At 74.9% G+C, this 55448-nt stretch carries 57 protein-coding genes and 1 tRNA gene (1 of these 58 running past the window's edge); 30 read left to right on the forward strand and 28 right to left on the reverse strand.

All coding sequences use genetic code 11. The features are described 5' to 3' along the window. Window positions 1–280 precede the first annotated feature (280 nt). The 9 genes from QOZ88_RS18230 (at window position 281) to QOZ88_RS18270 (ending at window position 8183) form a co-directional block, all read left to right on the forward strand. The gene (locus QOZ88_RS18230) at window positions 281–1000 is read left to right on the forward strand and encodes an AAA family ATPase (RefSeq protein ID WP_306001136.1); all 720 of its coding nucleotides are present in this window, start codon (window positions 281–283) and stop codon (window positions 998–1000) included. A gap of 37 nt (window positions 1001–1037) precedes the next feature. Next, window positions 1038–1487 carry a DUF5313 family protein gene (locus QOZ88_RS18235; protein WP_306001137.1) on the forward strand — a complete coding sequence of 150 codons (450 nt, stop codon included), beginning with the start codon at window positions 1038–1040 and terminating at the stop codon, window positions 1485–1487. Between the two features lie 32 nt (window positions 1488–1519). Next, the gene (locus tag QOZ88_RS18240; protein WP_306001138.1) at window positions 1520–1969 is read left to right on the forward strand and encodes a helix-turn-helix transcriptional regulator; all 450 of its coding nucleotides are present in this window, start codon (window positions 1520–1522) and stop codon (window positions 1967–1969) included. Between the two features lie 5 nt (window positions 1970–1974). Beyond that, window positions 1975–2385: a VOC family protein gene (locus tag QOZ88_RS18245; protein WP_091929497.1), complete on the forward strand. Its 411-nt coding sequence runs from the start codon at window positions 1975–1977 to the stop codon at window positions 2383–2385. Window positions 2386–2480: 95 nt separating this feature from the next. Next, entirely contained in the window at window positions 2481–4856 is a 2376-nt protein-coding gene (locus tag QOZ88_RS18250; RefSeq protein ID WP_306001139.1) for an excinuclease ABC subunit UvrA, read from the forward strand. Window positions 4857–4892: 36 nt separating this feature from the next. Next, window positions 4893–5276, forward strand: a complete 384-nt coding sequence (locus QOZ88_RS18255; protein WP_306001140.1) for an ArsR/SmtB family transcription factor — start codon at window positions 4893–4895, stop codon at window positions 5274–5276. Next, on the forward strand, window positions 5273–5965 hold the full coding sequence (locus QOZ88_RS18260; RefSeq protein WP_306001141.1) for a cation diffusion facilitator family transporter: 693 nt from the start codon (window positions 5273–5275) through the stop codon (window positions 5963–5965). The genes QOZ88_RS18255 and QOZ88_RS18260 overlap by 4 nt, the downstream gene beginning before the upstream one ends. Next, complete coding sequence (locus tag QOZ88_RS18265; protein ID WP_306001142.1) at window positions 5962–6885, forward strand: cation diffusion facilitator family transporter; 924 nt, start codon at window positions 5962–5964, stop codon at window positions 6883–6885. Before QOZ88_RS18260 ends, QOZ88_RS18265 begins: the two co-directional genes overlap by 4 nt. Before the next feature lie 41 nt (window positions 6886–6926). After that, complete coding sequence (locus tag QOZ88_RS18270; protein WP_306001143.1) at window positions 6927–8183, forward strand: APC family permease; 1257 nt, start codon at window positions 6927–6929, stop codon at window positions 8181–8183. A gap of 18 nt (window positions 8184–8201) precedes the next feature. Here the strand turns inward: QOZ88_RS18270 and QOZ88_RS18275 are convergent, their stop codons facing one another. Next, window positions 8202–8798, reverse strand: a complete 597-nt coding sequence (locus QOZ88_RS18275; protein WP_306001144.1) for a hypothetical protein — start codon at window positions 8796–8798, stop codon at window positions 8202–8204. Window positions 8799–9007: 209 nt separating this feature from the next. Between QOZ88_RS18275 and QOZ88_RS18280 the strand changes: the two genes are divergently transcribed. The 3 genes from QOZ88_RS18280 (at window position 9008) to mscL (ending at window position 10550) form a co-directional block, all read left to right on the forward strand. Next, window positions 9008–9346, forward strand: coding sequence for an FmdB family zinc ribbon protein (locus QOZ88_RS18280; RefSeq protein WP_306001145.1), 339 nt, complete (start codon window positions 9008–9010; stop codon window positions 9344–9346). A 102-nt stretch (window positions 9347–9448) separates the two neighbouring features. Next, window positions 9449–10063 (forward strand): Flp pilus assembly protein CpaB, encoded by a 615-nt coding sequence (gene cpaB, locus QOZ88_RS18285; protein ID WP_306001146.1) that lies wholly within the window; start codon window positions 9449–9451, stop codon window positions 10061–10063. A 49-nt stretch (window positions 10064–10112) separates the two neighbouring features. Beyond that, a complete protein-coding gene (gene mscL / locus QOZ88_RS18290; RefSeq protein ID WP_306001147.1) occupies window positions 10113–10550 on the forward strand; it encodes a large conductance mechanosensitive channel protein MscL in 438 nt (145 codons plus the stop codon). A 7-nt stretch (window positions 10551–10557) separates the two neighbouring features. Here the strand turns inward: mscL and QOZ88_RS18295 are convergent, their stop codons facing one another. Next, a complete protein-coding gene (locus QOZ88_RS18295; protein WP_306001148.1) occupies window positions 10558–11262 on the reverse strand; it encodes a YbaK/EbsC family protein in 705 nt (234 codons plus the stop codon). A gap of 106 nt (window positions 11263–11368) precedes the next feature. On the opposite strand from QOZ88_RS18295, the gene QOZ88_RS18300 reads away from it, so the two are divergent. Together QOZ88_RS18300 and QOZ88_RS18305 are read left to right on the forward strand one after the other, a co-directional pair. Next, entirely contained in the window at window positions 11369–11728 is a 360-nt protein-coding gene (locus QOZ88_RS18300) for a VOC family protein (protein ID WP_306001149.1), read from the forward strand. Next, window positions 11725–12126, forward strand: a complete 402-nt coding sequence (locus QOZ88_RS18305; RefSeq protein WP_306001150.1) for a PaaI family thioesterase — start codon at window positions 11725–11727, stop codon at window positions 12124–12126. The genes QOZ88_RS18300 and QOZ88_RS18305 overlap by 4 nt, the downstream gene beginning before the upstream one ends. On the opposite strand, the gene QOZ88_RS18310 is transcribed toward QOZ88_RS18305, so the two are convergent. The 6 genes from QOZ88_RS18310 to QOZ88_RS18335 all read right to left on the reverse strand — a co-directional run bounded on the left by QOZ88_RS18310 (window position 12123) and on the right by QOZ88_RS18335 (window position 15803). Then, entirely contained in the window at window positions 12123–13037 is a 915-nt protein-coding gene (locus tag QOZ88_RS18310; RefSeq protein ID WP_306001151.1) for an MSMEG_6728 family protein, read from the reverse strand. The two genes, QOZ88_RS18305 and QOZ88_RS18310, sit on opposite strands and share 4 nt — an antisense overlap. A 94-nt stretch (window positions 13038–13131) precedes the next feature. Continuing rightward, window positions 13132–13977, reverse strand: coding sequence for an NAD-dependent protein deacetylase (locus QOZ88_RS18315; RefSeq protein ID WP_306001152.1), 846 nt, complete (start codon window positions 13975–13977; stop codon window positions 13132–13134). A 45-nt stretch (window positions 13978–14022) separates the two neighbouring features. Beyond that, on the reverse strand, window positions 14023–14469 hold the full coding sequence (locus QOZ88_RS18320) for an SRPBCC family protein (protein WP_306001153.1): 447 nt from the start codon (window positions 14467–14469) through the stop codon (window positions 14023–14025). A gap of 29 nt (window positions 14470–14498) precedes the next feature. Beyond that, entirely contained in the window at window positions 14499–14855 is a 357-nt protein-coding gene (locus QOZ88_RS18325; protein WP_306001154.1) for an RING finger protein, read from the reverse strand. Window positions 14856–14908: 53 nt separating this feature from the next. Further along, complete coding sequence (locus tag QOZ88_RS18330) at window positions 14909–15604, reverse strand: response regulator transcription factor (protein WP_306001155.1); 696 nt, start codon at window positions 15602–15604, stop codon at window positions 14909–14911. A gap of 123 nt (window positions 15605–15727) precedes the next feature. Next, a tRNA-Arg gene (locus QOZ88_RS18335) sits at window positions 15728–15803 on the reverse strand. Between the two features lie 185 nt (window positions 15804–15988). On the opposite strand from QOZ88_RS18335, the gene QOZ88_RS18340 reads away from it, so the two are divergent. The 3 genes from QOZ88_RS18340 to QOZ88_RS18350 are packed head-to-tail and all read left to right on the forward strand — an operon-like array spanning window position 15989 to window position 18045. After that, window positions 15989–16309, forward strand: a complete 321-nt coding sequence (locus QOZ88_RS18340; protein ID WP_306001156.1) for a GNAT family N-acetyltransferase — start codon at window positions 15989–15991, stop codon at window positions 16307–16309. A 34-nt stretch (window positions 16310–16343) separates the two neighbouring features. After that, window positions 16344–17153 carry an Fpg/Nei family DNA glycosylase gene (locus tag QOZ88_RS18345; protein WP_306001157.1) on the forward strand — a complete coding sequence of 270 codons (810 nt, stop codon included), beginning with the start codon at window positions 16344–16346 and terminating at the stop codon, window positions 17151–17153. A gap of 43 nt (window positions 17154–17196) precedes the next feature. After that, window positions 17197–18045, forward strand: coding sequence for a glycoside hydrolase family 25 domain-containing protein (locus QOZ88_RS18350; protein ID WP_306001158.1), 849 nt, complete (start codon window positions 17197–17199; stop codon window positions 18043–18045). Window positions 18046–18050: 5 nt separating this feature from the next. Here the strand turns inward: QOZ88_RS18350 and QOZ88_RS18355 are convergent, their stop codons facing one another. After that, window positions 18051–18356 carry a putative quinol monooxygenase gene (locus QOZ88_RS18355; RefSeq protein ID WP_306001159.1) on the reverse strand — a complete coding sequence of 102 codons (306 nt, stop codon included), beginning with the start codon at window positions 18354–18356 and terminating at the stop codon, window positions 18051–18053. Window positions 18357–18438: 82 nt separating this feature from the next. On the opposite strand from QOZ88_RS18355, the gene QOZ88_RS18360 reads away from it, so the two are divergent. Next, window positions 18439–19848, forward strand: coding sequence for a ferredoxin--NADP reductase domain-containing protein (locus tag QOZ88_RS18360; protein ID WP_306001160.1), 1410 nt, complete (start codon window positions 18439–18441; stop codon window positions 19846–19848). A gap of 1 nt (window position 19849) precedes the next feature. On the opposite strand, the gene QOZ88_RS18365 is transcribed toward QOZ88_RS18360, so the two are convergent. The 6 genes from QOZ88_RS18365 to QOZ88_RS18390 form a co-directional block, all read right to left on the reverse strand. After that, entirely contained in the window at window positions 19850–20923 is a 1074-nt protein-coding gene (locus QOZ88_RS18365) for an inositol monophosphatase family protein (RefSeq protein ID WP_306001161.1), read from the reverse strand. Continuing rightward, window positions 20916–23711 (reverse strand): phosphoenolpyruvate carboxylase, encoded by a 2796-nt coding sequence (ppc, locus tag QOZ88_RS18370; RefSeq protein ID WP_306001162.1) that lies wholly within the window; start codon window positions 23709–23711, stop codon window positions 20916–20918. The genes QOZ88_RS18365 and ppc overlap by 8 nt, the downstream gene beginning before the upstream one ends. A gap of 160 nt (window positions 23712–23871) precedes the next feature. Beyond that, a complete protein-coding gene (locus QOZ88_RS18375) occupies window positions 23872–24729 on the reverse strand; it encodes a tetratricopeptide repeat protein (protein WP_306001163.1) in 858 nt (285 codons plus the stop codon). A 94-nt stretch (window positions 24730–24823) separates the two neighbouring features. Continuing rightward, a complete protein-coding gene (locus tag QOZ88_RS18380) occupies window positions 24824–25804 on the reverse strand; it encodes a TIGR03557 family F420-dependent LLM class oxidoreductase (protein WP_306001164.1) in 981 nt (326 codons plus the stop codon). 37 nt (window positions 25805–25841) lie between these two features. Continuing rightward, window positions 25842–27026: an ABC transporter permease gene (locus QOZ88_RS18385; protein ID WP_306001165.1), complete on the reverse strand. Its 1185-nt coding sequence runs from the start codon at window positions 27024–27026 to the stop codon at window positions 25842–25844. Further along, complete coding sequence (locus QOZ88_RS18390; RefSeq protein ID WP_306001166.1) at window positions 27023–27931, reverse strand: ABC transporter ATP-binding protein; 909 nt, start codon at window positions 27929–27931, stop codon at window positions 27023–27025. Before QOZ88_RS18390 ends, QOZ88_RS18385 begins: the two co-directional genes overlap by 4 nt. A 131-nt stretch (window positions 27932–28062) precedes the next feature. Between QOZ88_RS18390 and QOZ88_RS18395 the strand changes: the two genes are divergently transcribed. Continuing rightward, a complete protein-coding gene (locus QOZ88_RS18395) occupies window positions 28063–28731 on the forward strand; it encodes a UdgX family uracil-DNA binding protein (protein WP_306001167.1) in 669 nt (222 codons plus the stop codon). Between the two features lie 15 nt (window positions 28732–28746). Here the strand turns inward: QOZ88_RS18395 and QOZ88_RS18400 are convergent, their stop codons facing one another. From QOZ88_RS18400 to pdxH, 3 genes are all read right to left on the reverse strand, one after another. Then, window positions 28747–30792, reverse strand: coding sequence for a putative bifunctional diguanylate cyclase/phosphodiesterase (locus tag QOZ88_RS18400; RefSeq protein ID WP_306001168.1), 2046 nt, complete (start codon window positions 30790–30792; stop codon window positions 28747–28749). 252 nt (window positions 30793–31044) lie between these two features. Continuing rightward, a complete protein-coding gene (locus QOZ88_RS18405; RefSeq protein ID WP_306001169.1) occupies window positions 31045–32370 on the reverse strand; it encodes an MFS transporter in 1326 nt (441 codons plus the stop codon). After that, on the reverse strand, window positions 32367–33014 hold the full coding sequence (gene pdxH, locus QOZ88_RS18410; RefSeq protein WP_306001170.1) for a pyridoxamine 5'-phosphate oxidase: 648 nt from the start codon (window positions 33012–33014) through the stop codon (window positions 32367–32369). The genes QOZ88_RS18405 and pdxH overlap by 4 nt, the downstream gene beginning before the upstream one ends. A gap of 153 nt (window positions 33015–33167) precedes the next feature. Between pdxH and QOZ88_RS18415 the strand changes: the two genes are divergently transcribed. From QOZ88_RS18415 to QOZ88_RS18430, 4 genes are all read left to right on the forward strand, one after another. Continuing rightward, window positions 33168–34289 (forward strand): citrate synthase 2, encoded by a 1122-nt coding sequence (locus QOZ88_RS18415; protein ID WP_306001171.1) that lies wholly within the window; start codon window positions 33168–33170, stop codon window positions 34287–34289. A gap of 85 nt (window positions 34290–34374) precedes the next feature. Then, a complete protein-coding gene (gene serC / locus QOZ88_RS18420; RefSeq protein ID WP_306001172.1) occupies window positions 34375–35487 on the forward strand; it encodes a phosphoserine transaminase in 1113 nt (370 codons plus the stop codon). 73 nt (window positions 35488–35560) lie between these two features. Beyond that, window positions 35561–38257, forward strand: coding sequence for an ATP-binding protein (locus QOZ88_RS18425; RefSeq protein WP_306001173.1), 2697 nt, complete (start codon window positions 35561–35563; stop codon window positions 38255–38257). Between the two features lie 211 nt (window positions 38258–38468). Then, window positions 38469–39914: an IS110 family RNA-guided transposase gene (locus QOZ88_RS18430; protein WP_306001174.1), complete on the forward strand. Its 1446-nt coding sequence runs from the start codon at window positions 38469–38471 to the stop codon at window positions 39912–39914. 79 nt (window positions 39915–39993) lie between these two features. On the opposite strand, the gene QOZ88_RS18435 is transcribed toward QOZ88_RS18430, so the two are convergent. Beyond that, window positions 39994–41448, reverse strand: coding sequence for a circularly permuted type 2 ATP-grasp protein (locus QOZ88_RS18435; RefSeq protein WP_306001175.1), 1455 nt, complete (start codon window positions 41446–41448; stop codon window positions 39994–39996). Continuing rightward, window positions 41445–43343, reverse strand: a complete 1899-nt coding sequence (locus QOZ88_RS18440; protein ID WP_306001176.1) for a prolyl oligopeptidase family serine peptidase — start codon at window positions 43341–43343, stop codon at window positions 41445–41447. The genes QOZ88_RS18435 and QOZ88_RS18440 overlap by 4 nt, the downstream gene beginning before the upstream one ends. 250 nt (window positions 43344–43593) lie before the next feature. Between QOZ88_RS18440 and sepH the strand changes: the two genes are divergently transcribed. Further along, window positions 43594–44493, forward strand: coding sequence for a septation protein SepH (sepH, locus tag QOZ88_RS18445; protein ID WP_306001177.1), 900 nt, complete (start codon window positions 43594–43596; stop codon window positions 44491–44493). A gap of 46 nt (window positions 44494–44539) precedes the next feature. Then, entirely contained in the window at window positions 44540–45013 is a 474-nt protein-coding gene (locus QOZ88_RS18450; protein WP_306001178.1) for a general stress protein, read from the forward strand. 7 nt (window positions 45014–45020) lie between these two features. Here the strand turns inward: QOZ88_RS18450 and QOZ88_RS18455 are convergent, their stop codons facing one another. Further along, window positions 45021–45821, reverse strand: a complete 801-nt coding sequence (locus QOZ88_RS18455) for a TrmH family RNA methyltransferase (protein WP_306001179.1) — start codon at window positions 45819–45821, stop codon at window positions 45021–45023. A gap of 120 nt (window positions 45822–45941) precedes the next feature. On the opposite strand from QOZ88_RS18455, the gene QOZ88_RS18460 reads away from it, so the two are divergent. From QOZ88_RS18460 to QOZ88_RS18470, 3 genes are read left to right on the forward strand one after another with little or no spacing between them, the layout of a single operon-like run. Beyond that, entirely contained in the window at window positions 45942–46661 is a 720-nt protein-coding gene (locus QOZ88_RS18460) for an ABC transporter ATP-binding protein (protein WP_306001180.1), read from the forward strand. Beyond that, window positions 46658–47449 (forward strand): ABC transporter permease, encoded by a 792-nt coding sequence (locus tag QOZ88_RS18465; protein WP_306001181.1) that lies wholly within the window; start codon window positions 46658–46660, stop codon window positions 47447–47449. Before QOZ88_RS18460 ends, QOZ88_RS18465 begins: the two co-directional genes overlap by 4 nt. Before the next feature lie 59 nt (window positions 47450–47508). Continuing rightward, window positions 47509–48063: a TetR/AcrR family transcriptional regulator gene (locus QOZ88_RS18470; RefSeq protein ID WP_306001182.1), complete on the forward strand. Its 555-nt coding sequence runs from the start codon at window positions 47509–47511 to the stop codon at window positions 48061–48063. Between the two features lie 96 nt (window positions 48064–48159). Here the strand turns inward: QOZ88_RS18470 and QOZ88_RS18475 are convergent, their stop codons facing one another. Continuing rightward, a complete protein-coding gene (locus tag QOZ88_RS18475; RefSeq protein ID WP_306001183.1) occupies window positions 48160–48987 on the reverse strand; it encodes a thioesterase family protein in 828 nt (275 codons plus the stop codon). A 27-nt stretch (window positions 48988–49014) separates the two neighbouring features. Between QOZ88_RS18475 and QOZ88_RS18480 the strand changes: the two genes are divergently transcribed. Beyond that, entirely contained in the window at window positions 49015–49983 is a 969-nt protein-coding gene (locus QOZ88_RS18480) for an aldo/keto reductase (protein WP_306001184.1), read from the forward strand. Between the two features lie 31 nt (window positions 49984–50014). Here the strand turns inward: QOZ88_RS18480 and thpR are convergent, their stop codons facing one another. Genes thpR through QOZ88_RS18505 form a run of 5 tightly spaced genes read right to left on the reverse strand, consistent with a single transcriptional unit; the run spans window position 50015 to window position 54444 of the window. Continuing rightward, window positions 50015–50605 carry an RNA 2',3'-cyclic phosphodiesterase gene (gene thpR / locus QOZ88_RS18485; RefSeq protein WP_306001185.1) on the reverse strand — a complete coding sequence of 197 codons (591 nt, stop codon included), beginning with the start codon at window positions 50603–50605 and terminating at the stop codon, window positions 50015–50017. Between the two features lie 11 nt (window positions 50606–50616). Next, entirely contained in the window at window positions 50617–51000 is a 384-nt protein-coding gene (locus QOZ88_RS18490) for a hypothetical protein (protein WP_306001186.1), read from the reverse strand. A 56-nt stretch (window positions 51001–51056) separates the two neighbouring features. Beyond that, complete coding sequence (locus tag QOZ88_RS18495) at window positions 51057–52376, reverse strand: MFS transporter (protein WP_306001187.1); 1320 nt, start codon at window positions 52374–52376, stop codon at window positions 51057–51059. A gap of 47 nt (window positions 52377–52423) precedes the next feature. Further along, window positions 52424–52858: a MarR family winged helix-turn-helix transcriptional regulator gene (locus QOZ88_RS18500; RefSeq protein WP_306001188.1), complete on the reverse strand. Its 435-nt coding sequence runs from the start codon at window positions 52856–52858 to the stop codon at window positions 52424–52426. A gap of 26 nt (window positions 52859–52884) precedes the next feature. Continuing rightward, window positions 52885–54444 (reverse strand): NCS2 family permease, encoded by a 1560-nt coding sequence (locus QOZ88_RS18505; protein WP_306001189.1) that lies wholly within the window; start codon window positions 54442–54444, stop codon window positions 52885–52887. Between the two features lie 105 nt (window positions 54445–54549). Here QOZ88_RS18505 and QOZ88_RS18510 point away from each other — a divergent pair, with 105 nt between their 5' ends. Continuing rightward, window positions 54550–54777 carry a DUF2530 domain-containing protein gene (locus tag QOZ88_RS18510; protein ID WP_306001190.1) on the forward strand — a complete coding sequence of 76 codons (228 nt, stop codon included), beginning with the start codon at window positions 54550–54552 and terminating at the stop codon, window positions 54775–54777. Between the two features lie 6 nt (window positions 54778–54783). Here QOZ88_RS18510 and QOZ88_RS18515 read toward each other — a convergent pair whose 3' ends face one another. Continuing rightward, window positions 54784–55448, reverse strand: the 3' portion of a protein-coding gene (locus tag QOZ88_RS18515) for a DUF3027 domain-containing protein (protein WP_306001191.1). It continues 136 nt past the right edge of the window; the window shows 665 of its 801 coding nt (coding positions 137–801); its start codon lies off the right edge, out of view; its stop codon occupies window positions 54784–54786.

The raw sequence follows: 55448 nt of genomic DNA on the forward strand, positions 1-55448 counted from the left end.
ACGGTCCCAAGGCGGCGAGCAACCTGACGACGGCTCCCACTCATGTGCTGCAACCGGGCCCGGCCTCGGCGGGCCGGCCCACTTCCCTCATCCGGGGCATCCGTGGCCAGGCCAGTGGTGGCAATCAGTCGGACGAGGCTCGACACGATCCCTCAAGATCGTCTCTCCCTCAGAGCCGCTTTCCTCGCCACCCACCGGACCAGCCGGGATGCTCATGCAACCCTGGAACCCCGAAGCTGATCAAGCACCGGAGCTCTTTACATGAGCCAGGATGACCTCCGTGGACCGCCGACCCGTGCGCCGGCTCAAGCCCGACCCCGCCGCACCGCCGCAGCCTGCGGGCACCTGGCCGGCGACCGTGCCGGCGGTCGCGCAGATCCTCCGCGAGGGGCTGGAGCTCGCACCGGGCGCGACGGTGCTCGTGGGCGAGAACGGCTCGGGCAAGTCGACCGTGCTGGAGATCCTGGCCGCGGCCCTGGGGCTCAACTCCGAGGGTGGGTCGGCCGCCGCCCGGCACCGCACCCGGACCAGCGAGCCGGGCAGCCTGGACCTGGTGGTGGAGCGCAGCCCCGGGGCCCCGCGCTGGGCGTACTTCCTGCGCGACGAGACGCTGCACGGCCTCTACAGCTACCTGGAGGAGAACCGCCACCCCCACCGCTCCGAGACCGCCTTCCACGAGCTCTCCCACGGGGAGGCGTTCCTGTCCCTGCTCGGCGACCGCGCCCGCGGTCCGGGGCTGTACGTGCTCGATGAACCCGACGCCGCCCTCTCCTTCACCGGCACGCTCTCCCTCGTCGCCCGGCTCGGCGATCTCGTCTCGCAGGGCGCGCAGGTCGTCGTCGCCACCCACTCCCCCGTGCTGGCCGCCCTGCCGGGTGCCCGGCTGCTCGAGGTCGGTCCGTGGGGCCTGCGGGAGACCTCCTGGGACGACCTGGAGCTGACCGCCAGCTGGCAGCAGTTCCTGACCGATCCCCGCTCCTTCCTGCGCCACCTGGGGTGAGCGCCCCCGCGGGAGGCGGCACTGGGACCATGGCCCGGTGGACCGTGACGCGGAGAGGACGCCCGACCCCGTGGTGCGCCCGGCTCCGCACCGGTGGTTCTGGTACGCCCTCGGCGGCGGGCTGCCCCAGCGGCACCGCGGCTGGGTGCTGCACGACACGACCACCCGCACCTGGTGGGCCCGGCACGTCCTCCGGACGCTGGTCCAGCTGTCGGTCCCCATCGCGCTCGTCGTGGTGTTCCTGCCCGCGCCGCTGGGGCTGCGGCTGGCGGTCGCGGGCGGCGGGATCTTCCTCGGGCTGATCTTCTCGCTGGCCTACATGCCCGAGACGACCGAGAACCGGGTGGTGAAGGCCGGCTACCCCGCCGGCACCGCGACCGCCGCCCGCGAACGCGCCGGGCTGGCGAGCCAGCGGGCCGAGACCGAGCGCAAGCGCACCGCGGCGGCCCGGCGGGCCGCCCGCTACCGGGAGCGCCAGGGCCGCTGACGCGACGGCGGTCGCATGGCACGATCCCGCCCGTGACCAGCGGACCGGCCGCCGACCCGCACCTGCGCGACCTCGCGCGGCTGCGCCGGGTCAAGGACCGGATCGACCGCGAGTACGCCCGGCCGCTGGACGTCGCCTCGCTCGCACGCGGTGCCCACATGTCGGCCGGGCACCTGAGCCGCGAGTTCAAGCGCGCCTACGGCGAACCCCCCTACGCCTACCTGATGACGCGGCGCATCGAGCGCGCGATGGCGCTGCTGCGCCGCGGCGACCTGACGGTCACCGAGGTCTGCTTCGCCGTGGGCTGCTCGTCGCTGGGCACCTTCAGCACCCGCTTCACCGAGCTGGTCGGGGTGCCGCCGAGCACCTACCGCCGGGAGGCCGCCGCGGCCACGGCGGGCATCCCCTCGTGCACGGCCAAGCAGGTCACCAGACCGGTCAGGAATCGAGAAGCGCCGGCACCCGCGCCGTCAATAGCGTGATCGGCATGGACCTCACCATCCACCACGCCTTCCTCCCGCACGACGACCCGGAGGCCTCCCTGGCCTTCTACCGCGACGCCCTCGGCTTCGAGCTGCGCAACGACGTCGGCTACGAGGGCATGCGCTGGCTCACCGTCGGCCCGGCCGACGGCTCCGCGACCTCGATCGTGCTGCACCCGCCGACCGCCGACCCCGGGATCACCGAGGACGAGAAGCGCACCATCGCCGAGATGATGGCGAAGGGCACCTACGCCTCGGTGGTCCTCGGCACCGAGGACGTCGACGCCGCCTTCGACCGGATCCAGGCCACCGGCGCCGAGGTCATGCAGGAGCCGACCGACCAGCCCTACGGGATCCGCGACTGCGCCTTCCGCGATCCCGCGGGCAACACCGTCCGCATCCAGGAGCTGCGCTGAGAAGTCGCCGACCTGACGGTCATCCCTGTCGGACGCCCCTGGTAGACACCGGGCCCTCGCCACACCGGGCGGGGGCCCGGACGGACGGAGAGACGATGAGCACGCTGACCGAGCCGACCGCGGTGCACGCCGCCGATGCCCACGACCTGATCCGGGTGGTCGGGGCACGGCAGAACAACCTGAAGGACGTGAGCGTCGAGATCCCCAAGCGGCGGCTCACCGTGTTCACCGGCGTCTCCGGGTCCGGCAAGAGCTCGCTGGTGTTCGGCACGATCGCCGCCGAGTCGCAGCGGATGATCAACGAGACCTACAGCGCCTTCGTGCAGGGCTTCATGCCCTCGCTGGCCCGGCCCGACGTCGACGTCCTCGAGGGCCTGACGACGGCGATCATCGTCGACCAGGAGCGGATGGGCGCCAACCCGCGCTCCACCGTGGGCACCGCCACCGACGTCAACGCGATGCTGCGGATCCTGTTCAGCCGGCGCGGGGAGCCCGCCCTCGGCTCGCCGAACGCCTACTCGTTCAACATGCCGTCGGTCTCGGCCAGCGGGGCGATCACCGTCGAGCGCGGGGCCGGCACCAAGGCCGAGAAGGTGACGTTCACCCGCCTCGGCGGCATGTGCCCGCGCTGCGAGGGCATGGGGTCGGTCAACGACATCGACCTCACGGCGCTCTACGACGACTCGAAGTCGCTCGCCGACGGCGCCCTGACGGTGCCCGGCTACAGCATGGACGGCTGGTACGGCCGCATCTTCGCCGGCGCCGGGCTGCCCATGGACAAGCCGCTCGCCAAGTACACGAAGAAGGAGCTGCACACGCTGCTCCACGCCGAGCCGACCAAGGTCAAGGTCGAGGGGGTCAACCTCACGTACGAGGGGCTGATCCCCAAGATCCAGAAGTCGATGCTCAGCAAGGACGTCGAGGCGATGCAGCCGCACGTCCGCCGGTTCGTCGAGCGCGCGGTGACCTTCGAGACCTGCCCCGACTGCGACGGCACGCGGCTGAGCGCCGAGGCCCTGTCGTCGACGATCCGCGGCAAGAACATCGCCGACCTGTGCCGCATGCAGATCAGCGACCTCGCCGCCTGGCTGCGCGAGCTGGACGATCCCTCCGTGGCACCGCTGCTGGCCGGGTTGCAGCACACCCTCGACTCCTTCGTCGAGATCGGGCTGGGCTACCTCTCCCTGGACCGGCCGGCGGGCACGCTGTCGGGCGGCGAGGCGCAGCGCACGAAGATGATCCGCCACCTCGGGTCGTCGCTCACCGACGTCACCTACGTCTTCGACGAGCCGACCATCGGGCTGCACCCGCACGACATCCAGCGGATGAACGACCTGCTCCTGCGGCTGCGCGACAAGGGCAACACCGTGCTCGTGGTCGAGCACAAGCCGGAGACGATCGCGATCGCCGACCACGTCGTCGACCTCGGCCCCGGAGCGGGCAGCGACGGCGGCGAGGTGGTGTTCGAGGGCAGCGTCGAGGGACTGCGCAGCAGCGGCACCCTGACCGGCCGCCACCTCGGCGACCGCGTCGCGCTCAAGGCGGAGGCGCGCGCCTCCACCGGCGCGCTGGAGATCCGCGGCGCGCGGCAGAACAACCTGCGCGGCGTCGACGTCGACATCCCCACCGGGGTGCTCACCGTGGTCACCGGCGTCGCCGGCTCGGGCAAGAGCTCGCTGATCCACGGCAACCTCGCCGGCCGTGACGGCGTCGTCGTGGTCGACCAGTCGGCGATCCGGGGGTCGCGCCGGTCCAACCCCGCCACCTACACCGGCCTGCTCGAGCCGGTCCGCAAGGCGTTCGCCAAGGCCAACGGCGTCAAGCCCGCGCTGTTCAGCGCCAACTCCGAGGGCGCCTGCCCGACCTGCAACGGCGCCGGCGTCATCTACACCGACCTCGGCGTGATGGCGACGGTCGAGTCGACCTGCGAGGAGTGCGAGGGCAAGCGTTTCCAGACCGCGGTGCTGGAGTACCGGCTGGGCGGGAAGGACATCGCCGAGGTGCTCGCGATGAGCGTGGCCGAGGCCGAGGAGTTCTTCGGCAGCGGGGATGCGCGCACCCCGGCGGCGCACGCGATCCTCGACCGGCTCGCCGACGTCGGGTTGGGCTACCTGACGCTGGGCCAGCCGCTCACCACCCTCTCCGGCGGAGAGCGGCAGCGGCTGAAGCTGGCCACCCGCATGGCCGAGAAGGGTGGCGTCTACGTGCTGGACGAGCCGACGACCGGCCTGCACCTGGCCGACGTGGAGAACCTGCTCGGGCTGCTCGACCGGCTGGTCGACTCGGGCACCACGGTGATCGTCATCGAGCACCACCAGGCGGTCATGGCGCACGCCGACTGGATCGTCGACCTCGGCCCCGGCGCGGGCTCCGACGGTGGCCGCGTGGTGTTCGACGGCGTCCCGGCCGACCTGGTCGCCGCCCGCTCCACCGTCACCGGCCAGCACCTCGCGGAGTACGTCGGGAGCTGAGGGCAGAGCACAGCCAGGGGGCGCTATCATCGCCGAATGACGATGATGGTGGAGGGTGATGTCTCGTCGACCGAGGCCCCGGTCGACGAGGCGGCGGCGCTGTCCGCCGCCGCCTGCCTGTTCCGCAGCCTCGGGGACCCCAGCCGGCTGGCGATGGTGCGCCACCTCGCCCTCGGCGAGCACAAGGTGGTGGAGCTGACCCGTCACCTCGGACTGGCGCAGTCCACCGTGTCGGCGCACCTGGCGTGCCTCCGCGACTGCGGTCTGGTCACCTCCCGCCCGCAGGGCCGGGCGTCGCTGTGGTCGCTGGCCGCGACGCCGGAGGTGCTCGAACTGCTCGCCGCCGCGGAAGGGCTGCTGGCCGCCACCGGCGACGCGGTGATCCTGTGCCCCGCCTACGGCGAGGTGCCGGACCGATGAGCGCCGCGACCACCGCCGCGGCACCCACCCCCGCCGAGCGCACCCGCCTCGGCCGACGGGCCCAGCTGCTCGCGGGCACCGCCGTCGCCTACAACGTCGTCGAGGCGGTCATCGCCATCACCGCCGGGGTGGTCGCCGGGTCGGTCGCGCTGGTCGGGTTCGGGCTGGACTCCGTGGTCGAGGTCTCGAGCGGGCTGATCATCCTGTGGCAGTTCCGGCACCACCTGCCAGAGACCCGGGAACGGCAGGCGCTGCGGCTGATGGCCGTCTCCTTCTTCGCCCTGGCCGGCTACGTGACGTTCGAGTCGGTGCGCGCGCTGGTGGCCGGCGGCGATCCGGACGCCTCTCCGGTGGGCATCGCGCTGGCCGCGATCTCCCTGGTCGTCATGCCGTTCCTGTCCTGGGCGCAGCGCCGCACGGGCCGGGCCCTGGGCTCAGGCGCCGTCGTCGCCGACTCCACCCAGACGCTGCTCTGCACCTACCTGAGCGCCGCCGTCCTCACCGGTCTGGTGCTCAACGCCTGGCTGGGCTGGAGCTGGGCCGACCCGGTCGCCGGCCTGGTCATCGCCGTCGTGGCCCTCCGCGAGGGGGTCGAGGCGTGGCGCGGCGAGGGCTGCTGCGCGCCCGTCCGCCCCGGTCCGGAGGCCGCGGTGGACACCTGCTGCGGCGGCCAGGAGCCGCCGCGGTGAGCGGCGGGCACGACCACGGCCACGGCGCGGCGACCGGCGACCGGCGCCGCCTGGCCGTGGTGCTGGCCCTGACGGCGAGCGTGCTCGTCGTCCAGCTCGTCGGGGCGCTGGTCTCGGGCTCGCTGGCACTGCTCGCCGACGCCGCGCACGCCGCCACCGACGCCGCCGGACTGGTCATCGCGCTGATCGCGGCCACCCTCGCGGCGCGGCCGGCCACGTCGCGGCGCACTTGGGGCTACCGGCGCGCCGAGGTGCTCGGCGCCACCCTGCAGGCCGCCGTGCTGCTGGCCGTCGGCGGCTACATCGCGGTGGAGGCGTTCGCCCGGCTGGCCGACCCGCCGGAGATCGCCTCCACCGCCGTGCTGGTGTTCGGTGGGCTCGGGCTGGCCGCCAACCTCGCCGGCATCGCGGTGCTCACCCGGGGCGGGCGCGGCGGCAGCGTGAACATGCGGGCCGCGCTGCTCGAGGTGGTCAACGACGCGCTGGGCTCGGTGGCGGTCCTGGTGGCGGCGGCCGTCGTCGCGCTGACCGGCTGGCTGCAGGCCGACGCCGTCGCCTCGCTGGTCATCGTGGCGCTGATCGTGCCCCGCACGATCAAGCTGCTCCGGGAGACGGTGTCGGTGCTGCTGGAGAGCACGCCGCCGGGCCTGGACCTCGACGCCGTCCGCGCGCACCTGCTCGCGCTGCCGCACGTGATCGGGGTGCACGACCTGCACGCCTCCCAGATCACCAGCGGGCTGCCCGTGCTCTCGGCGCACGTCGTCGTCGAGGACGGCTGCTTCCACGACGGGCACGCGCCGCAGGTCCTCGACCAGCTCCAGGCCTGCCTCGCCGAGCACTTCCCGGTCGGCATCGAGCACTCCACGTTCCAGCTGGAGACCGCCGCGCACAGCCACCACGAGCCCGCCGCGCACCACTGACCGCCCCGCTATCGTCGGCCGACGCCGCAGCGAGGAGCACCGTGAGCACAGGTCCGGCCCTGGTCCGCCGGCTGGGCACCACCGACGCCGTGGTCATCGGGCTCGGCTCGATGGTGGGCGCCGGGGTGTTCGCCGCCTTCTCCCCCGCCGCGCAGGCAGCCGGCGCCGGCCTGCTGATCGGGCTGGCACTGGCGGCGGTGGTCGCCTACTGCAACGCGACGGCGTCGGCGCAGCTGGCCGCGCAGTACCCCACCTCCGGCGGCACCTACGTCTACGGCCGCGAGCGGCTCGGCCCGTGGTGGGGGTTCCTGGCGGGGTGGGGCTTCGTCGTCGGCAAGACGGCCAGCTGCGCGGCGATGGCGCTCACCTTCGCGGCGTACGCGGCACCGGCCGGCTGGCAGCGGCCGGTGGCCGTGGCCGCGGTGCTGGCGCTGACCGCGGTCAACTACCGCGGCGTCACCCGTACCGCCGGGCTCACCCGCGTGGTCGTCGCCGTGGTACTCGTCGCATTGGCGGTCGCGGTCACCGCGAGCCTGCTCGGGAGCGGGGCGACCACGGACGGGCTGAGCGGGTGGACGCTCAGCGAGGGCGGGGTGCGCGGCATCCTGCAGTCGGCCGGCCTGCTGTTCTTCGCCTTCGCCGGCTTCGCGCGGATCGCGACGATGGGCGAGGAGGTGCGCGACCCGGCACGGACCATCCCCCGGGCGATCCCCCTGGCGCTGGGCATCGCCGTCGCCGTCTACGCGGTGGTCGCCGTGGCGGTGCTGGTCGGCCTCGGCCCGGACGGCGTCGCCGCCACCGCCGCGCCGCTGGCGGCGGCGGTGGACGCCGGCGGGTGGGCGTGGGCGGAGCCGGTCGTCCGGATCGGCGCCGCCGCGGCCTCGCTGGGTGCGCTGCTGGCGCTGGTCGCCGGGATCGGCCGCACCGGGCTGGCGATGGCCCGGCAGGGCGACCTGCCCCGGTTCCTGGCCGCGGTGCACCCGCGCTTCTCCGTGCCGCACCGCGCCGAGCTCGCCCTGGCCGCGGTGGTGTGCGTCCTGGTGCTCACCGTCGACCTGCGCGGCGCGATCGGCTTCTCCTCCTTCGGCGTGCTGCTCTACTACTCCGTCGCCAACGCCGCCGCCTTCACCCAGGACCGCGCGCACCGCCGCTTCCCCCGGCCGCTGCAGGTGCTCGGCGTGGTCGGCTGCCTGGTGCTGGTCGCATCGCTGCCCGTGGAGGCGGTGGCCGGCGGCGTCGTCGTGTTCGCCGTCGGCATCGCCTACCGGATCACCCGCCTCCGGCTCACCGCGGGATAGGCGGCGAGCCGCCGAGGTTCAGGCGGTCGCGGGCAACGGCGCTGCGGGTGATCGCGACCGGCCGAGCAGGCCGACCGCCGCCCAGGCGGGACCGACGAGCAGCTGGTCGACGACGGCCAGGCCGTCCAGGCCCACGGCGAGCAGCGGCACCCACGCGAGGATCGTGACGGCGGCGAGGCCCGCGGCCGCCGCGGTAGCGCGGTCCCGCCCGGCCAGGACCGCGGCCAGCACCAGTGCACCGACGGCGGTGACCGCCGTGCCGACCAGGTAGGTGGTCCAGCCGGCGACGGCCAGGTCGCGCGACCCACCGCGCAGCCCGCCGCCGACGACGAACTCGGTGACGACGCCGAACCAGGAGAGGCCGAAGCCAGTCGCCACCACCGACCAGCCGACCGTGGCGGCGCGCGCAGGCGCATCGCGCGCCGCCATCACCGCACCTGCGGCGAGAAGCGCCAGGGGGACGAGCACGGCCCGGTTCCAGCCGGCGTAGTCCAGTCCCAGCCAGGTCCCGTCCCAGGTGGTCATCACGCCGTAGCGGGACGGCACCCAGGTCGCGGCACCGAGGACGAGCAGGATCGCGGCGCGGGACGGAAGCGGCCGGTCGGGTGTGCGCACCCGGCGATCCTGGCGGGCGCCGGCCCGCACGTCACCTCCCCCGGGCGGGACCTGCTCCGGTCACGCTGCGCTGCCCCCTCCGGGCGACGCGCGTCTCACCTGCCCCCGCAGACGTGGACGACTGGTCCTCGCATGGCGCATCATTGGCAGTCTCCGGGTGCGAGTGCCAACCCGGGCCCCACCTCCGCTCGACCAGGGAGAGCCACGCCGTGCCCACGTACCAGTACGCCTGCACCAACGCCGAGGGCAAGCACGAGTTCGAGGTCGTGCAGTCCTTCACCGACGCCCCGGTGACCGAGTGCCCCGAGTGCGGCGCCGCGGTGCGCAAGGTCTACGGCTCGGTCGGCGTGGTCTTCAAGGGGTCGGGCTTCTACCGCACCGACAGCCGCTCCAACGGCAAGGCCTCGGAGACCGCGAGCAGCAGCGACGGCTCCTCGTCGGGCACCTCCTCCTCGACGCCGGCCAAGGAGAGCTCGTCGAGCTCCTCCGCCACTCCTGCACCGACCCCGGCCTCGACCGCCGGCAGCGCGGCCAAGGCCGCCAACTAGGCTAGAGCGACGGCCGCGGGGCTCCTCCACAGCCCCGCCGCCGCTCCACAGCCCCCGCCCGGTCCCTTCCGGGCGCGGGCCGCGCCGGGCAGGGTCCGGAGCGTGTTCCGTCCACGCCGTCCCCGCTTCCCCCTGCTGACCGCCCGCCGGTTGGGCGCCGCGCTGCTGGCCGCGCTGGCCCTCGGGCTGGCGCTGCGCCCCGCACCCGCCCCGGCCGGCGGCGCGGAGCCGCGCGGCGCCGACGTGGTGGTGGCGGCCACCGACCTCGCCGCCGGCACCGCGCTGGGCCGCGACCACCTCGCGGTCGTCCGGCTGCCGCCCCGCGCGGTGCCCGACGGCGTGGTGGCCGTCCCGGAGGAGCTGGTGCACCGCGTGCTCGCCGGCCACGTGCGCCGCGGCGAACCGCTCACCGACGCCCGCCTGGTCGGTGCGGGGTTGACCGCCCTGCTGCCCGCCGGCCAGGTGGCGGCGCCGGTGCGGCTGGCCGACCTCGCGGTCGCGGCGCTGCTGCGCGCCGGCGACCGGGTCGACGTGCTGGCGGCCGGCCCGGGCGCCGGGCCGGCCGAGCGGGTGGCGGCCGGCGCGCTGGTGCTGGCCGCCCCGGCCGGCGGCGATGGCGCCGGGCTGCTCGTCCTCGCCGTCGACGGGGACACCGCGGCCCGGCTCGCCGCCGCTGCGGCCACCGCAACGCTGACGGTCAGCCTGCCACCGCCCTGACCCGGCGAGGCCTCCGCCGGCGGCCTCCCCGAGCGGGTTGGATGAGCCCATGCTCAAGGGATTCAAGGACTTCCTGCTGCGCGGCAACGTCGTCGACCTCGCGGTCGCCGTCGTCGTCGGCGCCGCCTTCACCGCGGTGGTGACCTCGTTCACCGAGTCGTTCCTGGAGCCGTTGATCGGCCTGGTCGGCGGCGGCGGGGAGGCCGGCGGCTCCTTCACCATCGACGGGCAGGTGTTCACCTGGGGCAGCTTCGTCAACCAGGTGATCACCTTCGTGCTCACCGCGGCGATCCTCTACTTCGTGGTCGTGCTCCCGGTGCGGCGGCTGTTCGACCGCCGGGCGCGCGGTGAGGAGCCCGGCCCCGTCGCACCGACGCAGGTCGAGCTGCTCGTCGAGATCCGCGACCTGCTCCGCGCGCAGCAGGGGCGCGCGCCGGGGGCCGACCCGACCGGCCCGGGCACCACCTCGCTGCCCGGGCAGCTGTGAGCGCGGATCAGTCGCTGCCCCAGTGCGGCGGCCGGTCCTCGTAGTAGCGCCGGTCGTCGTCGGACCCCTCGGCGGGCCGCTCCCCCCAGCCGATGTCGGTGTCGTCCGGCGCCCGGTCCAGCCGCAGCGGCTGCGCGGGCGACGGCGCCGGCGCCTCGGCGGGCAGCGGCTGCCCCAGCCCCTCCAGCACCTGGGCGGCGGGCAGCGCGGCCAGCACCGCGCCGGGCACGGCGAGCTTGCTGCCGCGGGTCCCGGAGCCGATGACGACCACCTCTGCCGTGGCGACGGCGGCGTCGACGAGCACCGGCCAGGCGGGGGACAGCCCGACCGGGGTGATGCCGCCGTAGGCCATCCCGCTCTCGGCGACGGCGACGTCCTGCGGCGCGAACGACGCCTTGCGCGCGCCCAGGTGCCGCCGCACCAGCCCGTTGACGTCCGCGCGGGTGGTCGCGAGCACCAGGCAGGCGGCCAGCGTCGTCTCCCCTCCCCGGCGGGCCGCGACGACGACGCAGTTGGCGGACGCGGCCAGCGGCACCCCGTAGGCGTCGGAGAAGGCGGCGGTGTCGGCGAGGTCGTCGGCGATCTCCGCGACCCACGCCGGGCCGGCCAGCACCGGCAGCGCGGTGGCGACCGGCGGGGCCAGCAGCTCGGGCCGGTCGGCGGCTGGCGACCAGGTCAGCGAACCGAGGACGGGTGCAGCGGGGTGGGACATGCCCCGATCCTGCGGTACGCGTCTCGGCGCTGCCGTGGCGGGATCCCCGCGCCCCGGGGCCGGCATCCGGCTGTCGGCCGGCCGGGGACCGCGTCAGGATGGCGCCATGATCGGTCAACTCCACTCCGTCGTGATCGACGCACCCGACGCGCACGCCCTCGCCGGCTTCTACGCCGACCTGCTCGGCATGCAGATCAGCCGGGGCGAACCCGGGGACGACTGGGTCGTCGTCACCGGCGCCGGCTACCGGCTGGCCTTCCAGCAGGCGCCGGACCTCCAGACTCCCGACTGGCCGGACCCCGACCGCCCGCAGCAGTTCCACCTCGATGTCCGGGTCGCCGACATCGAGGAGGCGGAGCCGAAGGTGCTGGCGCTCGGCGCGCGGAAGCTGCCCGGCGGCGGGGGCGACTTCCGCGTCTACGCCGACCCGGTGGGCCACCCCTTCTGCCTGGTGTGGGACGCGTGAGCCAGCCCGAGCGCCCGGCGGCGAGCGCGTTCGTCGCCGCGACCGGGTTCGAGATCACCGAGGCCACCGGCACCCGGGTGGCCGGGCACGTGGAGCTCGGCCCCGACCAGCACACCCCCTGGGGCGTGGTGCACGGCGGGCTGTACTGCACGGTGGTCGAGTCCGCGGCCAGCATCGGGGCGAGCCTCGCGGTGCGCGAGAGCGGACAGTTCGCCGTCGGGGTGAACAACAGCACCGACTTCCTGCGCAGCGTCACCGGCGGGCGGGTCGACGTCCTGGCCGAGCCGGTCCAGCAGGGCCGCACCCAGCAGCTGTGGCAGGTGTCGCTCACCCGGGAGGACGGCAAGCTGGTGGCCCGCGGGCAGGTGCGGCTGCAGAACGTGCCGCTGCCGGGTTAGCGCAGGACGGCCGGGTCCAACGTCACCTGGAAGAGGGCGCGCGGGTCCTGGAGGGTCGCGGGCGGCCGCGCGGCCGCCCGCGGCACCACCCGGTCCCAGCGGGCCGGCCGGCGGTGCGGCAGCAGCTCGCGCCCCTGGAACAGGTACTCCCCCACCACCTCGCCGAGCAGCAGGCCGGCACCGTGCTCGACCGGCAGGGCCACCGGGTCGCCGGGCCGCACCTGGTCGAGGAGGGCGGAAAGCTGGCGCAGGTCCTTGGCGGGGCGGCGGCCGGAGATCTCCTTGGAGAGCGCCCGCAGCTCCGCCGGCTCCATCCCGCTCGCGTCGACGTCGATGCCCGACTGGGTGCCCAGCCCCACGACCCCGGCCGCGAGGCAGGCGCCGAGCTCGTTGTGCGAACGCGGCCGCACCACCCACACCCGCACCCCTTCGGGCCCGACCGCCGGTGGGACGTCGTCCGGCCCGGGCCAGAGGTAGGGCAGGTCGTCGGGCTCGGGGCCGAAGAGCTCGGTGAACCGGCCGCGGTAGAACTCCGGGTCCTTCGCGATCAGGTTCGACCGGTGCGAGCGGTGCAGCTCCTCGTCGCCCACCCAGGAGGGCAGCAGGCCGGCCGCGGCGAGCTCCGCCTGCGACCGGCCGACGACGTCGGGGGCGAACTCCCCGATCTGGGCCTCGGTCGTGTCGGCGAAGCCGCGTTCCCGCCAGACCCGCGCCATCGCCAGCCCGTAGGCCACCAGGGCCGGCGTCCGGCCCTTCCACATGAGGACGGCGGGGTGGCTGGCCCAGCCGTAGTCGGGCAGCTCGAGCGCCCGCAGGATCTGCAGCGTCTCCACCCGCTGCTTGCCCAGGCGCGGGTTGTCCAGCAGCCGGGCGCTCTCCACGAAGTCGGCCACCGGCAGGAAGGTCTGCATCGCGGGGCTTCCTGCCCTGCCCGGCAGGTGATCAACCGTCGAGCGCCGCCTCCCAGCGCGCGCCGCGCGTCGGCGGTGCGCCCGGCCTCCCGCGTCATACCAGCCGGCGGGCCAGCTCCGGCAGCACGATCCCCAGCGGTGCGTCGACCTTGAGCGACGCCTTCGCGTCACCGCGGGTCGGCCCTGAGTTGACGACGGCGACCGGGATGCCGCGCTTGGCGGCGCGGATGACGAACCGGTAGCCGCTCATCACGGTCAACGACGAGCCGAGCACCAGCAGCGCCCGGGCCTCGTCGACGAGCGCGAAGCAGGCGTCGACCCGGTCCCGCGGCACGGTCTCGCCGAAGAAGACGACGTCGGGCTTGAGCGGGCCGCGCCCGCAGGCCAGGCAGTCGACCATCACGAACCCGTCGAGCGCCTCCTCGGGCAGCTCGACGTCGCCGTCGGGGTTGACCTCGTCGGTCGGCTCGGGGCGGAAGCCCGGGTTGGCCGTCCGCAGCCGCACGTCCAGCGCGGCCCGCGACGCGACGTCGCCGCAGGCCAGGCAGACGGTGCGGTCCAGCCCGCCGTGCAGCTCCAGGACGTCCCGCGCCCCGCCGGCCTGGTGCAGCCCGTCGACGTTCTGGGTGATCACGTCGGCCACCACCCCGGTCCGCTGCAGGGCCGCGACGGCCCGGTGGCCCGGGTTCGGCCGGGCCTCGGCGATCTGCCGCCAGCCGACGAAGCTGCGCGCCCAGTAGCGGTGCCGGCCGCGCGGGTCGCGGGTGAAGGTCTGGTAGGTCATCGGCGTGTGCCGGCGGAGCGAGCCGGTGGCGCCGCGGTAGTCGGGGATGCCGGAGTCGGTGGACAGCCCGGCGCCGGAGAGGACGAGCGCGCCGCCCCCGGCGAGCAGGCCGGTCAGCTCGGAGAGCCCGTCGACGGCGGGTGGCGCTGCGGTCACCGGCCCATCGTCCCTGCCGGACGGCGCGCGCGCCGCCGTCCGGGGTCAGACGGCGGTGACCGCCTGCTCGAGCCGGGCCAGCATCGCGTCCTGGATGCGGGCCAGCCCCTTGGGCGCGAAGGTCCGCTCGAAGAACCCGCCGATGCCGGTGGCACCGGTCCAGGTGGTGCGCGCCCGCACCGTGCTCACCCCGGCGTCGGCGGCGCTGACGGTCCAGGTGGTCACCATGCTGGAGTTCGTGTCGGTCTCCACGAGCGCCCCGTCCGGGGTCTCGGTGACGACGACGTCCTGCTCGCGCACTCGCTTGGACGTGGCCTGCAGGCGCCAGTGCACCTTCGTGCCGGCGCCCTGGCCCCCGGCGTCCACGCGGTACTCGCTGTACTGCTCGGGGAGCACCTTCGGCCGGGTGACGGCGTAGTCGGCGAGCGCGGCGCGGACGACGTCCGCCGGGGCGCGCAGGACACGTTCGGTGGTGGCGACGACCTGACCCATGCCGCCCATCCTGCCCTCCGGCGGATCGGCTACTCCTGCCCCTCCTCGTTGGTGAGGTAGGAGCAGCGGAACCGGGCGCCGGCCATGGCCTCGGTGAAGCGCGCCTCCCACAGCGGGTCGTCCGCCGGGAATGTGTCGAACACCCGCTCCTCGAGCACCTCCGGGTGCCCGTCCAGCCCCGGGCAGCTGCGCCGCAGCAGCACCCGGGTCACGCCGTCGACCTCGTCGTGCGCGGCGTGCCAGCGGGCGGCGGCGACGGCGCGTTCCCGCAGCGCCCGCTCGCGCGCGGGCAGCGCCCGGCCGGCCGGCTGGGGGACCGAGACCCACCAGACGACGAGCCCGGCCAGCAGCACGACCAGCAGCACAGCCGTCAGGACGCCGACCATGCCCAGCACGGTAACCCCGTGCGGGGCGACCGGCCGGAGTTCGGCGGCGCCGGTCAGACCTCGACGGAGGCGGCGGTCAGGTCGTGCGAGCCGCAGGTGCAGCCGTTGCGCGCCGACAGCACCATCGAGACGGCGTGCGCGCGGTCGCGGGCGCCCAGCTTGCGCAGGATCGCCTTGACGTGCGACTTCACCGTGTCCTCGGAGATGAACAGGTTCTCGCCGATCCGCCGGTTGGACTGGCCCTGGACCAGCTCGTCGAGCACGTCGGACTCGCGGCGGGTCAGCGGCACCTCGGGGGTGAGCTCGCGGGCGACCGGCGCGGCCGTCCCGGGCTGCACCCGGCGGATCTGCGGGTCGACGACGGTGCGCCCGGCGCGGGCGGCCAGCACGGCCCAGCCCAGCAGCGTGGCGGAGGCGTTCATGAGCAGGTAGCCACGGATGCCCGCGGCGAGCGCCTCGTTGACCACGGCGGGGTCCTCGGAGGTGGCCACGGCGACGACGGCGGTGCGCGGGAAGCGACGGCGCAGGTCGCGGACGGCGGTGAGCGTCGCGCTGCGACCGGAGCCGAGCTCCACGACCACCGCGTCGGGGCGGGCGGACTCGGCCAGCACCAGCGCGCGGCGCGGCTCGCCGGGCGCACCGACGACCTGCAGGCCTGCGGTCTCGTCGACCATGCCGACCAGGCCGCGACGCAGGACGGGCGCGTCGGCGAGGACGAGGACCCGGGTGACGCCGGTGGAGATGGACACGCTGGTTGCTCCGCTCACGTTCGGTGACGACCTGACCTGCACTCCATCGGTCGGGTGAACGCAGTGCTTGAGCAGCCCGTTCGAGCTCTCGTCCCTGCGCCGGGGCGCGCGGAGGAGACGTCGTGGTGCCCCCGGCAGGATTCGAACCTGCGACACACGGTTTAGGAAACCGATGCTCTATCCCCTGAGCTACGGGGGCCACGGCGCGCTCGAGCCCGCACCGCGACCTTCGCCGGAAGGCTAGCGGGTGGCCCCGCGGAACCCCGGAAGCACCCGACTCGTCGGTACGGGAGAGAGAGCGGACGCTTTCAGCGGGTTACGGTGCTGGGGTAGAAGCCGAGCTCCGGCAGCGTCGCCGGGGGTCAGGAGAGGTGGGTCGCAACGATGGAGACCACGGTGGTCGACGTCCCCGAGCGGGGGCGCTTCGAGGTCCGGCAGGGCGAGCGCGTCGTCGGACTGGCCAGCTACCACGTCGACAAGGGGCAGATGACCCTCCCGCACACCGAGGTGGACCCGGCCATGGGCGGGCGGGGCATCGGCAAGCTGCTGGTCGCCGGCGTCCTCGACGCGGCGCGCGAGCGCGGGCTGACCGTGCTCCCCTACTGCTCCTTCGTGCGCCACTACATCCAGCAGCACCCCGAGCTGGTCGACCTCGTCGCGGCCGAGGACCGGCCGCACTTCGGCCTGGAGCCCGCCGACCGCTGAGCAGGTGGTCGGGGCCGCCACCTAGGCTGCGCGGGTGCCCGAAGGCCACACCCTGTTCCGCCTGGCGCAGCACCTGCAGCTGCCCTTCGCCGACCGCCCGGTGCACGTGACCAGCCCGCAGGGCCGGTTCGACGCCGGCGCCGCGCTGCTGGACGGCCGGGTGCTCGACGAGGTGTTCTCCTACGGCAAGCACCTGTTCGCCCGCTTCGGCGCCGACCACCTGCACGTGCACCTGGGGCTCTACGGCACTTTCCTCACCGGCAGCGGCACGCCCCCGGTGGCGAAGGGGGCGCTGCGCATGCGCTGGGTCGGCGACGGGCCCGACGGCGGCGGCGTGTGGGGCGACCTGCGCGGCCCGACCGCCTGCGAGGTCCTGCCCGCACCGGAGGTCGAGCGGATCCTCGACCGGCTGGGGCCGGACCCGTTGCGGCCCCGGGCCGACGGTGCCCTCGCGCACCGGCGCATCGCGGGCAGCCGCACGGCGGTGGGCGCGCTGCTGATGGACCAGTCGGTGCTGGCCGGCGTCGGCAACGTCTACCGCGCTGAGCTGCTGTTCCGGCACCGGGTCTCGCCGTTCCGCCCCGGCAAGGCGATCGGCGCCGAGCTCTGGGCCGGCATGTGGCGGGACCTGGTGACGCTCATGCGCTCGGGGGTCCGCATGGGCCGCATCGTGACGACCCGGCCCGAGGACCGGTCCCGCCGCAGCGGCGCGGTGCGCCGCGAGGACGCCCACTACGTCTACCGGCGCACCGGGCTGCCCTGCCGGATCTGCGGCACCCCGATCCGCACCGAGGTCATGGTCGGCCGCAACCTCTACTGGTGCCCGGTCTGCCAGGCCGTCTGAACGCCCCCGGCCGTCGCCGCCGGCGGGTGTACCGTCGGGAAGGATGAGACACCGGTCACGTTGGGCGATCACGGTGACCGCGGTGGCCGGGCTGGTCGGACTGCCCACCGCGGCCTCGGCCGCGCCGGTGGAGCGGGAGACCGCGCGGAGCAGCACCGGGTACGACGTCTCCCACCCGCAGTGCGGCGCCGACCTCCCCGACGACGCCGCGTTCGCCGTCGTCGGCGTGAACGGCGGCCTGGCCACCCGGACCAACCCCTGCCTCGCCCGGCAGCTGGAGTGGGGCGCCGGCTCGTCGGGCGAGGTGCCCGGTCAGCCGCCGCTGCAGCTGTACCTCAACACCGCCAACCCGGGCCAGGTCCGCGACCAGGTCGTCACCTGGCCCGCCGACGGCGAGACGCCCTACGGCGACTGCGACGGCACCAACTCGATGGCCTGCAGCTGGCAGTACGGCTGGGAACGGGCGCGGACCAGCGTCCAGTGGTTCTTCCGGCCCGCCGCGCGGTCGGTGCCGCTGGCCAGCCGCCCCGAGCACTACACCTGGTGGCTCGACGTCGAGACCATGAACACCTGGCAGCAGGGCTCCGACGACGCCCGCGCGCGCAACCGGGCCGCGCTGGAGGGCATGACCGAGTACCTGACCGAGCGGGACGGCCGGGTGGGCGTGTACTCGACCGGCTACCAGTGGGGCCGGATCGTCGGCGAGGTGCCCGAGGACAGCAACCTGGCCGACCTCGACAGCTGGCTCGCCGGCGCCGACGAGCGCGCGGACGCCCGCAAGCGCTGCGCCGAGGACCCGCTGGTCCCCGGCGGCAGGGTGGTGATGGTGCAGTGGGTCGAGGACGACCTCGACCACAACCACGCCTGCCGCGGGGGCACCGCGCGGGGCTGACGCGGCTAGAGCGCGCCCTTGCCCGGCTCCCCCGCCGGGACGGCGGTCAGCCGGCGGACGTCCGGCGGCGCGGCCAGCTTGCCGGCCAGCGCCCCGCCCAGGGTGGTCAGCGCCTCGGCCTTGCCGTGGGCGCGCAGCGCCTCGGGGCTCTCCCACCGCTCCACCATCACGAAGACGCCGTCGCCCTCGTGCAGCGCGTAGAGCTCGCAGCCGGGCTCGGCGTGCACCTGCGGCACGGCGGCGAGGATCGCCTCGCGGACGGCGTCCACCGCCTCCGGCTTCGGGGTGATGGTGGCGACGACGACGGACACGGGGCCTCCTGGGGACGACGCGGATCGAACGGCCCGGACGGTTGCCCTGGTGGCGCGGCCCCGGCCGGGCCAGGATGCCAGGGTGGTCGACGACGGCGCTCCCCCTCCCCCGGCTGATGACCACCCGCTGCGCGTGGCGGTCGTCGGCGCCGGACCGGCCGGCATCTACGCCGCCGACGCCCTGACGAGGCAGAGCGAGGTGCCCGTCGCCGTCGACCTGGTCGACCGGCTGCCCACCCCCTTCGGCCTGGTCCGCCACGGCATCGCCCCCGACCACCCGAAGATGCGCGCCATCCGCGACACCCTGCACCGCAGCCTCGACCACCCCCTGGTGCGGTTCGTCGGCAACGTGGAGGTGGGCACGGAGCTCGCGCTGGACGACCTGCGCGCGCACGTCGACGCGGTCGTCTACACCTACGGCGCCGCCCTCGACCGGCACCTGGGCATCGAGGGCGAGGACCTGCCCGGCAGCCTGGCCGCCACCGACCTCGTGGCCTGGTACACCGGCCACCCCGACGCCGACCGCGCCACCGTGGAGGCGGCCCTGTCCGGCGTCCGGCGCGCCGTGGTGATCGGGGTGGGCAACGTCGCGCTCGACGTCGGGCGCATCCTCGCCCGCACCGCGGAGGAGCTGGAGCCGACCGACATGCCCCAGCACGTCATCGACGTGCTGGCGGCCGCCCCGGTCGAGGAGGTGACGGTGCTCGGCCGCCGCGGCCCGGCGCAGGCCACCTTCACCACCCAGGAGCTGCGCGAGCTCGGTGAGCTGGCGGCGGGCACCGTGCTGGTCGACCCCGGCGACCTCGAGCTCGACGACGAGACCGAGGCCCGGGCCGCGGCGGACCGCAACGCCACCCGCAACCTCGCCGTCCTGCGCGACTGGTCGGCCCACGAGCCGGAGCCCGGCCGCACCCGGCTGCGGCTGCGCTTCTACTCCCGCCCGGTGCGGCTGCTGGGCACCGACCGGGTCACCGGCGTCGAGGTGGAACGCACCGCCGTCGACGGCGACGGCCGGGCGATCGGCACCGGTGAGTTCGAGGTGCTCCCGGCCGACCTCGTGGTGCGCTCGGTGGGCTACCTCGGCACCCCGCTGCCCGGCCTGCCGGTCGACCAGCGGACCGGCACCGTCACCCACGACGGGGTGGGCCGGGTGCTGCGCGACGGCGCCCCCTCGGCCGGCGAGTACGCGGCCGGCTGGATCAAGCGCGGCCCCACCGGGGTGGTCGGGCACAACAAGCACGACGCCCGCGAGACCGTCGCGGCGCTGCTGGCCGACGCCGCGGACGGCACGCTGCGGGTGCGCGGCCCGGTCGACGACCTGGTGCGCACCCTGCAGGCGCGCGGGGCCGAGCCGGTGCTGCTCGACGACTGGCGGGCCATCGACGCCGCCGAGCAGGCCCTCGGCGCCAGCCGCGGCCGGGCCCGCACCACGCTGCACGAGCGGGAGTCGCTGCTGGCCGCCGTCCGGGAGGCCGCGGCCCGGGGACGCTGACTCAGCGCATCGCCGCCAGCAGCTCCCGCGCCGCCGCCTCGTCGGCCGCGGCCACGAACCGGATGAGCGCGCCGGTGTCGGGCACCAGCCGCAGCGGTTCCCCTCGCTCGGTGAGGACGGCCCCCCCGGCCGCCAGCAGCACCGCCAGCCCGCCGGCGACGTCGTGCACGTGGGTGCCGCCGCGGTCCAGGTCGTGCCAGGCCGCCGCCGCGCCGTCGGCGACCAGGCAGAGGTCGACGGCGGTGCAACCGGTGATCCGCACCCGGCGGGCCGTCGCCGGCACCGCCACCGCGGCACCCCGGGGTCCGCTGGGGACGACGACGGTGCCGCCGGTCCGGGTGCGCACCGGCACCCCGTCCCGCACGGCACCGTGCCCCTCGACCGCCGCCCAGCGCCGGCCCGAGGAGAGATCGGCGACCAGCCCCGCCACCGGCCGGCCCTCGTGCACCAGCGCGGCGGAGAACGCCCACGGCGGCAGCCCGGCGGCGAAGTTGCCGGTGCCGTCGAGCGGGTCGAGCACCACCCACGGCCGCCCGGCGGCGACCACGGTGTCGCGGCTCTCCTCGCTGAGCACCGGCACGCCCAGCGCGCCGAGCACCTCGACGGCGGCGTCGTGCGCGGCGTCGTCGGCCGCGAGCGCGGGGCTGCCGTCGCGCTTGGTCCGCGCCTCCCCCGTACCGTGCGCGAGCGCCACCGCCGTCTCCACCCGGGTGGCCGCCAGCGCCGCCAGGTGGGCGAAGCGCAGCGGCAGCGGCGCGTCGGCCGGCGGCGCCGGCACGTCGACGCACCGGCCGGTCGCCAGGTGCCGCACGCGGTCGCAGCCCCACTCCGCCGCGGCGGCGAGCACGACCGGGTGGTCCAGCGGCACGCCGGCCCGGCGCACCACCACGGCCGCGGCGGTGGCCTCGTCGGTCCACTGCCGGCGGACCAGCACCACCTGGCCCTCCTCGCCGACCAGCACCCGCGCCCAGGGGTCGAGCAGCGCCGGGGCGAGCGCGGCCGGCGACAGCCCCAGCGCCTCGGCCGCGGCCGGGAGATCGGGGCTGGTCGCGGTGCGCAGCCCCGGGTCAGCCACTGTTGCGCAGCGCGGTCGCGATGCCGTTGATGGTCAGCTGGATGTTGCGGCTGGTCAGCTCGTCGTCCTCCCCGCCCCGCCGGCGTCGCAGCATCTCCACCTGCAGGTGGTGCAGCGGCTCCAGGTAGGGGAACCGGTTGCGGATCGACCGGGCCAGCGACGGGTTGTCGGCCAGCAGGTCGTCGTCGCCGGTGATCGCCAGCGCCATCCGGCAGGTGCGCTCGTGCTCGGCGGTGATCCGGTCGAACACCCGCGCCCGCAGCTCCTCGTCGGGCACCAGCTCGGCGTACCGGGCCGCGAGCCCGAGGTCGGTCTTGGCCAGCACCATGCCCATGTTGGACAGCACCGTGCGGAAGAACGGCCACCGCCGGTGCAGCTCTCGCAGCCGCTCCAGCCGCTCCGCGGAGCCCCCGACCCACCCCTCCAGCGCCGACCCCGTGCCGTACCAGCCGGGCAGCATGATCCGGGTCTGCGACCAGCTGAACACCCACGGGATCGCGCGCAGGTCGGCGATGGAGTCGCCGGCCTTGCGCGAGGGCGGGCGGCTGCCGATGTTCAGCTCGGCCAGCTCGCCGATCGGCGTGGCCGCCCGGAACCACTGCACGAACCCGGGGGTGTCGTGCACCAGCTCCCGGTAGGCCTGCTGCGCCCGGGCGGCGAGGTCGTCCAGCAGCGCGTAGGCCTCCTCGGCGTCGGCTCCGAGACCCTCGACGTCGAGCAGCGTCGACTCCAGGGTGGCGGCGACCAGCGCCTCCAGGTTCCGCCGGGCGAGGTCGGGGTCGGCGTACTTCGCGGCGATCACCTCGCCCTGCTCGGTGAGCCGCAGCGCCCCGGCCACCGCGCCCGGCGGCTGCGCGCGGATCGCCTCGTAGCTGGGGCCGCCGCCCCGGCCGACGGTGCCGCCGCGGCCGTGGAAGAGCCGCAACCGGATGCCTTCGCGGCGGGCGAGCTCCACCAGGTCCAGCTCGGCGCGGTAGAGCGCCCAGTTGGCGGCGAGGTAGCCGCCGTCCTTGTTGCTGTCGGAGTAGCCGAGCATGACCTCCTGCACGTTCCCCCGGCCGGCCAGCAGCGACCGGTACAGGGGCTGGTCGAGCACCGCGCCCAGCGTCGTCGCCGCGGCCTGCAGGTCGCCGATCGTCTCGAACAGCGGCGAGATGCCGACCGGGCAGGTGGGGCCGGCCGGGTCGAGCAGGCCGACCTCCTTGAGCAGGACGGCGACCTCGAGGACGTCGCTCACCGACTCGCACATGCTGATCACGTAGTTCGGGATGGTCCGCGGGCCCAGCAGCGCCACCCGCTCGGCGGCGGCGAGGAGCACGTCGAGCTCCTTGCGCGTCTCCTCCGACAACTCCGCGTCGGGGCGCACCAGCGGGCGCCGCAGCGTCAGCTCCCCGGCGAGCAGCTCCACCCGCGCGGCCTCGTCGAGCCCGGCGTAGTCGTCGCACACCCCGGCCCAGGCGAGCAGCTCGGCGACGACCTGCTCGTGCACCGACGAGTTCTGCCGCAGGTCCAGCCCGCACAGGTGGAAGCCGAACACCTCGACCGCCTCGCGCAGCCGCAGCAGGCGGTCGTCGGCGAGCGGGCCGGCCCCGTGGCTGCGCAGCGACGCGTCGACCACGTCGAGGTCGGCGCGCAGCTCGTCGGGGCCCTCGTACGGGGGCAGCGCGGGCAGCGATCCGGCCTGCGCGGGCTCGGCGCCCGGCACCCGGGCGGCGGTGGCCGCCAGCCGCGCGGAGATGCCGGTGAGCGCCCGCCGGTAGGGCTCGTCGGCCCGGAACGGGGAGTCGTCCCGCGAGACCTCGGCGAGGTGGTAGAGCGCGGGCGTCGGCGTGACCAGCCGGTCGGACATCGACAGCTCGTCGCGCAGCGCCGCGAGCTCGGCCAGGTGGTGCGCCAGCGCCGTGCCGGCCTGCCGGGAGGTGGCCCGGCGCAGCGCCTCGGCGGTGACGAACGGGTTGCCGTCGCGGTCGCCGCCGATCCAGGAACCGGGCAGCAGCAGCGGCCGGCGCAGCACCCCGGCCCCGGGCCAGCGCTGCTCGACCGCGCGGCGCACCTCGGCGTTGATCGCCGGCACCACCTCGAACAGGGAGAGCTCGTAGTAGCGCAGCGCCTCGTCGATCTCGTCGGTCAGCCGCAACCGGGACAGCCGCAGCAGCGCCGTCTGCCAGAGCGTGAGCACCGAGCGCCACAGCCGGGCCGACCACTGCGGGTCGACGTCGCCGTCGACGGCGCGGTCGCGCTGCCGGATCAGCTCGGTGACCTGCCGCTGCACCTGGAAGACGGTCTTGCGGCGCACCTCGGTGGGGTGGGCCGTGACGACGGGGCAGACCAGGGCGCCGGCGAGCTCGCGGGCCACGGTGTCCTCCGCGACGCCGGCCTCGTCCAGCAGCGCGAACGCCGCCGCCAGGCTGCCCTGCTGCGGCGGCGACCCCGCGCGCCGGTGGTGCCGGCGGCGGCGCTCGTGGTGGATGTCCTCGGCCAGGTTGGCCAGCAGCGAGAAGTGGCTGAAGGCGCGGATGACGTGGTTGGCCGAGCGGACGTCCAGCCCGGCGAGGCGCCGGGCGAGCTCGGCGCGGTCGACCTCGGAGCGTCGGATGCGGAAGGCCTCCACGCGGGTGGACTCGACCAGCTCCAGCACGTCGGGCCCGGCCTGCTCGCCGATGACCTCGCCGAGGACCCGGCCCAGGAGGCGGATGTCCTCCCGCAGCGGATCGTCGTCCGCCCGGTCGGCGGCGCCGGGGGCACCGTGGCGGCGGAGATCGGCGACGTCGACAGTGGCTTCGCTCACACCACAAGTATCGGGGACGCAGGTGACGCGCTCATGTCCCCCCTGCCACGGCGGCCCCGTCGCACTCACCGTCAGAGTGCGCCGATGCGCACATCCAGGCGCGACGACTGCACATCAGCGCACGATGTCCGCTGCCCGGCCCCGCCAGGACGGGATCCTCTCAGTGCTCGAGCTCCCGCAGGCACTGCGCCGCGAGCTGGTCACCGGCCGCCGCGCCCAGGCGGAACTGCTCCACGGCGCCCTCGAGGTCCCCGCGGTCGGCCAGCAGCACGCCGAGGTTCTGGTGGCAGTACGCGTCACCGACGGCGATGCCGCTGCGGTAGGCCTCCTCGGCGGCCTCCTCGTCGCCCAGCTCCTCGCGGTAGAGGTTGCCCAGCGGCAGCCAGGCCACCTGCTCGCCCAGCTTGGCCCCGCGCTCGAGCACCGAGCGGGCCTCGGCCGACCGGCCGGTCTCCCGCAGCAGGTGCGCGAGATCCGCGCGGGCGGCCGGGAAGTGGTGCTGCCCCGCGCGCAGGTCGTCCTCCAGCGCCGGGTCCAGGGTCGAGCACCAGCGCCAGCAGGCGACGACGGCCGCCGCCTCCTGGTCACCGGCGGCGGCGAACTCCTCGGCCACCGCCATGGCCTGCTCGCGCTCGCCCTGCTCGCGGAGCAGGAACGCCAGCTGCAGCCCGCCCTCCAGGTCACCGGCGGCCGCCGCGCCCCGGTAGGCGCGCATCGCGCCGGCGAGGTCGCCCAGGTCCTCCAGCACCAGGCCGAGGTTGCGCCAGGCGTCCGACTCCCCGCCGCGCAGGGCGACCTCGTAGGCGTCGACCGCCTCCTCCCAGCGCTGCTGCGCGGCGAGGGAGTTGCCGAGGTTGAACGCGGCGACCGAGTCGCCCAGGTCGAACGCGCGGCGGAAGCACGTCTCGGCGTCGGTCTGCCGGCCGGCGTCGGCCAGGTCGCAGCCGAGGTCGATCAGCGCATCGGCGTCGTCGGAGGCGAGCAGCCGCCGCAGCCGCACGTCCAGGTCCTCGGTCATGCCGCCCATGATCGCGGCGAGGGGGCGCGCTGCGCGCCCCCTCGCGCCCGGACCTCACCCCAAGGGAGCGGCCCGGGGGCGGCAGGTCACCCGATCAGCTGCCGAACGCCTCCCGCCAGGCCGGCATGAGCGAGCTGCGCACCCATTCGAGGTAGGGCTCCTGCTGGTCGCCGCCGATCTGCACGAGGGCCAGGTGGGTGAAGCCCGCGTCGGCGTAGGCCTTGGCCCCCTCGATCACGGCATCGACGTCGTCCCCGCACGGGATGGACCCGGCGACGTCGTCGGGCGTGACGAACTGGCTGGCCGCGTCGAACGCGGCGGTCCCCGGCAGCTCGGCGTTCACCTTCCAGCCCAGCCCGAACCAGCGGAAGAGGCTGTGCGCCCGCTGCACCGCGGCGTCCTCGTCGGTGCCGAAGCTGATCGGCATCTGGCCGACCTTCGGCTTGCCGGCACCGCCGGCGGCCTCGAACTGCTCCACGAGCTCGCTCATCGGGTCGGTGGCGACGAGGACGTCGGCGAGCTCGCCGGCGATCGTGGCCGCCTGCTTCCCGCCCGCCGCGAAGCCGATGGGCACCCGCTTCTCCGGCAGGTCCCAGAGCTTGGCCGACTCGACGTCGAAGTGCTCGCCGCGGAAGTTGGTGTAGCCCTCGCCGTCGAACAGGTCGCGGATGATCTGCAGGGCCTCCACGATCCGCTCGTGCCGCACGTCGGCGCCGGGCCACCCGCCGCCGACCACGTGCTCGCTGAGGTTCTCCCCCGCGCCGATGCCCAGGGTGAAGCGCCCCTCGGAGAGGATCTGCAGCGTCGCGGCCTGCTGCGCCACGACCGCCGGGTGGTACCGGAAGGTCGGGCAGGTCACGTACGTCATCAGCGGGATCCGGCTGGTCGCCTGCGCGGCCGCCCCCAGCGTCACCCACGCGTTCGGCGAGTGGCCCATCTCGTCCAGCCACGGGAAGTAGTGGTCGCTGCTGACGGCGAAGTCGAACCCGACCTCCTCGGCACCCACCACGTGGCGGACCAGGTCCCTCGGTCCGGCCTGCTCGGTCATCATCGTGTAGCCCAGCTGCATCGCCATGCCGCGCGGCTACCCGGGCGCCCCGGGGCGTCAACCCTCAGACGCGCTCGGCCCGCAGCGCCTCCCGGACCTTGATCTTCCCGCCGGTCCGCAGCAGCGCCCCGGCGTAGACCCGCCCGCCCAGGCGCACGATCAACGCGATGGCGGCCAGCATCAGCACCACGGCCAGCCCGACCTCCCACAGGGCGACCTGGCCCGCGGCCTGGCGCACCGGCATGACCAGCGGCGACAGCCCCGGCAGGTAGGAGGTCACCCGGGCCAGGCCGCCGGCGGGGTCGGAGGCGGCCTGGATGCCGACGAAGAACGCGACGATGAGCACCATGGACGTCGGCATGAGCACCGTGGCCAGGTCCTCCTGCCGGCTCACCAGCGAGGCCGCCACCGCGAACACCGCGGCGTAGAAGGCGTAGCCCAGCAGGAACCAGGCGATCACCGTGAGCACGGTGCCGATCAGCTCCCCCGGCACCTCGACGACGTCGAAGGCGAGCACGCCCGCGACGCCGACGACGCCGATCAGCACCATCTGGCCCAGGGCCAGCACCCCGAGGCCGAGGATCTTGCCGGCGAGCAGCTGCCAGGGGCGCATCGTCGCCAGCAGCAGCTCGACGACCCGGCTGGCCTTCTCCTCCACCACGCCCTGGGCGATGAACTGGCCGAACAGGATCAGCAGGCTGTAGAGCAGGACGACGCCGATGATCGCGGTGACGATCCGCTGGCCGTCGGCCGCGGCGCCGGTGTCCAGCGAGGTGACCGCCACCTCGGGCACGTCCAGACCGGTCAGCCCGGCGTCGGCGAGCTGCTGGGCGACCGCGAGCTGGCCGACCGCCCCCTGCACGACCGCCTCCAGGGAGCCGCCGGCGGACTCACGGACCAGCAGCTCGGGGTCGGTGCCGGCCACGAGGGCGCCATCGACGTCCTCGGCGTCCACCGCTGCGCGCGCGGCGTCCTCGTCGGCCAGCTCCACCACGGTGACGTCGACGTCCAGCGCCTCCCCCTGGGCCTCCAGGGCGGCGGTCACGGAGGCGTCCCCGCCGACGACACCGACGCGCGTCTCCTCGCCGCCGGAGCTCACGACCACCTGGAACGCCATCGCGCCGACGATCGCGACCAGGATGACGATCGAGCTGATGATGAAGCTCTTGTCCCGGATGCGGGTGGAGAGCTCCCGCGTCGCGACCAGCCGGATCTTCGCGGTGCTGCTCAGGGTGCGGAGCTCGGTCACGCGGCCACCTCCTGCGGCTGGGCGACGGCCTCGCGGAACAGCTCGACGAGGCTGGGCTCGCGCCAGGCGAAGTGGGTGACCCGCCCGGTGCGGACGGCGGCGCCGAGGACCGCCTGGTCGTCACCACCGGCCCCGAGGTCGAGCAGCGTGTCGCCGGCGGACTCCGAGACCACCCGCACGCCGGGCAGCGCGGCCGCCCAGCCCGGCGGGGCGTCGGGGACGACGACGCGGAGCACCCGGCCCGCCTCGCGCCGGCGGAGCTCCTCGACGGTGCCGGTGGCGACCATGCGGCCGCGGGCGAGGATGCCGACCGAGTCGCAGAGCCGCTCCACCAGGTCCAGCTGGTGGCTGGAGAAGACGACGGGGACGCCGGTGCGCACCTGCTCGAGGAGCGCCTCAGCCAGGGAGTCGACGCCGACCGGGTCGAGGCCGGAGAAGGGCTCGTCGAGGATCAGCACCTCGGGGCGGCTCACCAGCGCGGCCGCCAGCTGCACCCGCTGCTGGTTCCCCAGCGACAGCTTCTCGACCGGGTCGCCGCGGCGGTCACCGAGGCCCAGCCGCCCCACCCACTCCTCCGCCGCCTTCGCCGCGGGGGCGGCGTCCATGCCGTGCAGCCGGGCGAAGTAGGTGACCTGCTCGCCGACCTTCATCTTCGGGTAGAGACCGCGCTCCTCCGGCATGTAGCCGATCCTGCTGCGGGTCACCTGGTCCAGCGGGCGCCCCTGCCAGCGCACCTCGCCGGCGTCCGCCCGCACGAGGCCCATGGCGATGCGCATCGTCGTCGTCTTGCCGGCGCCGTTGGAGCCGCAGAACCCGAACATCGATCCGGGCGCGACCGTGAAGCCGACACCGTCGAGCACGCGGATGCTCCCGAAGCTCTTGCGCAGCCCGTCGAACTCGAGCACCTGTTCCTCCTGCCCTCGCGTGTTCCTGCCCGAGACCGTATCGGGGCTCACGATCACGTCGGGGCAGGTGAGGTGCCCGAGTACCGGAAGTTCACCTCGCGGCCGGCGCCCCGGTGCGGTGTCATCGGTGGATGAGCGAGCGCGACGGCGTGGCCCGGCCGCCGGCCGGGGTGGGCCTGGAACAGCTGCGGTCGGCCGCGGCCGGGTGCCGGGCCTGCGAGCTGTGGCAGGACACCACCCAGACGGTGTTCGGGGAGGGACCCGAGACCGCCCGGGTGGTCTTCGTGGGCGAGCAGCCGGGCGACCAGGAGGACCGGAAGGGCGAGCCGTTCGTCGGCCCCGCGGGCCGGCTGCTGGACAAGGCCCTGACCGACGCCGGCATCGACCGGCGGGACAGCTACGTCACGAACTCGGTGAAGCACTTCTCGCACACCGTGAAGGGCAAGCGGCGGATCCACCAGACGCCCCGGCCCGAGCACCTGCGGGCCTGCCGGCCGTGGCTGGAGGCGGAGTTCGCCGTCCTGCAGCCCGAGGTCGTCGTGGCCCTGGGCGCGACGGCGGCCAAGGGGCTGATCTCCCCGTCGTTCCGGATCACCCGCGACCACGGGCAGCTGCTCCCCTGGACCCCGCCCGGGGCACCGGCGCCGGCGGAGGACGACGACGAGGACGCGCCCCACCAGACCTGGATCCTCGCGACCACGCACCCCTCGGCGATCCTGCGCACGCCCGACGAGGCGCGCGCCGCCGCCTACGACGCCCTGGTCGCCGACCTGCGCACCGTCGCCGGGGCGCTGGCCTGACCCGGGTGTTCGCTGTCAGACGACCGGCATCGATCCGTCGTGGATCGTGCCGACCCGGTCGAGCAACTCGCTCATCTGCTCGCCGCCCATCGGCCGGGCGTAGTGGTAGCCCTGCGCGATGTCACAGCCGAGGTCGCGCAGCGCAGCCACGTGCTCGGCGCCCTCGACGCCCTCGGCGACCACGGTCAGCCCCAGGTTGTGGCCCAGGTCGACCGCGGTTCGCACCAGCACGGCATCGTGGGCGGTCGAGATCATGCCCAGCACGAACGAGCGGTCGATCTTCAGCTCGTCGACCGGCAGCCGCCGCAGGTGCGCCATGGAGGTGTAGCCGGTGCCGAAGTCGTCGATCGACAGCTTCACGCCCAGGTCGTGCAGGCGCTGCAGGACCTCCATGGACCGGGCGGCGTCGCCCATGACCGCGCTCTCGGTCACCTCGAGCCGCAGCAGCTCGGCCGGTACCCGGTGCGCGGTCAGCAGCCGCCGGACCAGTTCGGGCAGCCCCACGTCGAGCAGGCAGCGGGTGGACAGGTTCACCGCGACGGGGACGCCGTGGCCGGCGTCCATCCAGCAGCGCATCTGGGCAAGTGCCAGATCCAGCACGTGCTCGGTCAGCCGCAGGATGATGCCGGTGCCCTCGGCGGCCGGGATGAAGTCGTCGGGCGGGATGAGGCCGTGGACGGGATGGCGCCACCGCAGCAGCGCCTCCAGTCCCTCGATGCGCTCGCCGTCCAAGGTGTACTTGGGCTGGTAGTTCAGGAACAGCTCGCCGGCGCCCTCCAGCGCCCGCCTCAAGTCGCCCAGGACCGTCAGCCGCGACGGGGCGGTGACGTGCTCCTCGGGCTCGAAGATCACCGCGCCGGACTTGAACTCCTTGGCGACGTACATCGCGATGTCGGCGTTGCGCAGCAGCACCTCGGTGTCGGTGCCGTGCCACGGGGAGACGACGATGCCGATGCTGGCCTCCACGTCGACGGCCACGCCGTCGACGTCGAAGGGCCGGTGCAGCGCCTCGCGCAGCCGCTCGGCCACCTGCTCGGCCTCACCGGCCCCATCCACGAGGGGCAGCAGGACGGTGAACTCGTCCCCGCCGAGGCGGGCGACGGTGTCACCCTCCCGCAGCACCGACTCCAGTCGGGGCCCCACCTGGCAGAGCAACCTGTCACCGAAGGAGTGGCCGAGGGTGTCGTTGATCTCCTTGAAGCGGTCCAGATCGATCAGGAACAGGGCGACTTCGCCGTCCGAGCGGCTGGCCGCGGCCAGGGCCTGGTCGAGACGGTCGCGCAGCAGCTCCCAGTTGGGCAGGCCGGTGAGGGCGTCGTGCGTGGCCTGGTGGCGGTCGCGCTCGGCGGAGCTCCGCAGGTCCTCGGTCTGGCGGCGCAGCTTCTTCGACGCCGACGCGATCAGGCGGAAGACGACGAGGTAGAAGACCGTCAGGGAGGCGACGAGGGCGATCGTCATGGTCCGCACGTCCGCTGCGACCGCGGCGGCGACGGGCGCGTAGGGCAGGTAGAGCTCGATCACCCCGTCCGGTGAGTCCGCACCGTCGTACTGCATCGGCACGTAGACCTCGAGCAGCTGGTGCGCGCCGTCCTCGCTCGTGGCGCTGTCGTCGGCGGAGTGCGCGAAGCCCGAGACGACGTAGCCGTCGAGCGCGGCGCCCAGCTCACCGGAACCCGATGTCTCGCCCACGAGCTCCGGGTTTTCGGAGTGGTAGACGATCGTGCGGTCGCGGTTGAAGATCTTGAGCTCGATCGGGTCGAACGCGGCGAGCGAGAGCCCCGCCGTGCCGAACTCCTCGGCGGCGTCGTCGAGGGCGTCCTCCACGTCCGCCAGGCGGTCGGCCTCGAAACCCTCGGCGAGGTCGGCGGGCGTGAACTGCGGCTGGAGCCCCAGTCGCACCGCCATCAGGGCCGCGTCCTCCGCCTGCTGGCGGGCGCGGTTCTCGATCGCCGTGCTCAGCACGGAGGAGAGCACCGCCCCCACCGCGAACGTGAGCAGCAGGCTGACCGCACCGAAGCGTGCGAGGAGGCTGGTGCCCCGTAGCCGGTGGAGAAGCCTCATGCCACCGACGATCGGTTCACACGCCGCCGCGCTTGAGGCGTGCCTCACCTCGCCCCCCCACGGGGTGAGGGCGCAGGTCGGCGTTTCCGCTCACTCACCGCCGCGGACGACTGCGCCTCCCGCCGCTGCTCCGACTCTCACCCCATCCCGCTACTGGGGAGTAGGGCCGGGCAGGATCGGATATGAACGCCGGAGGTCCGGCCGGCCTCGCCACTCTCGGGGGCGGGCGAGCCCGGCCGGACACCCGGCGGGTCAGCCGGTCCGGTCGACGGCCGACCGCGAGGCGCGGAACAGCCAGAACGAGGGCACCAGCAGCGCGACGGCGACCATCGCGAGCACCACCACGACGCCGCCGGAGACCATCGCGAACGAGACGCCCGCGGCGCTGGCCAGGCCACCGGCGCGCAGGTCACCCAGCCGGGGGCCGCCGGTGACCACGACGATGAAGACGCCCTGCATGCGGCCGCGCATCTCCTCGGGCGCCGCCGTCTGCAGCATCGCGCTGCGCAGCACCGCGCTCACCATGTCGCCCGCGCCCGCGACGGCCAGGCACAGGACCGCCAGCCACAGCGTCGGGGCGAGGCCGAAGCCGATGATCGCCACGCCCCACACCGCGATCGAGACGATCACCACCGCGCCCTGCCGGTCCACCTTCGACACCCAGCCCGACGTCAGCCCCATCACCAGCGCGCCGATCGAGATGCCCGCGAACAGCCAGCCCAGGCTGTTGGGCGAGTCGGCGTACCGGGTCTCCGACAGCTCGGGGAACACCGCCTGCGGCCAGGCGAACAGCATCGCGATGATGTCGACGACGAAGGTCATGAGCAGCACGGGCTGGGTGCGCAGGAACGCGAAGCCCTCCCAGACCCCGTGCACGGCGGCACCCAGCCGCAGCTTCCCGGCGTCCCGTCCCGGCGGCAGCGGCGGCAGCCCGCGCAGCAGCACGGCGGCGACCACGAAACCGACGGCGTCGATGGCGTAGGCGGTGGACAGCGACCCGAGCCCGATCAGCAGCCCCGCGACCAGCGGGCCCACGATCACGCCGATCTGCCGGACGGTCATGGCGAGCGCGTTCGCGGCGGGGACGCCCGCCGTGCCGACCAGCGCGGGGATGACGGCGTAGCGCGTCGGCGAGTTGACCGCGGTGAAGGCGGAGACCGCGGCGGTCAGGACCCACAGCAGGACCAGGTTCCCGCCGCCGGGGAGCAGCGCCTGCGCCGCGAGCAGCGCGCTGGTCACCGCCGCACCGACCGAGGTGACCACCAGCAGCCGCCGGCGGTCCATGGCGTCCGCGATCGCGCCGCCGAGGAGCCCGAAGACGATGAGCGGGACCAGCGCGACGATCGACGTCACGCCGACCATGAACGACGAGCCGGTCAGCAGGTAGACCTGGAAGGGGACGGCCACCAGCGTCATCTGCTGACCGATCGTGGTGGTGGCGATGCCCCAGAACAGCCGCCGGTAGCGGGGGTCGCGCAGCGGGGTGGTGTCGATCGCCCAGCCCCGCCGGCGCACCCGCTCGGGGACCGGCTCCTCGACCGGCGCCCCGCCTTCGAGCGGGTCGACCGGCTGGCTCACGGCGCGAGCCGCTGGACGACCCAGCCGCCGCCTTCGGCGGTGTCGCGGACGAACCGCAGCCGGTCGTGCAGCCGGTCGGCCCCGCCCTGCCAGAACTCCACGCGCTCGGGCACCACCCGGTAGCCGCCCCACACCTCGGGGCGGGGCACCGGGCCCTCGGGCGTCTGCTCGTCCAGCAGCCGCACGCGCTCCTCGAGCTCCTGCCGGGAGTCGACGACGGTCGACTGCACCGAGGCGACCGCCGCCAGCTGCGAGCCGCGCGGCCGCGGGTCCCACAGCCCGTCGGACGCGGCGTCACCGATCCGCTCCACCCGCCCGGCCACCCGCACCTGCCGCTGCAGCGCGTGCCACGGGAACACGAGGGCGGCACGCGGGTTCACCGCCAGCTGCGCGCCCTTGGCCGAGGCGTAGCTGGTCCCGAAGACGATGCCGCCGGCGTCGTAGCCCTTCATGAGCACGATGCGGGCGTCCGGCGCCCCGTCGGCGTCGGCGGTCGCCACCACGACGGCGTTGGGCTCGGGGACCGACGCTGCGACGGCGTCGGTGAACCAGCGGTCGAACTGCTCGACCCAGGACGGGGCGAGCTCGTCCTCGCGCAGCCGCCCGAGGGTGTAGTCGTTGCGCATGCGGGTCAGGTCGGGCACGCCGCCATGCTGACACCGGGGCCGCCGGACGGCTCGGGAGGGCGCCCGCACCGCCCCCCGTGTGCCGGGACGGGCCGGACGGCCTAGGGTCGGCAGGCAATCGTGCGCCGGTTCCTGCGCGCACGTGGGTCCGCGCGCAGAGGAGCTTGCGAGATGGCCGACGACTTCGTACCCGGCCTCGAAGGCATCATCGCCTTCGAGACCGAGATCGCCGAACCGGACAAGGACGGCGGTGCGCTCCGCTACCGCGGGGTCGACATCGAGGACCTGGTCGGCAAGGTCACCTTCGGCAACGTCTGGGCACTGCTGGTCGACGGCAAGTTCGGTCCCGGGCTGCCGCCGGCGGAGCCGTTCCCCATCCCGGTGCACAGCGGCGACGTGCGCGTCGACGTCCAGGCCGCCCTGGCGATGCTGGCCCCGTTCTGGGGGTACCGCCCGCTGCTGGACATCAGCGCCGAGGAGGCGCGCGACCAGCTGGCCCGCGCCGCGGTCATGGCGCTGTCCTACGTCGCCCAGTCCGCCCGCGGCATCGGCGTCCCCGCCGTGCCGCAGAGCCGGATCGACGAGGCCGCGACCATCGTCGAGCGGTTCATGGTGCGCTGGCGCGGCGAGCCCGACCCCCGCCACGTGGCCGCGGTCGACGCCTACTGGACCTCCGCCGCCGAGCACGGCATGAACGCCTCGACGTTCACCGCGCGCGTCATCGCCTCCACCGGTGCCGACGTCGCCGCCGCCATGTCCGGCGCGATCGGCGCGATGTCCGGCCCGCTGCACGGCGGCGCCCCCTCCCGGGTGCTGCACATGCTCGACGACGTCGAGAAGACCGGGAACGCCGAGAAGTACGTGAAGGACCTGCTCGACCGCAAGGAGCGGTTGATGGGCTTCGGCCACCGGGTCTACCGCGCCGAGGACCCCCGCGCCCGCGTGCTCCGCCGCTCCGCCCAGGAGCTCGGCGCCCCGCGCTTCGAGGCCGCCCTCGCCCTGGAGAACGCCGCCCTCAAGGAGCTGCGCGAGCGGCGTCCCGACCGGCCGGTCGAGACAAACGTGGAGTTCTGGGCGGCCATCGTCCTGGACTTCGCCGAGGTCCCCAGCCACATGTTCACCTCGATGTTCACCTGCGCCCGCACCGCCGGCTGGTGCGCGCACATCCTCGAGCAGAAGAACACCGGCCGCCTGGTGCGCCCCTCGGCCCGCTACATCGGGCCCGAGCCGCGCAAGCCCGAGGCCGTCGAGGGCTGGGACACCATCAACACGAAGGCCGCCCAGCTGGCCTGAGGCACGCCCGGCGCAGCCCCGTCGCACGTGCGCGGCGGGGCTGCGCCGGGGCTCCGTAGCGCACCGTCGAGAGGCCCTCCCCGGCATGACCCCCACCATCCCCGCCGCGCTCCTCCCGGCCGACGGCCGGTTCGGGAGCGGGCCGTCCAAGGTGCGCCCCGAGGCCTTGCGCGCCCTGGCCGGCGCGGGAGCCGCGGTCATGGGCACCTCGCACCGCCAGGCACCGGTGAAGGCCCTGGTGCGCCGGATCCGGGAGGGGCTGACCCAGCTGTTCGACCTCCCCGACGGCTACGAGGTGGTGCTCGGCAACGGCGGGACGAACGCGTTCTGGGACGCCGCCCTGTTCGGCCTGATCCGCGACCGCGCCGCCCTCGGCAGCTACGGGGAGTTCTCCGCCAGGTTCGCCGCCGCGGCGCGGGACGCACCGTTCCTCGGGGAGCCGGTGGTCGTCACGGCCGAGCCCGGCTCGCTCGCGCTGCCGGCCGCCACCCGGGGCGTCGACGCCTACGCCTGGGTGCACAACGAGACCTCCACCGGGGTCATGGCCCCCATCTCGCGCCCCAGTGGCACCGAGGACGCCCTGGTGCTCGTCGACGCGACCTCCGGCGCCGGCGGCCTCCCGGTCGACGTCTCGCAGACCGACGTCTACTACTTCGCCCCGCAGAAGTCCTTCGCCTCCGACGGCGGGCTCTGGGTGGCGCTGATGTCGGCCGACGCGCTGCAGCGGATCGCCGAGCTCAAGGCCTCGGGCCGCTGGGTGCCCGCCTTCCTCGACCTGTCGATCGCCGTCGAGAACTCGGCGAGGGACCAGACGTACAACACCCCGGCCGTCGCCACGCTGTTCCTGCTGGCCGACCAGATCGACTGGCTGCTCTCCCTCGGGGGCCTGTCGGCCGCCGTCGAGCGCACCCGCGAGTCCTCGTCGCGGCTCTACGGCTGGGCGGAGCGGTCGGCGTACGCCACGCCCTTCGTCGCCGACCGGGAGCACCGCAGCTACGTCGTGGGCACCGTCGACTTCGCCGACTCCGTCGACGCCGCGGCGCTGGCGGCGACGCTGCGCGCCCACGGCATCGTCGACGTCGAGCCCTACCGCCGGCTCGGCCGCAACCAGCTGCGCGTCGGCATGTTCCCCGCGGTCGACCCGGACGACGTGCAGGCGCTGACGGCCTGCATCGACTACGTGGTGGAGCGCCTGTAGGGACGGCGCCCCTGGGCCCCTGCGGGGGGTGGAGCCGGTCGGGAGCCGACCGGGCGTCGTGCACGATGTGTCGGTGGAGGTGGATGTGGGGCCCGGTGTGCCTGCGGGCGCCGACGGTGGCGATCCTTTCGCCGCCGGCGGGGAGGCCGGCCGGCTGATGGCCGCCTTCGACTGGGCCGCCACCCCGGTCGGGCCGGTCGAGAGCTGGCCGGCCAGTCTGCGCTTCGCCGTCCGGACCGTGCTGGTGTCGAAGTTCCCCATGGTCCTGACCTGGGGGCCGGAGTACATCCAGTTCTACAACGACGCCTACGCGCCCTTCATCGGCGCCAAGCACCCGGCGATCGGCGAGGACATCCGCCAGACCCTCGCCGAGGGCTGGGACGCGCTCGGCCCCCCGGTCGAGCGGGCGATGGCCACGTGCGAGGCCTCCTGGCTGCCGGGGCTGCTGCTGCTGCTCGAGCGCGCCGGCTACCGGGAGGAGACGTACTTCACCGTCTCCCATGCGCCGGCGTTCGGGGACGACGGCCGGGTGGCCGGGATGCACGGCGTCTGCACCGAGGTCACGGGGCAGATCATCGGTGAGCGCCGGCAGCGGCTCCTCCACGACCTGGCGACGGTCGGATCCCAGCTCGGGGACGAGCAGGAGACGGTGGCGGCGATGTGCGCCGCCCTGGCCGCCGACTCCTTGGACCTGCCGTTCGCCGCCGTGTACCTCGCCTCCCCCGGCGAACCCGGGTTCCGCCGCGTCGCCGCGGTGGGATGCGACGCGAGGCTGCTGCCGGAGACGGCGGAGACCGACGCCGAGCTCACCGGGATCGTCGACCGGCTGGACGTGACCGGCGGCCCGTTCGGTGACCGCGTCACCGAGGCCGTCGTCCTCCCGCTCACCGCCACGCGGGACGGCGAGCCGCTCGGCCTGCTCCTCGCGGGCACCAGCCCCAACCTCGCGCTCGACGTGGAGTACCGGTCCTTCTACGAGCTCGTGGCCGGGCAGTTCGCCGGCGTGGTCGTCAACATCCGAGCCTTCGAGGTCGAGCGGTCGCGGGCGGAGTCCCTGGCCGAGCTGGACCGCGCCAAGACGACGTTCTTCGCCGACGTCAGCCACGAGCTGCGCACGCCGCTGACCCTGCTGCTGGGCCCGCTCCGCGACGTGCTCGACGACCCCGACGCCGCGTTGACCGCGGACGTGCGGGAGCAGGTCGCCCTCGCCGTGCGCAACGGCCAGCGGCTGCGACGCCTGGTCGACGACCTGCTCGACTTCGCCGGCATCGAGGCCGGGCGGGCCACCCCGGTGCGGGTGGCGACCGATGTGGCCACCTTCACCGCCGAGCTGACCGGCATCTTCCGGTCGACCGCCGAGCGGGCCGGGCTGCGGCTGACCGTCGACTGCCCGCCGCTGGGGCGTCCCGCCCACGTGGACCCGCGGATGTGGGAGAAGATCGTCGTCAACCTCCTCGCCAACGCGGTGAAGTACACCTTCGTGGGCGGGATCGACGTCGCCCTCCGCGGCGTGGACGACCGCTTCGTGCTCACCGTCGCCGACACCGGTGTGGGCATCGTCGCCGAGGAGCTCCCCCAGCTCTTCCAGCGCTTCCACCGCGTCGCCGGGGCCGCCGCCCGCACCCGTGAGGGCACCGGTATCGGCCTGGCCCTGGTGCAGGAGCTCACCGCGCTGCACGGGGGCACCGTCACGGTGACCAGCGAGCCGGGGCAGGGCAGCACGTTCACCGTCTCCCTGCCGTTCGGCGAGCCCGACGCCGCCGCCGACGTTCCCGCGGCCGCCCCCTCCGACGCCGCCCGCGGCGAGGCCGAGGGCTGGGAGCAGCAGGGCGCACGCCCGGCGGGCCGGCCGGCCGGCGCCCCGGATGCGCCCGGCGTGCTGGTCGTCGACGACAACGCCGACATGCGCAGCTACCTCACCCGCCTGCTGCAGCCCTACTGGGCGGTGCGCACGGCCGCCGACGGCGCGGAAGCGCTCGCCGCGGTGGCCGAGCGGCGCCCGGCCCTGGTGCTGACCGACGTGATGATGCCCCGGGTCGACGGGTTCGAGCTGCTGCGGGCGCTGCGCGCGGACCCGGCCACCCGCGACGTCCCGGTGATCATGCTGACCGCCCGCGCCGGGCAGGAGGCGTCGGTCGAGGGGCTGGAGGCCGGCGCCGACGACTACCTGGCCAAGCCCTTCCGCGCCGCGGAGCTGCTCGCCCGCGTGCGGGTGGCGATGGAGCGGGCCGCCGGTCACGCCGTGGCCCCCGCTGGTGCGCGCGACCTCGCCCCGCCCCGGCCGGCGACCTCACCGCTGCCGGCCCCGCTGGTCTCCACCCACGTCGAGCGGCCCGGGCACGGCAGCGAGCCCGTGCCTGCTCCCCGTGCCGGCGACTCCTCCGGCGCCCGCTCCCGGGCGCACTGGCGGCTGCCGTCGGAGCTCTCCTCCATCCCCGTGGTGCGCCGGCGGCTCCGCGCGCTGCTGGCCGACGCCGGCATCGGCCCGGACCAGTCCTACGACCTGCTCCTGGCCGCCTGCGAGGCGGCCAGCAACGCGATCGAGCACGCCCAGGACCCCATCGAGCCCGTCGTCGAGGTGACCGCGGTCGTCGAGGGCGGCGCCGTGGAGATCACGGTCCGCGACCACGGCCAGTGGCGGGAACGGGTGCCGAGCATGGACCGCGGCCGCGGCTCCACGCTGATGAGCGCGGTCGCCGAGGTCACCGCCGTCCCCAGCCCCGAGGGGACGACGGTCCGGATCCGGGCCGCACTGCGGCCGGCCGCCTGACCCGCCAGTACTCACGTGCTCGCTCGGCTGCCCACCTGTTGCCGCACAGGCTGAGCAGGGGGCCCGTCAGCGCAGTCTTCCTATCCCTGTTCGGGACGCCTGGCAGGCGTGAAAATGTGGTTGGGCTGCTCGCCGACGTCGGTTCCCCGCCTGGGACACGATCCCGTAGCGCAGTCTGACGCTGGGGCCTGGACCCGAAGGGTCGCGCACTGTGCTTCGAGCACGCCGGTCAGATTCTCGATTGCCTGACCGGGCCCCGCGGGCAGCCCGCCTTGCTGGTCGAGGAGCGCGGAGGGCGGTGTCAGGAATGCAGGAACCCCAGGAGATCCACGACGAGGAGCACGAACAGCTCATCGAGCGGGTTGCGGCGATCGATGTGGCCAAGGCGTCAGGGATGGTGTGCACCCGCGTGCCACACCCGTCGGTGGCCAAGCGACGTCTCACGCGGGTGTGGGAAGTCAAGGCGACCACCCAGTCGATCATGGAGTTGGCCGACCAGCTGGCCGAGGCGCGGATCGAGCGGGTCACCGTGGAGTCGACCTCGGATTACTGGCGGGGGTTCTTCTTCCTGCTCGAGGCCCGCGGCCTGGACGTGATGCTGGTCAACGCCCGGGAGGTGAAGAACGTCCCGGGCCGGCCCAAGACCGACAAGCTGGACGCGGTCTGGCTGGCCAAGCTCACCGAACGAGGCATGCTGCGGCCCTCATTCGTGCCTCCGACCGAGATCCGGGTGCTGCGTGACTACACCCGGCTGCGCACCGATCTGACCGTCGAGCGGACCCGGCACTGGTCTCGGCTGGAGAAACTCCTCGAAGACGCCCTCATCAAGATCACTACCGTGGCCAGCCGGATCGACGGGGTCTCGGTGCGGGAGATGATCGAGGCGCTGATCGCCGGCCAACGCGACCCGCGCGTGCTGGCCGGATTTGCCCGCGGCCGGATGCGGATGAAGCACACCGCCCTGGTCGAGGCGCTCACCGGGCGGTTCGATGATCACCACGGCGAGCTGGCTCGGATGCTGCTGGATCAGATCGATGCGCTCAACGCCCAGATCGAGCGGCTGACCACCCGCATCGATGAACTGATCGAGGCGATCCCGGCCGCCCGCGCACCGGCCGGTCCCTCCGGCGGCGAACCCGCCGGCTCCGAACCCGCCGGCGACCAACCGCGGTCGGCGCTCGACCGCCTCGATGAGATCCCCGGCCTGGCCCGCCGCGGCGCCCAGGTGATCCTGGCCGAGATCGGGCTGAACATGGCTCAGTTCCCGACCGCCGGACACCTGGTCTCCTGGGCCCGGCTCTGCCCGCGCACCATCCAGTCCGGACCGACCACCCGCGCCGGACGCACCGGAAAGGGCAACCCCTACCTCAAAGGCGTCCTCGGCGAGATGGCGACCGCCGCGGCCAAGACCAATACCTTCCTCGGCGAGCGCTACCGGCGGCTGGTCAAGCGCCGCGGCAAGCTCAAGGCCCTCGTCGCGGTCGCACGCTCCATCCTGGTGATCATCTGGCACCTGCTCGCCGACCCGATGCTGCGCTACCGCGACCTCGGCGCGGACTACCACAGCCTCCGCATCGACAAGGGACGCAAGACCCGCGACCACCTCCGCGGCCTGGAAGCACTCGGCTACACCGTCACCCTCACCCAAGCCGCCTAACCAGCAACCACTCCAGCCGACCCCGGAACACATGCCCGAGGGTCAACTGAAGCGCGCCGTCGTGGCCCCGTTGTGGTGGCTATTTTCCGGTCAGCAGCCAGGTGTCCTTGCCCACGAGGGCGGCGCCGCCCACCCGGGTCAGCGCCAGCGGGAGCGCGGTCGTGGTGCGCCCGGCGACGGAGAACACCCGGAGCTCCACCGGCCGGGGACGCAGGCACCCGTCGACCAGCGCCGGCGCGGTCGAGGGGACCAGCGGCTCGCGGGCGACGAACCGGTGCGGGGCGGCGGCGATCTCGGCCCGCAGCGCGGCCAGCTCGTCCGCCGAGCAGGCCGGCCCCTGCACGACGCGCCGACCGCCGTACCCGGCGACGGACTCCACCTCGAGCTCGTGCAGCCGGCCGGCGACCTCGGCCCACGCATCCGGGTCGGCCAGCACCCAGGTCCGCGCCGAGGCCAGCAGCGGCTCCTCGCCGAGGTAGAAGCGGATCATGGCCGACACCCAGGCGTAGCCGGCCGCGTCGTCGGCCACCCCGTTGCCGGGCACGTTGGCCAGCCCGAGCCGTCCGGCCCGCACCGCCTCGGTCAGCGCCAGGTCCAGCGGGACCCCCGCCCCGGTCGGGTAGGCGCCGAGCAACGCGTCGTCGAAGCGCCGGTAGAGGACGTCGACGGGCACGCGGCCGCCGTCGACGGCAGCCTCCACTCCCCCGTCGCTGCGCGGCCACAGGTCGCCGGCGCGCACCAGCGGGGCGTCGAGCGCCTCGGCGAGGACCCGGTGCTCGAACCAGGCGCCGTCGCTCTCCCCCTGGGTGAGCACGGCGGTGCGCGGTCGGCCGGGCACGCCGGGCGGCGCCGCGTCGGCCAGCGCGCCGGCCAGCAGCGGGACGGCGTCGGCGGGGTCGCGGAGCCGGTCGCCGGCGCCGGCGACCAGCTGCGGCAGCACCGCGCGGGCGCTCTCCCGGTCGGCCAGGGCGTAGCCGATGCCCGCGGGCGTGCGCAGGTGGTCGCGGACCACGGCCCAGCGCCCGTCCGCCGTCCGGACGAGATCGGCCGCGGCGACGGTCGCGCGCGGCTGGCCCGGCCAGGCGCGGGAGACCGCCTCGGGGTCGCGGCCGGGGCCGTGCGCCACCGCCCACTCGGGCACGGCGCCGGCCCGGACGATCTCCGCGGCGCGGTCGGCGTCGCCGCGCCGGCGCCCGGCCGGGCGGTAGGCGTCGGCGAGGAAGGCGTTCAGCGCCCGGTGCCGCTGCGCCGTGCCCGCCGACACCGCCCGCCAGGCACCGGCGTCGAGCAGCCGCGGCACCGGGTCCAGGGGCACCGGCCGCAGCTGCTGCCGGCCGTCCACCCAGGTCCCGACGACGACGCCGCGCTCCTGCCGCCGCCGCGCCAGTTCCTCCTCCGCGGCCACCAGCCCCGCCGCACCCAGCCGCTCCAGGGCAGCGACCGGCCCGGCCCACCCGTCGCGCAGCCGGCCGTCGGCACCGACGGCCTCGTCGGTGCGGTCGGTGGGGTAGCCGGCGAAGAGTTCCCCGCTCACAGCCACCGATCGAACCAGGCGGCGAGCCGCTCGCCCAGTTCCACCAGGTGCTCGCGTCCCACGATCGCGTGACCCTCGCCGGGGAAGAGCAGCAGGTCGGCGCGGGCGCCGCGGGCCTGCAGCGCCTGGTGCGCCTGCACCGACTCGGCCACCGGCACGTTGGTGTCGCGGTCCCCGTGGGTCAGCAGCACCGGGGCGGTGAGCCGGTCCAGGGCCGTCATCGGCGAGAGGGCGGCCAGCATGTCGCGGTCGGCCACGGGGTCGCCGTACTCGGTCACCGAGGCCGCGGCCATCCACGGCTCGGTGCCGGCGAAGAAGGTGCGCAGGTCGCTCATGCCCGCCAGCGAGGTGCCGGCGGCGAAGAGGTCGGGCCAGCGGGTGAGCGCGACCAGCGTCAGGTACCCGCCGTAGGACCAGCCGTGCGCGCCGACCCGGCCGGGCGCGGCGATGCCCGCGGTCACCAGTTCGTCCACCGTCGTCCGGACGTCGGCGAACGACGACTCGCGCGCCGGCCCGTCGTCGGCGGTCATGAAGGCTCGCCCGAACCCGCCCGAACCCCGCACGTTGGGGGCGAAGACGGTCAGCCCGGCGGCCACCATGCTCTGCGTGATCGGCGACCAGTTCGGCCGCGCCTGCCCCTCGGGCCCGCCGTGGAAGCTGACGACCGTGCGGTTGGGGCCGCGGCTGCCCTCGGGGACGTACAGCCAGCCCGAGAGCCGGACGCCGTCGGGGGCGAGGTACTCGTGCCGCACCGGCTCGACCAGCCCCGGCACCTCCGGCCGCGGGGGCGAGCAGGGCAGCGGCTCGGCGGCGGCGCCGTCCAGCGGCACCCGCCACAGCGCCCGGGGGGCCCGGGGCCCGGAGAGCTCGGCGACGAGCGCGTCGCCGTCGGGCGCCGTCGCCCAGCCGGAGAGCACCGGCTCGGGCAGCGCGATCCGCCGCACCACCGCACCGTCGGAGCGCGCGTGCAGCCACAGCTCGCTGACCCCGTCGGCGTTCCACACCGCGAGGACGGTGCCGTCGGCGCGCACCGCGTACCCGTCGAGATCGGCGTCGGCGCGCTGCAGGACGATCCGGCCGCGCCCCGGTACCCCGTCGTCGTCGAGCGGGACGGCGACCAGGCCGGCGCGGTCGGCCCCGGGCGGGCCGGGCAGCGCCGCACGCACGTGCACGGTGGCGCCGCCGTCGGTGAACCGGCCGTCCTCCGAGGCGATCCCGCCGGGGGCGTCGAGCGGGACCACCCGCCGCTGGATGCCGGTCGCGACGTCGATGACGACGATGTGCCGGTAGGCGCGCGGACCGCGCCGGGCCAGGACGGTGCGCCCGTCGGCGGAGACCGCGGTGACGGCGAGGAAGCCGCCGGAGGCCAGCGTCCGCTGCTCGCCGGTGACCACGTCGACCAGCACCACGTCGGCGTCGGGCCCGGAGCCCTGGGCGATCGAGCACGCGTAGTGCCGCGGCCCCACCCAGCACCCGGCGAAGACCGTCGCCCGCGGGTCGGCACCGGCCACCAGCCGGCGCCCCGAGCCGTCGGGGCGGACGACGTGCAGTTCGGCGCAGATAGAACCGCCGGGGCTGACCAGGTAGGCCAGCCGCTCGCCGTCGGGCGACCAGGAGACCGAGATGACCTCCTGGTCCGCCGCGGACACCTGGACCGGCGGCGTCCGCCCGTCCAGCGCGGCCACCTCCAGCCGGGGCAGCCCGGAGCGGTCGGTGACGGAGGCGACGCGGCGTCCGTCGGGGGCCGGGGCGGGGCACCAGGTGGCGGTGGCACCGGCGATGCCGGCGACGGCGCGGCGGACCGCGGCCGGCAGCGCCTCCGGGGGTGCGAGCGCCGCCAGGGCGGGGCAGCCCGCGGGCGCGGCCGTCCACTGCTGGGTCACGGGGCTGGCCATCGCTCCTCCTCGGCTCGGTGCGGTGCCGCCGGCGAGCCCCCCACTCTGGCGGGGGCAGGTTCCGGGCACGTGTCAGCGCTGTCATCGGCGTGGGTCGGGCCCGTCCGCACCCCCCGCCGGGGGGACCGCGACCGGCTCGCGGCGCGGCGCGCCACGCCGGGGCGCCTGCGTGCCGCGCACCGCCGCTCCGGATAGCCTCGGAGACCGGGGTCTCGTCCGGGCCCGCCGCGCCGGCTGCAGGAGGTCGCCCATGCGCACGCTGCGCCTCGTGGCACTCTCCGACGACGGGAGGAGCCTCGTCCTCGTCGCCGACAGCCCCGACCACCCCGAGGGTGAGCGCTTCGAGCTCCCGATCGACGAGCGCGTGCGCGCCGCCGCCCGGGGGGACGCGCGTCGGCTCACCCAGATCGACGTTGACCTCGGCACCGAGTTGCCGCCCCGGGTGATCCAGCAACGCATCCGCGCCGGCGAGACGCCCGAGCAGGTCGCCGCCGCCACCGGCGCCCGGGTGGAGCGCATCATGCGCTTCGCGCACCCCGTGCTGCAGGAGCGCGAGCGCGTGGCCACGCAGGCCCGCGAGGCGCGCGTCCGGCTCACCGAGGGTGCGCCGGGTGTCGTGCTCCAGCAGTTCATGGTCGAGCGGCTGCGGCTCATCGACACCGACATCGACGCCGTCCGGTGGGATGCCTTCCGCGACGAGGACGGCACCTGGGTGGTCACCGGCGAGTGGCGCGCGGGCGCGAAGTCCGGCACCGCCCGGTGGAACTTCGACCTCCCCTCGCGCACCGTCGCGCCGCACGACGCCGCGACGACGGACTTCGCCGAGGGCACCCGCCTGGTGCGCGTCGTCCCCGAGGTGCCGGCCGGCCAGCCCGCCGCGGCGCCCCGCGCCCGCCCCGTGTCGGTGGTGCGCAGCCCCGAGCCACCGCCCGCCCCCGCCGCGGCGGAGGACGTGCACGTGCGCGACGTGCACGCCCCCGACGGCAGCCCGGCCGACGACGAGTCGATGGCCGCCCTGCTGGACGAGGTCGCCGAGCACGACACCGTGGTGCTCGGCCGCGGTGGCGACGGCACCGACGACGACGAGGACCCGCGCGCCCGCATCCCGGCCTGGGAGGACATCGTCTTCGGGGTCCGCCGCAACCGCTGACCGGGTGCGCGTGGAACACGCCGCGCGGCTGGGTAGTTGACCGGGCATGAGTGCTTCGGTGTCGATGCCGCTGGGCGGCGTGCAGGTCGGGTCCTACGACAGCTACGAGCAGGCCCAGGCCGCCGTCGACCACCTCTCCGACGAGAAGTTCGCGGTCGAGAACGTGACCATCATCGGGACCGACCTGCGCATGGTCGAGACGGTGACGGGCCGCATGACGATGGGCCGCGCGCTCGCCGCCGGCGCGGCGGCCGGTGCGTGGTGGGGTCTGTTCGTCGGCCTCCTGCTGGGCATCTTCGCCCCCGACGGCACCGGCTGGATCGGTTCGGTGCTCACCGGCCTGCTGATCGGTCTGGCCTTCGGGGCTGCGTTCGGCGGGATGGGCTACGCCGCCACCCGCGGCCGGCGCGACTTCACCAGCACCAGCAAGATCACCGCGAGCCGCTACGATCTGATGTGCCACCCGGCGCACGCCGAGCAGGCCCGCGCCATGCTCGCCCGCTTCTCGCTGCGCGGCTAGCGGTCGGTCAGCGGAGGCTCGCGAACGCGACCGCCGCCGCGGCGGCCACGCCGAGGGAGTCCACCCCGCTGCGCATCGGGATCCGGGCGCGCACCCGCGCGGCCGCCTGCGCCTCCGGAGTGAGCCCGGGCCCCTCGGCCCCGAGCAGCATCGCCGTGCGCGGGTGCGCGCGGGGGTCGACGTCGGCCAGGTCGACGGCGTCGGCCGCGGGAGTGAGCGCGACGGTGAGGTAGCCGGCGTCGTGCAGCCGGTCGAGGCCGACCGGCCAGCCGGGCAGCACGGCGAACGGCAGGGACAGCACGTGCCCCATCGAGACCCGCACCGACCGGCGGTAGAGCGGGTCGGCGCAGCGCGGGTCCAGCAGCAGGCCGTCCACGCCCAGGGCCACCGCCGAGCGGGCGATCGAGCCGAGGTTCTCGGCGTCGTTGAGCGCCTCGAGCACGGCCAGCCGCCGCGGCGCCGCCGGGTCCGGCCCGGTGAGCAGCCCGTCCAGGTCGGCCGGTGGACGGCGGTCGGCCGAGGCGACGACGCCGCGGGTCAGGCGGAACCCGATGACCTCTGACAGCACCCACTTGTCCGCCTCGTAGGCCGGCACGTCGTCGGGCAGGCCCAGCGCCGCCACCCGCCCGGGCACCCCGAGCACCGCCCGCACCCGGTACGGGGAGGCGAGCAGCCGCTGCACCGCGGGGACGCCCTCCACGATCACCGGCCCGGTACCGCGCGGGGTGCCCGCGGGCCGGTCACCGGCCTTGAGGTCGCGGAAGTCGGCCACGCGCGGGTCGGTCGGGTCGGTGATGATCTCGGGCACCCGGCGATTCTGCCCGCCGCCCCCGCCGCGACGACGCACCAGACCGGCGACCCCGTTGACGGGCGAGCTCGAACTCATCTAGCGTTGAGTTCATCACTCGTTGAGTTCCCGGGGGGCGCCGTGAACGCCGTCACCGTCACCGATCTCGTCGTCGACCGCGGGAAGCGCCGGGTGCTCGACGGCCTCTCCTTCACCGTGCCGCCGGGGCAGGTCACCGGCCTGCTCGGCCCGAGCGGCAGCGGGAAGTCCACGCTCCTGCGGGCCGTCGTGGGGGTGCAGGTGGTCCGCTCCGGCGGAGTGACCGTCCTCGGGGAGCCCGCCGGCTCCCCCGCCCTCCGCAGCCGGGTCGGGTACGTGACCCAGGCGCCCAGCGTCTACGCCGACCTCACCGTGCGCGAGAACGCCCGCTACTTCGCCGCCCTGTACGGCCGCGGGGCGAAGGAGGCCGACGCCGCCCTCGCCGCCGTCGGCCTCGCCGGTGCCGCCGGGCAGCTGGTCGAGAACCTCTCCGGCGGGCAGCGCGGCCGGGCCTCGCTGGCCTGCGCGCTGGTGGGCGACCCGGAGGTGCTGGTGCTCGACGAGCCCACCGTCGGCCTGGACCCGGTGCTCCGGGTGGAGCTCTGGGCGAGGTTCCACGCCCTGGCCGCCGCCGGCGCGACGCTGCTCGTCTCCAGCCACGTCATGGACGAGGCGGCGCGCTGCGACCGGCTCCTCCTGCTGCGCGACGGCGCCCTGCTGGCCGACGCCACGCCGGCGGAGGTCCGCGCCGAGGCGGGCACCGACGACCTGGAGGACGCGTTCCTCCGGCTGATCCGCGCCCGCGAGGAGGTGGCGGCGTGACCACCGCGACGCCGAGACGCGCCCCGAGCCGGCTGAGCCCCCGGCTCACGGCCGCGACGACCGGCCGGGTGCTGCGCCAGCTGCGGCACGATCACCGCACGATCGCGATGCTGCTCGTGCTGCCGAGCCTGCTGCTCGGCCTGCTCCACCTGCTGTGGGCGGACCTGCCGAGCGCGCCCGGGCAGCCCGGCACCTTCGACCGCGTCGGCCTCGCGATGCTCGGCGTCTTCCCCTTCGTCGTGATGTTCCTGGTCACCAGCATCGCCATGCTGCGCGAACGCACGTCCGGCACGCTCGAGCGGCTGCTCACCACGCCGCTGTCCCGGCTGGACCTGCTGCTGGGCTACGGGACGGCGTTCGGGCTGGCCGCCGCCGTGCAGGCGGTGGTGACGGTGACCGTGGCGGTCACCCTCTACGACCTCGACATCGCCGGACCGCTGGGGCTCGTCGTCCTCATCGCCGTCGCCGACGCCGCCCTCGGCGTGGCCCTGGGCCTGCTGGCCAGCGCCTTCGCGCGCAGCGAGTTCCAGGCCGTGCAGTTCATGCCGGTGATCGTGCTGCCGCAGTTCTTCCTGTGCGGCCTGCTCGTGCCGCGCGAGCAGATGGCCGGCTGGCTGCAGGCGATCAGCGACGTCCTGCCGCTGACCTACGCGGTCGAGGCGCTGCAGGAGGTCGGCAGCTCCCCCGAGGCGACCGGCAGGATGTGGGCCGACGTCGGCATCGTGGCCGGCGCCGCGCTGCTCGCCCTCGCGCTGGCGGCGGCGACCCTGCGGAGGAGGACCGACTGAGCAGCCCACGCAGCCGGCCGACGGGGCGACGGCCCGGGAACCCGGACACGCGGCAGGCGGTGCTGACCGCCGCGCGCGCCGCCTTCGCCGAACGGGGCTTCGACGGCGCGTCCATCCGTGCCATCGCGACCTCCGCCGGCGTCGACCCGGCGCTGGTGCACCACTACTTCGGCAGCAAGGACCAGCTCTTCCTGGCCGCGATCGAGGCGCCGGCGAACCCGGCGGAGTTCCTCCCCGAGGTGCTCGCCGGCGGCCGCGACGAGCTCGGCGGCAACGTCGTCCGCATGCTGCTGCGGGTCTGGGACGGCCCCATGCAACCCGCCGCCCTGGCGCTGGTCCGGTCCGCCGTCGGCAACGAGTGGACGGCGAAGCTGCTGCGCGAGTTCCTGGTCTCGCAGGTGCTGCGCCGGGTCGTGGCCACGCTGGACGCGCCTCCCGCGGAACGCGAGGCACGCGGAGCCCTGGTCGCGAGCCAGCTCATCGGCCTGGTCGTGGCCCGGTACGTGCTCCGCGTCGAACCGCTCGCCTCGGCCGCCCCCGAGGAGCTGGTCGCGGCGATCGGCCCCACCGTCCAGCGCTACCTCACCGGCGAGGTCGAGCTGCCCGGCCGCTGATCAGGCGACCTGGCTCACCATGACGGGTCCTGGCTCACCGTCGACCGTGAGCCAGGACCCGGAACGATCAGTCGACCTGATCATTCGGGGGCCAGGTCAGCGCGGGGCCCGGGCCAGCTGCCGGCTCTGCGCGACCAGCCGGCCGCTGGAGTCCCAGATCCGGTACTCCTCGTCCAGCCAGCCGCCGGCGATCTCGTTGGCCCGGGCCTCGGCCAGGCACCACCCGGGAGCGGGCCGGGCGCGCACCAGCACCTGCAGCTGGACCGTGGGCGCCCAGCCCATGAGCCCCATCGACCAGCTCGTCGGCGGCAGCACGTCGGCGAACAGCAGCAGCGTCAGCGGGTCGGGCTCGCGCCCGTCGGCGAGCCGCAGCCAGGCCCGCATCACCGGCTCCCCCGACGGCGTGCCCAGCGCCCAGCCGGCGGTGGCGGGGTCCAGGCGGGTCTCCACCCGGTGCCGCAGACCCACCGCGGGAACGGGGTGGCCGCCCATCTCGGCGCCCGGCCCGGCCTGCAGGCACGACTCCACCGGCGGGACGTCCGGGACCGGCACCGAGCGCAGCGGGGCGTCGTCCCCGAGCGCCGCCGTCGTCACCTGGACGCTGAGCGTGGGCCCCGCGGGGCCGCTGAGGACGACGCCGGTGTGCGCCAGGGTCCGGCCGGCCGGGCCCGGCGTGACGGCCAGCGAGGCCGGGCCGGGTGGGGTCGCGCGCAGGTAGCTGGCCGAGACGGCCACCGGGTGCGGGTGGGGGCTGTCCGCGAGCGCGGCCCGGGCGGCGACGGCGAGCAGGTAGCCGCCGTTGAGGATGCCGCTGCCCACGTCCCAGCCGGGGTGGAGGTCGGCGACGAAGCCGCCGCCCTCGGACCGCCGGACGGCGGTGGCGGCGTCGAACTCGGAGAGGCCCTGGGCATCGTTCTGCGGCACGTCGGACAGGGTGCCAGGGTGGCCGGCATGGACTACACCCACCTCGGCCGCAGCGGCCTGTCGGTCTCCCGGCTCTGCCTGGGGACGATGAACTTCGGCTGGAAGACCGAGGAGGGCGACTCGCACGCCATCCTCGACCGGGCGCTGGCCGAGGGCATCAACTTCGTCGACACCGCCAACGTCTACGGCTTCGACGCCGGCAAGGGCCGCACCGAGGAGGTGCTGGGCAGCTGGTTCGCCCAGGGGGGCGAGCGCCGCGAGAAGACGGTGCTGGCCACCAAGGTGTACGGCGGGATGAGCGACTTGCCCAACGACACGTTCCTCTCCGCCCGCAACATCGTCCGGGCCTGCGAGGGCTCGCTGCGCCGGATGGGCACCGACTGGATCGACCTGTACCAGTTCCACCACGTCGACCTCGCGACGCCGTGGGAGGAGATCTGGCAGGCCTGCGAGACGCTGGTCGCGCAGGGCAAGCTGCTCTACGTCGGTTCCTCCAACCACGCCGCGTGGCAGATCGCCGCCGCGAACGAGGCCGCGGCCCGGCGGAACTTCCAGGGCCTGGTGAGCGAGCAGTCGCACTACAACCTGCTCACCCGGCACGTCGAACTCGAGGTGCTCCCCGCGGCGCAGCACTACGGCGTCGGCGTCATCCCGTGGAGCCCGCTGGCCGGCGGCCTGCTCGCCGGCGCCCTGGAGAAGTCGGACGGTGCCCGCCGCAGCGAGGAGCGCACCCGGAAGCGGATCGAGCAGCACCGCCCCGCGCTGGAGCGGTACGAGGCGTTCTGCCGGGAGCTGGGGCACGCCCCGGCCGACGTCGGGCTGGCCTGGCTGCTCCACCAGCCGGCCGTGACCGCGCCGATCGTCGGCCCGCGCACGATGGAGCAGCTCGAGGGCGGCCTGCGGGCGCTGGAGATCGCGCTGGACGACGCCGCCCTGGCCCGACTCGACGAGATCTTCCCCGGCTACCGCGCCGCCCCGATGGAGTACGCCTGGTGACCGGCCCGCCCCCGGGCAAAGGATCCTTTACCTACGGCGTGGGGCCCGATTCCGCATGTAAAGGATCCTTTGCCCCTAACGGCCAGGAGGCGACGACCGTGTACGCCGGTGCCGCGCCGAGGCGGCTCTCCCACAGCCGGATCTCGCGCACCGGCCACTCCGGCCCCCGGTAGCCGGCCAGCCGGTCGGTGAGGGTGCCGTCGGCGGGCCGGCCGGGGCGCCACCGGCCGAGCGTCAAGTGCGGCCGGAACGGCCGGTCCTCCACCGGGAGCCCCAGGGTGCGCGCGACCGCCGCCAGCCGGCCGGCCAGCGCGACCAGCGGGTCGACGTCGCCCTCCAGCCCCGCCCAGGCGACCTGCGGGCGGCGCAGCGAGCCGAACCGCCCACCGCCGGCCAGCCGCAGCGCAATCGGCGGGGTCGCGGCCACCGCCGGCGCCGCCGTGGCCACCAGGCCGAGCACCAGCGGCTCGGGCACGGCACCGAGGAACAGCAGCGTGAGGTGCCAGCGTTCGGGCCGGCCCCAGCGCGGCGCACCGGGGAGGTCGCGCAGCGGGCCGAGGGCGCGGTCGAGGTCGCGGCGCGCGGCGTCGGGCGGGTCGACGGCGAAGAACAGCCGGCGCACGTCCCCCGGGTTCAGAGGGGCACCTGCAGCCCGGCGGCGCGCAGCTCGGCGGCCAGCCGCAGGCGCTCGACCTCACGCGGCCGGCCCTCCGGCAGCTCCGCGAGCGCCGAGGTCACCCCGAGCATCCCGGCCGCCTCGGTGAGGACGTCGTCATAGGCCGCCAGCAGCGCGCGGCGGCGGGCCATGGGCATGCCGGCGGGCACCAGGGCCACTTGGCGGGCGAGCCGGCGCAGGTGGGCGGCGACGACCTCCAGCGACCGCCCGGGCGGCGCGGGGTGGCGGGCCGCGTGGCGGCGGGCCGACCAGGCCTCGATCCGCCGGATCAGCGGTCCGAGACCGGCGACCAGGCCGGCGAACGCGGCGAGCAGTGCGACGAGCTGGAGGAGCGCGGCCATGGTCTTCCCCTGCGCACGGGCGTGTACCGGTGCAGCGAACGGTACGCGGAGAACGCTCAGAGCGACTGCTGACCGGGGGCCTGCCGGCTGAGCTCCTCCTCCACGGTGCGCACCTGCGGGGAGGGGACGACGGGGCGGATGCGCACCCGCACGGGCGAGCGCTCCACCGTCAGCCGCAGCGAGCCGCGGTGGGCCAGCCAGGCCGCGGCGGCGAGGCCGGCGACGACGCAGACGCCGCCGCCGATGACGAGCCCCCACGGGGCGCCGAAGCGCTCGGAGACCCAGCCGATCAGCGGCGCCCCGACCGGGGTGCCGCCCATGAAGCACATGAAGTAGAGCGCCATGACCCGGCCGCGCATCTGCGGGTCGACGCCGAGCTGGACGAAGCTGTTGTTGGCCACGCTGAACACCAGCGCCGCCGCACCGGTGGGCACCAGCAGCGCGGCGAAGGCCAGGTAGCCGGGCATCAGCCCGGCGACGACCGTGCAGGCGCCGAAGAGCACCGCCGAGCCGACGAGGAACCGCTGCCGGGGCCGGACGCTGCGCCGGGTGGAGAGCAGGGCGCCGCTCAGCGACCCGACCGCGAAGCACGTGGACAGCAGGCCGAATGCCTCCGCGCCGAGGTCGAAGGTCTCCCGGGCCATCAGCGCGATGGTGACCTGGTGGTTGAAGCCGAAGGTGCCCACGACGAAGGCCAGCCCCATCGCCAGCAGCAGGTCGGGGTGGGCCGAGGTGTAGGCCAGCCCCTCGCGCAGCTGCCCCCGGCCGCGGGCGACCGGCGGGCTCGGGGTGAGCTCCTCGGTGCGCATGCCGGCGATCGCGGCGATGGTGAAGGCGAAGCTCGCCGCGTTGAGGAAGAACGCCGGTGCGGTGTTCCCCGACGCCGCACCGATCAGCAGCCCGGCGAGCGCCGGCCCGACCAGACGGGCGCCGTTGAAGATCGTCGAGTTGAGGCTCACCGCGTTCGTGATCAGCGCGGGGCCGACCATCTCCGGCACGAACGACTGGCGCACCGGCACGTCGACGGCAGCGACCGAGCCGAGCAGCCCGGCGAGGACGAACACGTGCCACAGCGCGACCGCCCCGGTGGCCACCAGGACCCCCAGCACGAGGGCGAGCAGGCCCATGAGGGTCTGGGCGATCAACAGCAGCCGGCGCTTGGGGTAGCGGTCGGCGAGGACGCCGCCGTACGCGCTCAGCAGCAGCGCGGGGCCGAACTGCAGCGCGGTGATCAGCCCGAGGGCGACGCCGCTGCCGTCGGAGAGCTGGAGCACCAGCCAGTCCTGGCCGATGCGCTGCATCCAGGTACCGGTCAGGCTGAGCAGGTTGGCCGAGGCGTAGCGGCGGAAGTTGCGCACCCGGAGGGCCCGGAACATGCCGCTCCCCTGCTCGGGCGGCGTCCGCTGGTCAGTGCTCGTGCAGGTCACCCACCGGCGAGCTTGTCCATGATCTCGGCCGCCTCGCGCAGCACCGACCGCTCCTCGGCGGTGAGCTCCTGCAGCCGGCCGGCCAGCCACGCCTCGCGTGCCCGCGCCTCCGCCGAGAGCAGCTCCTCGGCCGCCGCGGTCAGCCCGATGATGACCTGGCGCCCGTCGGTGGGGTGCGGCGTGCGGGTGACCAGCCCCGCGTTCTCCAGGGCGACGACGACGCGGGTCATCGACGGCGGCTGCACCCGCTCGTGGGCGGCCAGCTCCCCCGGGCTCATCGGGCCGTGCCGCTTGAGCGTCGACAGCGCCGCGAGGTGGGTGAGCGTCACCGACGTGTCCACCCGCTGGTTGCGCAGCCGCCGGGAGAACCGCATGACCGCGAGCCGCAGCTCGTGGGCGAGCGCGGCGGTGTCCAGCGTCGTCCGGCCCACGATCGTTAGCCTAACTCAGCGCCTGTTCAGAACAGCTGCTGGAGCGGCTCGAGCGCGAAGTAGACCAGGAACAGCAGCGCCACCACCCACATGAGCGGGTGGATCTCCCGGCGCCGCCCGACCGCGAGGCGCAGCAGCACGAAGCTGATGACGCCGGCCCCGATGCCGTTGGTGATCGAGTAGGTGAACGGCATCAGCGCGATGGTGAGGAACGCGGGGATGACCAGGGACATGTCGTCCCACGTGAGGTTCTTGATCTGGCTGATCATCAGCGCGCCGACGATGACCAGCGCGGGGGCGGCCGCCTCGGACGGGACCACCGCCACCAGCGGCGTGAAGAAGACCGCGACCAGGAACAGCAGGCCGGTGACGATGCTGGCCAGCCCGGTGCGCGCACCGTCGGCCACACCGGCGGTGCTCTCGATGTAGGTGGTGTTCGACGAGACGCTGCCCGCGCCACCCGCGGCGGCGGCCAGCGAGTCGACGAGCAGGACCGGCTGCGACTTCGGCAGGTTGCGCTTCTCGTCCAGCAGGTCGCCCTCGGCGCCGACGGCGGTGACCGTGCCGACGGTGTCGAAGAAGTCGGCGATCATGATCGAGAAGACGATCAGCAGGGCGGCGACGACGCCGATGCGCTCGAAGCCGCCGAAGAGCGAGAAGTTGCCGAGCAGCGAGAAGTCGGGGCTGCCGACGACGTCGTCGGGGAGCGCGGGCACCTGCAGCGCCCACCCGCGGGGGTTCTCTCCGTCCTCGCCGAAGCGCGGGCCGACCCCGGCGATCGCCTCGACGACGATCGCGAGCACCGTCGTCGCCACGATGCCGATGAGCAGCGCGCCCTTGACCCGGCGGACCACCAGGAGGCTCATGAGCAGCAGGCCGACGACGAAGACGAGCATCGGCCAGCCGGCGAGCTGGCCGCCCACGCCGAAGCTGATCAGCGGGTTGCCCGGCCGGATGATGCCGGCGTCGGCCAGCCCGATGATCGCCAGGAAGAACCCGATGCCGACGGCGATCGCGGTCTTGAGCTGCGCCGGGATGGCCTCGAAGACCGCCTTGCGGAAGCCGGTGAGCACCAGCACGGTGATCAGCAGCCCCTCGAGCACGACCAGGCCCATGATCTCGGGCCAGGTGAGCTGGGTGGCCGCGAAGACCGCGACGATCGCGTTGATGCCCAGGCCCGTGGCCAACGCGAACGGGTAGCGCCCGACGACACCCATGAGCAGCGTGAGCGCGCCGGCGAGCAGCGCGGTGACGGCGGCGATCGACCCGAAGGGCAGCACCGTGCCCTCGACGTCGGCGCCCGGGACGCCGTCCGGCCCCGCGATGCTGGTCAGGATGATCGGGTTGAGCACCACGATGTAGGCCATCGTGAAGAAGGTCGTGATCCCGCCGCGCACCTCGCGGCTGACCGTCGACCGGCGGGCGCTGATCTCGAAGTACCGGTCCAGCCCGTTCTTCGGGCGGACCCGCGGACCCTCGCTGCGGCGCGGCGTGGTCGGCGGCGTGCCGGCCGAGACGTCGGCGGGGGTGCTGCCGTCGGTGGCCGAGGCGCTGGCGCCACCGGAGGGACGGGACTTCTGCGGCATGCGGGTTCTCCGGGCGGTGCGGGTGGCCATCGAGCGGCGACAGCGTGCCACACGGGCGGGCCGGGCTCGTCGACCCGTGACCGAGACGGGATCTAAGGTGCCGTCGTGGCCCGTCCCGCGAAGCAGGCTCCCCCGCCGTTGCAGGTCGACACCGCGCGCGTGGTGATCGCCGGCATCGCGGTGTGGGCGGTGGCCCTCGTCGTCCTGCTGCTGCTGGGCGACCGGGTGGACCGGATGTGGACCTGGACCTGCGTCGCCGCCATCGGGCTGGCCCTGCTCGGCCTCGGCGTCATGAAGCTGCAAGGGCAGCTGGGCCCCCGCGACCGCGGCTGAGCGCGCTCAGTCGCCCAGGACGTCGTACTCCGAGGTGTCGTAGCGCGCCGAGGTGACCACCTCGGTGTCCTGGACGACGACGAGCGTCGCCTGGCTGTGCGCGCCGCAGCCGTAGTCGGCCGCCACGACCCGCCCGTCACCGGGGGCGTAGGCGTTGCCGCAGGCGCCGACCAGCTGGCGGAGCGAGCCGGCCAGGGGCAGGTAGAAGCCGCAGGTCGCGCAGGGCCCGGGGGCCTGCCGGGCCATCGACGACGTCGGGCCGAACTCCCCCGCCGACCAGCGGGCGACGGCCTCCGACCGGCCCTCGCGCGACATGACCCGCTCCCGGCCGAGGCCGACCTCGCGGGCGACGACGCGCCCCTCGGTGTCGTCGGCGGAGTCGTCATCGGCCGTGTACGCCGGCACCAGCCGGGTGTCGTCCTCGGTGGCCGGCAGGACGTCGCCCACCGAGAGGTCGCCCGGGCGCAGCCGCTCGTGCCACGGCACCCACGCCGGCGCGCGCAGCGCCTGGTCGCCCGGGAGCAGCACCACCTCGTCGACGGTGACCCGGTCCTCGCCGGGCACCCGGGCGATCGTGACCGCCCAGTGCCAGCCCATGTAGCCGGGGAGCCGGCTGGCGAAGGTGTGGGTGAGCACCTCGCCGAGCTCGGCGGGCCCGACGGCCTCCGCCG

This window comes from Blastococcus carthaginiensis (assembly GCF_030731085.1).
Taxonomy (GTDB): domain Bacteria; phylum Actinomycetota; class Actinomycetes; order Mycobacteriales; family Geodermatophilaceae; genus Blastococcus; species Blastococcus carthaginiensis.

Coding starts and splice junctions, on each gene's coding strand:
- QOZ88_RS18495 (WP_306001187.1), bottom strand. CDS start 52,376: ATGTTCCGGGCCCTCCGGGTGCGCAACTTCCGCCGCTACGCCTCGGCC.
- sepH (WP_306001177.1), top strand. CDS start 43,594: ATGCGCACGCTGCGCCTCGTGGCACTCTCCGACGACGGGAGGAGCCTC.
- QOZ88_RS18490 (WP_306001186.1), bottom strand. CDS start 51,000: ATGGCCGCGCTCCTCCAGCTCGTCGCACTGCTCGCCGCGTTCGCCGGC.
- QOZ88_RS18480 (WP_306001184.1), top strand. CDS start 49,015: ATGGACTACACCCACCTCGGCCGCAGCGGCCTGTCGGTCTCCCGGCTC.
- QOZ88_RS18310 (WP_306001151.1), bottom strand. CDS start 13,037: ATGCAGACCTTCCTGCCGGTGGCCGACTTCGTGGAGAGCGCCCGGCTG.
- QOZ88_RS18300 (WP_306001149.1), top strand. CDS start 11,369: ATGATCGGTCAACTCCACTCCGTCGTGATCGACGCACCCGACGCGCAC.
- QOZ88_RS18350 (WP_306001158.1), top strand. CDS start 17,197: ATGAGACACCGGTCACGTTGGGCGATCACGGTGACCGCGGTGGCCGGG.
- serC (WP_306001172.1), top strand. CDS start 34,375: ATGACCCCCACCATCCCCGCCGCGCTCCTCCCGGCCGACGGCCGGTTC.
- QOZ88_RS18380 (WP_306001164.1), bottom strand. CDS start 25,804: ATGGCGATGCAGCTGGGCTACACGATGATGACCGAGCAGGCCGGACCG.
- QOZ88_RS18295 (WP_306001148.1), bottom strand. CDS start 11,262: ATGTCCCACCCCGCTGCACCCGTCCTCGGTTCGCTGACCTGGTCGCCA.
- QOZ88_RS18320 (WP_306001153.1), bottom strand. CDS start 14,469: ATGGGTCAGGTCGTCGCCACCACCGAACGTGTCCTGCGCGCCCCGGCG.
- mscL (WP_306001147.1), top strand. CDS start 10,113: ATGCTCAAGGGATTCAAGGACTTCCTGCTGCGCGGCAACGTCGTCGAC.
- QOZ88_RS18255 (WP_306001140.1), top strand. CDS start 4,893: ATGACGATGATGGTGGAGGGTGATGTCTCGTCGACCGAGGCCCCGGTC.
- QOZ88_RS18340 (WP_306001156.1), top strand. CDS start 15,989: ATGGAGACCACGGTGGTCGACGTCCCCGAGCGGGGGCGCTTCGAGGTC.
- QOZ88_RS18325 (WP_306001154.1), bottom strand. CDS start 14,855: ATGGTCGGCGTCCTGACGGCTGTGCTGCTGGTCGTGCTGCTGGCCGGG.
- QOZ88_RS18375 (WP_306001163.1), bottom strand. CDS start 24,729: ATGACCGAGGACCTGGACGTGCGGCTGCGGCGGCTGCTCGCCTCCGAC.
- QOZ88_RS18400 (WP_306001168.1), bottom strand. CDS start 30,792: ATGAGGCTTCTCCACCGGCTACGGGGCACCAGCCTCCTCGCACGCTTC.
- QOZ88_RS18505 (WP_306001189.1), bottom strand. CDS start 54,444: ATGCCGCAGAAGTCCCGTCCCTCCGGTGGCGCCAGCGCCTCGGCCACC.
- QOZ88_RS18440 (WP_306001176.1), bottom strand. CDS start 43,343: ATGGCCAGCCCCGTGACCCAGCAGTGGACGGCCGCGCCCGCGGGCTGC.
- QOZ88_RS18245 (WP_091929497.1), top strand. CDS start 1,975: ATGGACCTCACCATCCACCACGCCTTCCTCCCGCACGACGACCCGGAG.
- QOZ88_RS18450 (WP_306001178.1), top strand. CDS start 44,540: ATGAGTGCTTCGGTGTCGATGCCGCTGGGCGGCGTGCAGGTCGGGTCC.
- QOZ88_RS18260 (WP_306001141.1), top strand. CDS start 5,273: ATGAGCGCCGCGACCACCGCCGCGGCACCCACCCCCGCCGAGCGCACC.
- QOZ88_RS18415 (WP_306001171.1), top strand. CDS start 33,168: ATGGCCGACGACTTCGTACCCGGCCTCGAAGGCATCATCGCCTTCGAG.
- QOZ88_RS18395 (WP_306001167.1), top strand. CDS start 28,063: ATGAGCGAGCGCGACGGCGTGGCCCGGCCGCCGGCCGGGGTGGGCCTG.
- QOZ88_RS18250 (WP_306001139.1), top strand. CDS start 2,481: ATGAGCACGCTGACCGAGCCGACCGCGGTGCACGCCGCCGATGCCCAC.